At 42.8% G+C, this 57,671-nt stretch carries 45 protein-coding genes, 2 tRNA genes and 2 pseudogenes (2 of these 49 cut by a window edge); 19 read left to right on the top strand and 30 right to left on the bottom strand.

Going from position 1 to position 57,671, the window contains the following annotated elements; translation table 11 throughout:
- Positions 1–1,093 carry the 3' portion of a lytic murein transglycosylase gene (locus G561_RS0104135; RefSeq protein ID WP_051584356.1) on the top strand. The gene continues 239 nt to the left of window position 1, outside the view, so the window shows 1,093 of its 1,332 coding nt (coding positions 240–1,332); its start codon lies off the left edge, out of view; it ends in the stop codon at positions 1,091–1,093.
- Positions 1,094–1,223: 130 nt separating this feature from the next.
- Here G561_RS0104135 and G561_RS0104130 read toward each other — a convergent pair whose 3' ends face one another.
- Positions 1,224–2,117 (bottom strand): acyl-CoA thioesterase, encoded by an 894-nt coding sequence (locus G561_RS0104130; protein WP_028858418.1) that lies wholly within the window; start codon positions 2,115–2,117, stop codon positions 1,224–1,226.
- 394 nt (positions 2,118–2,511) lie between these two features.
- Here G561_RS0104130 and plsB point away from each other — a divergent pair, with 394 nt between their 5' ends.
- Positions 2,512–5,367, top strand: a complete 2,856-nt coding sequence (plsB, locus tag G561_RS0104120) for a glycerol-3-phosphate 1-O-acyltransferase PlsB (protein ID WP_227674002.1) — start codon at positions 2,512–2,514, stop codon at positions 5,365–5,367.
- 95 nt (positions 5,368–5,462) lie between these two features.
- Here plsB and G561_RS0104115 read toward each other — a convergent pair whose 3' ends face one another.
- Both G561_RS0104115 and G561_RS0104110 read right to left on the bottom strand, forming a co-directional pair.
- Positions 5,463–7,310 carry a ShlB/FhaC/HecB family hemolysin secretion/activation protein gene (locus G561_RS0104115; RefSeq protein WP_162165204.1) on the bottom strand — a complete coding sequence of 616 codons (1,848 nt, stop codon included), beginning with the start codon at positions 7,308–7,310 and terminating at the stop codon, positions 5,463–5,465.
- Between the two features lie 242 nt (positions 7,311–7,552).
- Positions 7,553–12,103 carry a two-partner secretion domain-containing protein gene (locus G561_RS0104110; RefSeq protein WP_028858415.1) on the bottom strand — a complete coding sequence of 1,517 codons (4,551 nt, stop codon included), beginning with the start codon at positions 12,101–12,103 and terminating at the stop codon, positions 7,553–7,555.
- 644 nt (positions 12,104–12,747) lie between these two features.
- Between G561_RS0104110 and G561_RS0104105 the strand changes: the two genes are divergently transcribed.
- Complete coding sequence (locus tag G561_RS0104105) at positions 12,748–13,092, top strand: hypothetical protein (RefSeq protein WP_028858414.1); 345 nt, start codon at positions 12,748–12,750, stop codon at positions 13,090–13,092.
- A 146-nt stretch (positions 13,093–13,238) separates the two neighbouring features.
- Here the strand turns inward: G561_RS0104105 and pnp are convergent, their stop codons facing one another.
- The 14 genes from pnp to tpiA all read right to left on the bottom strand — a co-directional run bounded on the left by pnp (position 13,239) and on the right by tpiA (position 26,606).
- Complete coding sequence (pnp, locus tag G561_RS0104100; protein WP_037031609.1) at positions 13,239–15,347, bottom strand: polyribonucleotide nucleotidyltransferase; 2,109 nt, start codon at positions 15,345–15,347, stop codon at positions 13,239–13,241.
- A gap of 420 nt (positions 15,348–15,767) precedes the next feature.
- Positions 15,768–16,034 (bottom strand): 30S ribosomal protein S15, encoded by a 267-nt coding sequence (gene rpsO, locus G561_RS0104095; RefSeq protein ID WP_028858412.1) that lies wholly within the window; start codon positions 16,032–16,034, stop codon positions 15,768–15,770.
- Positions 16,035–16,222: 188 nt separating this feature from the next.
- Positions 16,223–16,399, bottom strand: coding sequence for a hypothetical protein (locus tag G561_RS15520; RefSeq protein ID WP_167667695.1), 177 nt, complete (start codon positions 16,397–16,399; stop codon positions 16,223–16,225).
- Between the two features lie 21 nt (positions 16,400–16,420).
- Positions 16,421–16,585: a hypothetical protein gene (locus G561_RS15515; RefSeq protein ID WP_167667694.1), complete on the bottom strand. Its 165-nt coding sequence runs from the start codon at positions 16,583–16,585 to the stop codon at positions 16,421–16,423.
- A gap of 138 nt (positions 16,586–16,723) precedes the next feature.
- Positions 16,724–17,254, bottom strand: a complete 531-nt coding sequence (locus G561_RS0104080) for a type 1 glutamine amidotransferase domain-containing protein (protein ID WP_063226661.1) — start codon at positions 17,252–17,254, stop codon at positions 16,724–16,726.
- A gap of 639 nt (positions 17,255–17,893) precedes the next feature.
- Positions 17,894–18,934, bottom strand: a complete 1,041-nt coding sequence (truB, locus tag G561_RS0104075; protein WP_028858410.1) for a tRNA pseudouridine(55) synthase TruB — start codon at positions 18,932–18,934, stop codon at positions 17,894–17,896.
- 66 nt (positions 18,935–19,000) lie between these two features.
- Positions 19,001–19,426: a ribosome-binding factor A gene (locus G561_RS0104070; RefSeq protein ID WP_028858409.1), complete on the bottom strand. Its 426-nt coding sequence runs from the start codon at positions 19,424–19,426 to the stop codon at positions 19,001–19,003.
- A gap of 172 nt (positions 19,427–19,598) precedes the next feature.
- Entirely contained in the window at positions 19,599–22,316 is a 2,718-nt protein-coding gene (infB, locus tag G561_RS0104065; protein ID WP_028858408.1) for a translation initiation factor IF-2, read from the bottom strand.
- 17 nt (positions 22,317–22,333) lie between these two features.
- Positions 22,334–23,821 carry a transcription termination factor NusA gene (gene nusA / locus G561_RS0104060; protein ID WP_028858407.1) on the bottom strand — a complete coding sequence of 496 codons (1,488 nt, stop codon included), beginning with the start codon at positions 23,819–23,821 and terminating at the stop codon, positions 22,334–22,336.
- Between the two features lie 230 nt (positions 23,822–24,051).
- Positions 24,052–24,552 carry a ribosome maturation factor RimP gene (rimP, locus tag G561_RS0104055; protein WP_028858406.1) on the bottom strand — a complete coding sequence of 167 codons (501 nt, stop codon included), beginning with the start codon at positions 24,550–24,552 and terminating at the stop codon, positions 24,052–24,054.
- A gap of 140 nt (positions 24,553–24,692) precedes the next feature.
- A tRNA-Met gene (locus G561_RS0104050) sits at positions 24,693–24,769 on the bottom strand.
- Positions 24,770–24,981: 212 nt separating this feature from the next.
- Positions 24,982–25,066, bottom strand: a tRNA-Leu gene (locus tag G561_RS0104045).
- 211 nt (positions 25,067–25,277) lie between these two features.
- Positions 25,278–25,595: a preprotein translocase subunit SecG gene (secG, locus tag G561_RS0104040; RefSeq protein ID WP_028858405.1), complete on the bottom strand. Its 318-nt coding sequence runs from the start codon at positions 25,593–25,595 to the stop codon at positions 25,278–25,280.
- A gap of 213 nt (positions 25,596–25,808) precedes the next feature.
- Positions 25,809–26,606 carry a triose-phosphate isomerase gene (tpiA, locus tag G561_RS0104035; RefSeq protein WP_028858404.1) on the bottom strand — a complete coding sequence of 266 codons (798 nt, stop codon included), beginning with the start codon at positions 26,604–26,606 and terminating at the stop codon, positions 25,809–25,811.
- Positions 26,607–27,047: 441 nt separating this feature from the next.
- Between tpiA and G561_RS13910 the strand changes: the two are divergent.
- From G561_RS13910 to coaE, 4 genes and pseudogenes are all read left to right on the top strand, one after another.
- A pseudogene (locus G561_RS13910) lies at positions 27,048–28,271 on the top strand (ATPase, T2SS/T4P/T4SS family); the annotation flags it as partial.
- A gap of 104 nt (positions 28,272–28,375) precedes the next feature.
- Complete coding sequence (locus tag G561_RS0104025) at positions 28,376–29,599, top strand: type II secretion system F family protein (protein WP_028858403.1); 1,224 nt, start codon at positions 28,376–28,378, stop codon at positions 29,597–29,599.
- A 68-nt stretch (positions 29,600–29,667) separates the two neighbouring features.
- Positions 29,668–30,567 (top strand): prepilin peptidase, encoded by a 900-nt coding sequence (locus tag G561_RS0104020; protein ID WP_028858402.1) that lies wholly within the window; start codon positions 29,668–29,670, stop codon positions 30,565–30,567.
- Between the two features lie 272 nt (positions 30,568–30,839).
- The gene (coaE, locus tag G561_RS0104015; RefSeq protein ID WP_081794363.1) at positions 30,840–31,556 is read left to right on the top strand and encodes a dephospho-CoA kinase; all 717 of its coding nucleotides are present in this window, start codon (positions 30,840–30,842) and stop codon (positions 31,554–31,556) included.
- Positions 31,557–31,710: 154 nt separating this feature from the next.
- Here the strand turns inward: coaE and rlmB are convergent, their stop codons facing one another.
- Complete coding sequence (gene rlmB / locus G561_RS0104010) at positions 31,711–32,505, bottom strand: 23S rRNA (guanosine(2251)-2'-O)-methyltransferase RlmB (RefSeq protein ID WP_028858400.1); 795 nt, start codon at positions 32,503–32,505, stop codon at positions 31,711–31,713.
- Between the two features lie 352 nt (positions 32,506–32,857).
- The gene (locus G561_RS0104005; protein ID WP_028858399.1) at positions 32,858–33,190 is read right to left on the bottom strand and encodes a pyrimidine/purine nucleoside phosphorylase; all 333 of its coding nucleotides are present in this window, start codon (positions 33,188–33,190) and stop codon (positions 32,858–32,860) included.
- Between the two features lie 529 nt (positions 33,191–33,719).
- Here G561_RS0104005 and recN point away from each other — a divergent pair.
- The 6 genes from recN (at position 33,720) to xerD (ending at position 38,979) form a co-directional block, all read left to right on the top strand.
- On the top strand, positions 33,720–35,474 hold the full coding sequence (recN, locus tag G561_RS0104000; protein ID WP_028858398.1) for a DNA repair protein RecN: 1,755 nt from the start codon (positions 33,720–33,722) through the stop codon (positions 35,472–35,474).
- 198 nt (positions 35,475–35,672) lie between these two features.
- Entirely contained in the window at positions 35,673–36,236 is a 564-nt protein-coding gene (locus G561_RS0103995) for a YqgE/AlgH family protein (protein ID WP_028858397.1), read from the top strand.
- A gap of 146 nt (positions 36,237–36,382) precedes the next feature.
- A complete protein-coding gene (gene ruvX / locus G561_RS0103990) occupies positions 36,383–36,904 on the top strand; it encodes a Holliday junction resolvase RuvX (RefSeq protein ID WP_051584355.1) in 522 nt (173 codons plus the stop codon).
- Positions 36,905–36,979: 75 nt separating this feature from the next.
- A complete protein-coding gene (locus G561_RS0103985; RefSeq protein WP_037031617.1) occupies positions 36,980–37,468 on the top strand; it encodes a hypothetical protein in 489 nt (162 codons plus the stop codon).
- Between the two features lie 89 nt (positions 37,469–37,557).
- Positions 37,558–37,851 carry a sulfurtransferase TusA gene (gene tusA, locus G561_RS0103980; protein WP_028858394.1) on the top strand — a complete coding sequence of 98 codons (294 nt, stop codon included), beginning with the start codon at positions 37,558–37,560 and terminating at the stop codon, positions 37,849–37,851.
- 189 nt (positions 37,852–38,040) lie between these two features.
- The gene (gene xerD, locus G561_RS0103975) at positions 38,041–38,979 is read left to right on the top strand and encodes a site-specific tyrosine recombinase XerD (protein ID WP_028858393.1); all 939 of its coding nucleotides are present in this window, start codon (positions 38,041–38,043) and stop codon (positions 38,977–38,979) included.
- Positions 38,980–39,639: 660 nt separating this feature from the next.
- Here xerD and G561_RS0103965 read toward each other — a convergent pair.
- Positions 39,640–39,999 carry a hypothetical protein gene (locus tag G561_RS0103965; protein ID WP_028858392.1) on the bottom strand — a complete coding sequence of 120 codons (360 nt, stop codon included), beginning with the start codon at positions 39,997–39,999 and terminating at the stop codon, positions 39,640–39,642.
- A complete protein-coding gene (locus G561_RS0103960; protein WP_028858391.1) occupies positions 39,999–40,424 on the bottom strand; it encodes a hypothetical protein in 426 nt (141 codons plus the stop codon). The genes G561_RS0103965 and G561_RS0103960 overlap by 1 nt, the downstream gene beginning before the upstream one ends.
- A gap of 320 nt (positions 40,425–40,744) precedes the next feature.
- Here G561_RS0103960 and G561_RS0103955 point away from each other — a divergent pair.
- Together G561_RS0103955 and G561_RS0103950 are read left to right on the top strand one after the other, a co-directional pair.
- A pseudogene (locus G561_RS0103955) lies at positions 40,745–40,933 on the top strand (tyrosine-type recombinase/integrase); the annotation flags it as partial.
- Between the two features lie 104 nt (positions 40,934–41,037).
- Positions 41,038–41,700: a hypothetical protein gene (locus G561_RS0103950; RefSeq protein ID WP_028858389.1), complete on the top strand. Its 663-nt coding sequence runs from the start codon at positions 41,038–41,040 to the stop codon at positions 41,698–41,700.
- A 12-nt stretch (positions 41,701–41,712) separates the two neighbouring features.
- Here G561_RS0103950 and G561_RS0103945 read toward each other — a convergent pair whose 3' ends face one another.
- From G561_RS0103945 to rsmH, 7 genes are all read right to left on the bottom strand, one after another.
- Positions 41,713–42,690: a putative RNA methyltransferase gene (locus tag G561_RS0103945; protein WP_028858388.1), complete on the bottom strand. Its 978-nt coding sequence runs from the start codon at positions 42,688–42,690 to the stop codon at positions 41,713–41,715.
- 137 nt (positions 42,691–42,827) lie between these two features.
- The gene (gene mraY, locus G561_RS0103940; protein ID WP_028858387.1) at positions 42,828–43,949 is read right to left on the bottom strand and encodes a phospho-N-acetylmuramoyl-pentapeptide-transferase; all 1,122 of its coding nucleotides are present in this window, start codon (positions 43,947–43,949) and stop codon (positions 42,828–42,830) included.
- A 323-nt stretch (positions 43,950–44,272) separates the two neighbouring features.
- Positions 44,273–45,784: a UDP-N-acetylmuramoyl-tripeptide--D-alanyl-D-alanine ligase gene (locus G561_RS0103935; protein WP_028858386.1), complete on the bottom strand. Its 1,512-nt coding sequence runs from the start codon at positions 45,782–45,784 to the stop codon at positions 44,273–44,275.
- 74 nt (positions 45,785–45,858) lie between these two features.
- Positions 45,859–47,577, bottom strand: a complete 1,719-nt coding sequence (locus tag G561_RS0103930; RefSeq protein WP_028858385.1) for a UDP-N-acetylmuramoyl-L-alanyl-D-glutamate--2,6-diaminopimelate ligase — start codon at positions 47,575–47,577, stop codon at positions 45,859–45,861.
- 58 nt (positions 47,578–47,635) lie between these two features.
- A complete protein-coding gene (locus G561_RS0103925) occupies positions 47,636–49,750 on the bottom strand; it encodes a peptidoglycan D,D-transpeptidase FtsI family protein (RefSeq protein WP_028858384.1) in 2,115 nt (704 codons plus the stop codon).
- On the bottom strand, positions 49,743–50,195 hold the full coding sequence (ftsL, locus tag G561_RS13905; protein WP_037031608.1) for a cell division protein FtsL: 453 nt from the start codon (positions 50,193–50,195) through the stop codon (positions 49,743–49,745). Before ftsL ends, G561_RS0103925 begins: the two co-directional genes overlap by 8 nt.
- 106 nt (positions 50,196–50,301) lie before the next feature.
- Positions 50,302–51,348, bottom strand: coding sequence for a 16S rRNA (cytosine(1402)-N(4))-methyltransferase RsmH (rsmH, locus tag G561_RS0103915; protein WP_028858383.1), 1,047 nt, complete (start codon positions 51,346–51,348; stop codon positions 50,302–50,304).
- A 403-nt stretch (positions 51,349–51,751) separates the two neighbouring features.
- Here rsmH and gltX point away from each other — a divergent pair, with 403 nt between their 5' ends.
- The 3 genes from gltX to G561_RS0103900 all read left to right on the top strand — a co-directional run bounded on the left by gltX (position 51,752) and on the right by G561_RS0103900 (position 56,121).
- Positions 51,752–53,272, top strand: coding sequence for a glutamate--tRNA ligase (gene gltX / locus G561_RS0103910; protein ID WP_028858382.1), 1,521 nt, complete (start codon positions 51,752–51,754; stop codon positions 53,270–53,272).
- Positions 53,273–53,591: 319 nt separating this feature from the next.
- The gene (locus G561_RS0103905) at positions 53,592–55,421 is read left to right on the top strand and encodes a PhoX family protein (protein ID WP_051584354.1); all 1,830 of its coding nucleotides are present in this window, start codon (positions 53,592–53,594) and stop codon (positions 55,419–55,421) included.
- A gap of 325 nt (positions 55,422–55,746) precedes the next feature.
- Entirely contained in the window at positions 55,747–56,121 is a 375-nt protein-coding gene (locus G561_RS0103900) for a DsrE family protein (RefSeq protein ID WP_028858380.1), read from the top strand.
- 78 nt (positions 56,122–56,199) lie between these two features.
- On the opposite strand, the gene G561_RS0103895 is transcribed toward G561_RS0103900, so the two are convergent.
- A complete protein-coding gene (locus tag G561_RS0103895) occupies positions 56,200–56,694 on the bottom strand; it encodes a YgjP-like metallopeptidase domain-containing protein (protein ID WP_028858379.1) in 495 nt (164 codons plus the stop codon).
- Positions 56,695–56,836: 142 nt separating this feature from the next.
- Positions 56,837–57,115, bottom strand: a complete 279-nt coding sequence (locus tag G561_RS0103890; RefSeq protein WP_028858378.1) for an amphi-Trp domain-containing protein — start codon at positions 57,113–57,115, stop codon at positions 56,837–56,839.
- A gap of 415 nt (positions 57,116–57,530) precedes the next feature.
- Between G561_RS0103890 and G561_RS0103885 the strand changes: the two genes are divergently transcribed.
- On the top strand, positions 57,531–57,671 hold the start of the coding sequence (locus G561_RS0103885) for a pirin family protein (RefSeq protein ID WP_028858377.1). It continues 744 nt past the right edge of the window; the window shows 141 of its 885 coding nt (coding positions 1–141); it begins with the start codon at positions 57,531–57,533; its stop codon lies beyond the right edge, outside the window.

Below are 57,671 nucleotides of genomic sequence, written 5' to 3'. Positions count from 1 at the left end.
GTGGAAATCAGACTTCACAGCGCGTGCTGTGAGCCAAGGTTACAACGCTTATGATGTAAACCGTATTTTAGACTCAGCACAGCTAAATAGTCAGGTAATCTCACTAGACTCTAACCAAGCAGAGTTCGTAAAAATGCCTTGGGACTATGCCGATTCTGCTGTAGCTGGTGGACGTATCAGCACCGGTAAAAGCAAATTTAATGAGCAACGCTCACTGCTAAACCGCCTTGAATCTCAATATGGGGTAAATGCTGAAATTATCACCGCTATTTGGGGCATGGAATCCTCTTACGGCGCAGTTACGGGTAACAGCTATATTCCAAGCTCACTAGCTACTCTAGCCTATGATGGCCGCCGCCGTGCTTGGGCTGAAGATCAGTTGCTAGCCTTAATTAAGCTTATCCAAAATGGTGATATTTATCCCTCACAACTCAGCGGCTCATGGGCCGGTGGTATGGGTCACACTCAATTTATCCCAGGCACTTGGTTAGAGTACGGTGTTGATGGAGATGGAGATGGACGCCGTAGTCCTTGGGTAACCGCCGACGCTTTGTCTTCTACCGCTAACTATCTAGGTAAGTCAGGCTGGGTACGTGGTCTATCTCCATTCTACGAAGTGACTTTACCTGCAAACTTTGACTTTAGCTTATTGGGTCAAAAGTTGCCTGGTTCAAGCTGGCGTAATATGGGTATTAGCCCAATAGACGGAGCTTACTTGGATGCTAACACCTCATTTGAGATGTGGCTGCCTGCTGGTAAAGACGGCCCTGCTTTATTATTAAGCCCGAACTTCGATGTCATTAAGGTGTACAACAACTCTTCAAACTACGCTTTAGGAGTCAGTTTACTGGGCCGAGGAATCAACGGTCAGTCTGGTATCCAAAAGTCATGGCCTCGTTACGAAAGACCCCTGACTACGACTCAAGTTCGTAACCTACAACAGCGTCTAACCAACGCCGGTTATGACACCAAAGGGGTGGATGGCATTATGGGTACCAATACCCGTAGCGCTTTTGCTCGTTGGCAAGCCGCCAATGGTCAGACGCCTGATGGCTTTGTTACCCTAAATAGTGCTTCCTCTTTAATTTGGTAGAGATTCATTTTTTGAGAGAAGCTGGTTCAAAACCAAAAATAGCCGTTCATTGAGTGAACGGCTATTTTTTATTGTCAATCAGATGGTAGTGGTTAGCTTAGGGTAGGACTGCCGGCTATATTCTGTATTGCTATCCTCGTAGACGCATCAAGCCTTCTTGCTGTACCGTAGCTATTAAATTTCCATTTTGCCAAAACTGACCATGATTGAGTCCTTTTGAATGCGAGGTGGTATCGCTCCACATGTCATACAGGAGCCACTCATTAATATCAAAAGGACGATGAAAATGCATTGAGTGGTCAATACTCGCCGCTTGTAGCCCTTTGGTCATAAAGCTAATGCCATGTGACATAAGCCCTGTACCTACTAAATAATAATCTGACGAAAAAGCCAATAAAGCCTGTTGTATCGCTATTGGCTGTTCTCCCAGTTCGCGGATACGTAACCAGTTGGCTTGTTTGGGTTCCATAGGCTCTGGATGCACAGGATCACGTGGTTTCACCGGTTTAATTTCAACATGACGGGGCCGCATAAAACGCTCACGCAGTGGTTCTGGAACACTGCCGACGTGATGCTCTTTTAGAGACTGCTCCGATTCCAAATCCTCTGGTGGCGGGTAGGCAGGCATTTCTTCTTGATAGTCTAGTCCTCCCTCCATTGGAGAGAAAGAGGCTATCATAGTGAAAACCACTTGCTCCAATTGATTGCCCTGTTGATCCTCTTTGTACTGAATCGCCGTTACTTCTCTTGCCGACAGGCTACGACCATCTCGTAAGTGACGAACTTTATAAATGACTGGCTGATTAATATTACCACCGCGCAAAAAATAACCATGCAAAGAATGACAAGGCTTATCCTCATTTAAAGTATGGGCAGCTGCCATAATGGCTTGAGCCAGCACTTGCCCGCCAAAAATGCGCTTTCCTACATAGTCAAAGCTGTCTCCTTGAAACACATCAGGAGCCACCTCGATTAATTTCACGGTGTTTAATAATTGATCAACAAGCTGTTTATAATCAGACATCTGTCTCTCCAACAACCCTAAATAATATTACCCCTAAACCCCAAGAGATACTGTTTACCCCTTGTTATGCGTGTAACATTATACAGATTATGTTAGTGTAAATAATAATACTTATGGTAAAGGTCGTGTTTGATGCAAAACTCAACTCAGCCTTACTAACTCTAAAGCTTCATAGTCATTTACAGCCTCAAAATTGAAGCATAATAAAGGGGTAGCTACTCGATAGCTAAAAGTTACTTTTTGGCACAAAATTGGATTTTGAATAAAGAGCATCAAAGCTTCCAATACCCTATAATAAAGCCATACTCCTATATTTTCAGCGAACAACTGTATTACTTTATTGTATTTTATGGCAATATAGCCTTATCATTATTAATAGGTTTGACTAATACTTATGTTACCATCTCGCTTAATGCACTCTTTAAAAAAGCGCCTGAAGCAACAGCGCCAAGCCCAAAAAACCACTAAGAACATTGCATCGAATGCTCACCGTTCTGCTTTGAGCTTACAAGAGCAAGCCGCTCAAGCCAGTGCGGCTATTTCTCGTTCTGGTCGTTCTGTGAACCAGTTATATCGAAAGCTTTCTGGTAAAACACTAGATTTGGCGGTGAAGCCGAAAGTCATTGGCGATTTACCCACCATCAGCACTGAAGATGGGGCGCTCACCTTTTATGTGTTACGTGAGTACTCGCGCTCTAATAGTATTTTAGTCGACTTACAGACCAAAGAGCATGACTTTCCCCCTGCTTTAGTAGGTGTCGAAAGCCCTGCCTTTAATATTAATGAAAATGCGGCAATTATTTTTCTCAACCATCCTAATGCAGATGGTCGTAAAGTATCTCCAAGATTAGCACGCCTAGTCACGGCTTGTCGTGAAAACCCAGCCATAAAAATTAATCTAGTACCCGTCTCAATCTTATGGGGTCGCGCACCAGATAATGAAGATTCCTTGTTTAAACTTTTAATGGCTGATAACTGGGAAGAACCTTCTATTACAAAACAGCTGTTTAATATCGGCATGATGGGAAGGGATACCTTCGTTCAGTTTCACCCCCCTCAGTCTTTGCATGATTTAATAGACTCATTGTCTGCCCCAAATACCAGCACTACTACTGATCAATCACAACAACTGACACAACAATTATTTGATGCTGTGGACCTAAAAGATAGTGATCTGTCAAACAGTGACAAAGAACTGCTACTTCAGGCCAAAAGAAATGTTGAAGCTAATGGTCTATCGACCTCTACCGCCCTAGTCACTGCCTCAGAAGCGAATTTTAGCTTAGCTTTATTGGTACAACACAAGCTAAATGCTTATTTGGACAGCCAGCGTCAAAGCATGATTGGCCCAGACTTGTCGGATAGACGTAACTTAGTAGACAAACTGATTAACTCACCTGCTATTAACTATGCTTGCCAAAAAGAGGCAGAAGCTGAAAGCATTAGCTTCGATGAAGCCAAAAAACGGGCTCGAGGTTACATCAACGAAATAGCTAATGATTATAATTACTCAGTTATCCGCTTCTTTTATAGATTCTTAACTTGGTTATGGACTCAGCTTTATGACGGGATCGAGGTGCATCACTTCGAGCAAGTTCGTGAATTGGCCACGACTCATGAGCTTATTTATGTGCCTTGCCACCGCAGCCATGTCGACTATCTACTACTGGGTTACGTTATTTTTGAGAAAGGCTTAAGCCTACCCTATGTGGCTGCTGGAAATAACTTAGACGTGCCAGTGCTTGGCCCTATATTACGCAATGCCATTGCCTTCTATATTCGCCGTAGCTTCAAGGATAATGAGCTATATAAAGCGGTCTTGCGTGAATATCTACACACTTTAATCCAGCGCAATACGCCTATCGAGTACTTCATCGAAGGCGGACGCTCTCGTTCAGGTCGCCTATTACCGCCTAAGTTAGGCATGCTTTCGATGACAGTACACAGCCATTTACGAGGCTCAAACAAGCCCATGGCCTTTATTCCAACCTATATTGGTTATGAGCGTATCATGGAAGGCGGTACCTATATCGGGGAGCTTAAAGGCAAACCAAAAGAGTCAGAGTCAATACTAGGCTTATTAAAAGTCAGCCGTAAAATTGAGCGTATCTTCGGTCACGTACACCTAAGCTTCGGTACTCCATTGCTGATGGAGGACTTCATGGAGAAGTTTGATGTGAAGCCTAACAGCTTACCGGCAGATCGTACTGACACACCACTTAGCAAAAACGCCATGGCTATGGTAGACAACCTTGGCGTTAAAATTATGCAGAATATCAATAAAGCGGCGGTGGTTAACCCCATTGCGCTGCTATCATTGGTATTACTGTCTACCCCAAAAGCCGCTCTCGATGAAGATAGCTGTCGTGAGCAGTTGGCTCTTTATCAAAGAATAGCCCATGGTTCACCGTATTCTGAGAGCACTATCATTACCGACATGTCGCCACAATCTATCATTGACTACGGGATTAAGCTAAAACTGGTTGAGCGCACTCCGCATATCTTAGGCGATATGATCAAAGTGTTACCGAAGCAGATGGCTATCTTAAGTTATTTTAGAAATAACATTCTCCATGTGTTTATCATGTCATCTTTCCTATCTGCTTTAGTATATAGAAATGGTCGTATCCAGCGCGAACACTTAGAAAGCATCGTCACTCAGCTTTATCCTTTCTTACAAAGTGAGCTATTCTTATATCGTGCTGCTCGTAACTTGCCAGCCATGATTGATGAGAAGTTGAATAACCTGATTGACCAAGGAATGGTGGTTGAGTTAGGCAACGGTGTACTTGGCACTCCAGAGAAAAACAGTGAGCAATATCAACAATTAGATATGCTAGCCACCCCCGTATCTCAAAGCCTTGAGCGTTACTTTATGTCTTTGGCATTATTAGCCCAACAAGGCTCAGGTAATTTGACGGCTGAGCAGGTGGTCGACCTATGTCACCTATTGGGTCAACGTCTGTCTGTATTATACGCAGATGATATCCCTGACTTCTTTGACCGTGCCCTATTTACAAGCTTCTTAAATACGTTAATTCGCTTAGATTATGTACAAAATGATCCAGAAACGGGAGTACTGACCTTTGATGAACGTATTAATAATATCGCTCGTCATGCTCATTACATTCTAAATCCTGACATCATGCAGATCTTACAGCATGTGGCTACGTTAGATGAAGATGAGATTAACCATGCGATCAGTGAAATCAATAATAAAAAATTGAGCAAGTTTAGTCGTAAACGCTAGTTGAGCCACAACAGACTCAATCAAAAAGAGACAGCCCATTGGCTGTCTCTTTTTTTGACCCTGTTTTATTGGGAATTCCCTAGCCAAAGTTAGCGTTAAAAAAACCACTGCCAAGCAGCTGATACTTCTGTATCTTGGGTACCATCATAACGTTTATCAGCATAATCCACATTAGCACGGCTGGCACTGATATCGAATAGCCAGCGTCTATCTAGTGAGTTATTTTTTATATCATATCCGGTTAGCTTAAGCCCTAAAGTGCCACTAACCGCTTCACTGGTATCATCACTTAGTTCGGTCTCAGAATCCTTGACCATACCGTAATCAACACCAATATAGGGAGCCCAACGAATCTTTTCTGTTCCCACTGTCCACCAACTGCTTTGCATCGGCTCAAAACTTAAAGTGTTACGTAGGCTGATACCGCTTTCAGCAGCATTATAAGCATTATCAAGGCCACGAACGCCAGAATAGATTGAGCCTAGCGACTGCTTAGTAACCCCATATAACTTGTCATCAGTGTACTGACCTTGCAATTCATGAGTCATTTGCCAATAACCAATATTTTTATCTGATGCAATGATGGAATGTTGGTGGGTTAAATATCCAGACAATAACCAGCGTAAGTAATCGTCACTTAAGCCCTGTGTAGTGGCTGGATTATCATGGTTGCCGATCCCCTGTTCAGCGCTTAAATCCACTACTAGTGCCCCGGTAGTAATTTTCCTGGGGTCACTTTTGGAACGGTTATTAAATAGCTTAGTATGGCTGGCGCCAATACGGGCGCTACTTAAAGTTGGGCTTTGAACGTCTAACTGGCTTCCCATTAGCTCGCTATTAACATCTTGATGAGCTATCTGACCATAAATAGTAGAGATACTGTCTTGATCGCGATCAAAGGTATAATCACCCCGAATATTGGCCTGCCAACTGTCCCCTGATTGCTCTATCAATGCGTTTGTTGACTTTGACTTGATAGTACGGGTATATTCATCGGCAGCCAATAACCCAGACCACTGCCAACGACCATTAGGTATGCTGGTATAAATACTGGCGCTACGACGTTGGTTATCCTCATCATAACCATATTTATCTGTCAGGCTCTGTTGCACAGAAATGGAAGTTAAATCAGCTTGTCCAAACACATTATACAAAGTGCCATGCAGTTTTATTTGGTTATGTCCATAGCTGTCATCTGGGTCATAACGGTATTCTATATCGCCGTTAAAGGGATCAATTTCACCTTGACCAGTCACTTTGAGGCGCACGTCATTACCTACCGGATAAATATCGAGCATCAACTGCCCATCAATCACCCGCTCTCCGTTACTAATAGCCTGATCGAGTGTCGCCATATTTGCAGGCTTACCTATGATATTACCGAACAAACGCGAAGTGGGTAGATCGGTTTGATTGTTTATATCGGTGATTTTTGCGACATAGACCTGCCAGGTTGAGACCCCTGGTTCAGTAGAAGCAGTCTCAATAGATATCTTAAAATATCCTGCCTCAAGGTATGCCGACGTGATGGCCCTAACCAACTGATTGGCACCGGCCATGGACACACAACCGGTATTGGTTGGATTAGTCTGCTTTGGCTCAGCAAACCCTGGCGCTAATGAAAGCTGGGCAGCTTGCTGCGATAGCTCATTCTGTACTTTCTTACTCAATTCAGGCATTGCCCCCAGCTCAATACGCTGTACTGGCAAACAGTCTGTACTGGTAGAATCTGTCTCATCACTCATATCCTCCGGCGTCTCATCTACTGATTGTGATTGACGCAAAGATTCAATTCGTTGTTTTTGTAATGCATCTTGCCAAATTTGCTGTTGTTCAACGGTGTTTTTCCAACTTGGTGTGGCCTCATCAGGAATCTGCGGCGGACTGTTATTGGCTGGAGCTGCACCCGCTGCTATCGGCGCTACCAAAACAAAGGAACTCAAGCCTATCACTGTGGTGGCTAGGACCACTTTGTCTCTTTTAGTTTTAAACTTGACTGCTTTTGATTCGGTTGTTCTGGGATTTAAAGTCATAAGATTTAAAGGCATAATTTTTCAACATAGTTGCAAAAGAATAAAGAGCCCACACCTGAGGTAGGCGTGGGCTCCTGTTGACCTACAATTACATAATAAACCATTAGTTACTTCAACAATTTAATTTGTTTTCACTAATAGCTTAATACCAATTACAAACTAATGTCTGACTTAGTATTACTACCGTCAGTATCATCCCATTCATGGGTTACTTCTGCATGAGCTGGCATATTAACTTCTACCGGTTCCCCTGCAATAGCATTTTTGATCAAGCCTGGGATGGTTTTGACGAATGCTGGGACATTAAAAGTCTTAGCATCTGCTTTTGCCCCTACTTTATGCACAAAGTCGTCATTATTAATACTGCTAACAGTCGCTCCACCAAGCTCTGAATTAGACGCTGTCACTTTAGCAGAGTTAACCTCAATGTTACCGCTACCTACTGTAGCATTCAGGTTGTCTGCAGTAACTGTGGCTTGCTGGGTGTGTTTTTGATGATCAACATCAAAACCTGCTTCGCCAGCAGCACTAACTCCCAAAATTGTACCGTTATTGAAGTCATTAGTCAGCGCCTCAATTACATTGCCAGCGGTGATACCTTCAATGAACTTAATTGGGGAACCCTTAACTCTAAGACCTGTATCTACATTTACTTTAGCGATCTCATCTTGGGCTGAACGTATGTGAAGACCATTGCCAGCTGTTGTGCTTAAAGTACCCGCGGTAAGGTTACTTTGTAAACTGATCTCGTTACCACCATTAATAGTGATGGTGCCAGCCTCTATGTTGCCCAACTTATAGTAGTTACTATTATCGGTTTCAACATTTAGGTGAGCGCCTAGAGCATCACTTTTGAAGCTTTTTTCATCAGCGCTACCACCAAGGTTAGCACCAATACCAAAGTTACCAACGTAGTCTTTAGACTCTGCAGCTTTTAGCGCCACATTACCTTCTGCATTAGCATTGCTCAAGTCGATGTTGCCAGCGGTAATATTAGCTCCTTCAGTCATTAAAGCATCACCTGCCTCATTGGCAATAACTGTTAAATTATTGGCTTTAATGGTGGCTCCTGTGGCTTTATTGCTGGTCTCATTAACCACACCAAGATCAGCACCGAAGCCTAGTTTTGAAAGGTCTGGCGCAAAGCCACCATTGCCATCCATCGCCACACCAACCGCACGATGCGTATCTTGTGCAGCAGCGATATTAGCTCGGTTACCTTTGATAACCACATTATCAGAGTTAATATTAGCCCCATCCACTTGTGCCAACTGCGCTCCCTGAACACTTAAGACAGTTGCATCAATGGTAGCCGCTTTAGCTTGGGTATCTTCCACACCTAGGTAGTTAAAACCCGCTTGATTAGATACCGAAGGTAATACGCTCACACCTGTAGAGACTGCAGCTGGGATAACGGTTACGCCTGTAGAACCGCCAAGCTTAGCACCGCCTGCTGTTGTCCACTGCTTATCACTATCTTGAGCAATACGAGCTTCTTCACCAGCCTTCAGATTATATTGTTTGGCAGTAACGTTTTGAGCCGCTGCCGCCTTCGTACCGGCGTTGATAGCAACTGTTTCCCCTTTTAGGCTGCCTTTAACAGCATTAGACTTGCCAGTTTGTAGATACTGATAAGTGCCCTTACCACCGGCATCAACGCTTACTTGGGTTAAATCACTAGTGCCCGCACTGATATTAACATCACCACTTCCACTATGGGTGGTGGTCACATCAGAGTTATAAGCAGCTTTACCTGTATAGTTATCAGCATCAATGTTGATTGAGTTGGCAGTAATTTGGGTACCTGCGTCTACCGCACTATTAGCCGCTTTGATAGTCGCAGTATCAGCCGCATTAATAGTAGCTGTATTGGCTGTTGTAACTTCTCTAGTAATGCCTTCGCCTTTACCAGATAAATTAACGCCACCACCTACTAGAGGTTTTAAGCCAGCATAAGCTTCTAAAGCGGCATTGCCACCTGCTACGACAACGCGATCAACAACACGATCAGCAGAAGCTTCATTAATCACATCCTGAGCTGCTAAATTAACTTTAGGCGCTGAAAATTGTGTCCCTTGGTTGATTAAAGTTTCTTTCGCGCTTAGGGTAGCCTCTTTACCAGCAGTAACGCTTGAGTTAGCAGCTTGGTATTCATTGTGTTCATTAATGATTTGGTTGTGGTCAAGGCTTACCCCTACTTCGATACCACTCCATCCGCCTCTGATATAAGCTTCTGGGCCAGTACTTTTATTGACTGAGCTATCTACCGCAGTTAAAGCTTCTGTTGCCCCCGTGTTGACTTTATTAGCCTCGACAGTGAGCTTATTATTGGCTTTGATATCAGTGCCATTTAGGCTAACCGTATCTTGAGCATTGATTGCAGCATTATTAGCGGTTAATGAGCTGTTGCGAGATTCGCCAGTACCTTTGGTAGTAAGATTAGTTACCCCTTTCAATGAGCCTGAAGCCTCAAATTCAAGATTCTTAAGCTTATCAATGCCTTTTGCTATTAAGCCACCTTTTAACAAGCCATCAACACCGTTTTCTAACACTTTATTTAGGCTGTTTTCTAAATCAAGGTTGCTAGAAGCACTACCTTCAGAAGTGATATCGTAGGTTTCAGTTCTAGTAATGTCGGTTGGGTTGGCAGCGTTGGTAGTTATTGAGGTATTGGCATTGGCAGTTAACTGATCTGTTGCCGCCACATCACTACCGGTTAAACTGATGTTATCACCGTTTAAAATCACCTGACCTGCTGCTAATTTACTAGCAACGGTACTTTGAGCCAAGTGCTCACTGGCATCTTTTTTATCAGTAATATTAAAGGTTGTGCCATGACGATTTTCTTTATTATCTTGTGCAGTGGCGAAGTCATGACTAATATTCAAATCTTTTGCAGCATTTACTGCCAATTTGTTGTCAGCTTTTAGGCTACTTGCGGTAATATTAATATTATCATCAGCTTTTAAGGTAACGTCACTCGCCTTAATTTGACTGCCGGTTAAAGCCGTTTGTTTGCTGTTATTAACGTGGGTTTCACCGCCACCAATACCACCCCAGTACTTGAAGTCCTCTTCATCGGTCTGGCGGTTACTCACACTGCTATTAGCCACCGTTAAATCTTTAGCACTATTTAGCTTAGCGCTATCGGCAGTTAATTGAACCCCTTCTAAACGCTGGCTGTTATCACTATTTAGACTGACATCACCACCGGTAATGCTGGTTTGATGACCAGTTTGTTTAGCTTGGGTAATAGTGCGTGAACCTGATTTTAGAGCCGCAGTTTCATTTTCATAACGGTTAATATCACTGTGCGAATTTTCTGTAATTTCGCCAGTAGCCACTAGCTCTTTACCCGAGGTTAGCTTAACTTCGGCGGCATTAATGTCTGCGCCAGCAATACGGGTATTACCATTGGAGGTGACTTTAATGTCATCCGATGCTTTAAGACTAGACTGATAATATGTCTGAGACTTATCTAATGATTCATTCTCATTAAACCACAAGCCCTTGCTATTACGTGCTGTTGAGCTATCTGTATTGGTAGTGATTACCCCATTAATATTAACGTTGTCGCCGGCAGCATCGATGCTACTAGCTTGGATATTACTGCCCTCAATATTTACATCGCCACCTTTAAGGTCAACATTGTTACCCGATACAGATGATCCTTTAAAGCTTTCAACTTGTTGATAGCCAGAGTTAGTTAAAGTTACGCCCTCTTCAAGACTTTGTTTGGTCTCTGGTAGCTCATTACGTTTTGTCTGTATCTCGCCGCCGATATATAACTGGTCTGTACCAGAGAGACTTACGTTGTTAGCGGCAACCTCACTGTCTACTACTCTTAAGTTATTAGCTGCTGCCTCGATATCGTTGCTAGCTTTGAACTGCCCTTGTAAGGTTTGCGTAGCTTTGCTATCGGTATTATGCAGACGAATACGACCAGAATTCATACTGCCCAAAATTTGGCCATCTAAGGTTACATTTGGCTGTCGTCTTTCATGGTCAGTGACTTGAAGGGTGTCATAGTCAATATTATTACGTCCAGATATGATATTAATCGCGTCAGAAGACTTGATATTGCCATTAATATCAATCTTTGGAGCTAATAAGTCTAGACGTTTATCCCCGTCAATATCACCGCTTAAAGCCAAGGTTTTATTATTACGATCGCCTACACTAAAGCCAGCCAGACGTTCTTCTTCAATGGTGGGTTTACCAACCACTAAAGAAGCACGATTGGTGTTAATAAAACCAATATTTTCACCGCTAATGCCATTGGGGTTAGCCAAAATATAGTCAGCTGCCATACCAAACACTTCTTGTTGCCCTAACAAGAGTGATGGATTTTTTGAAACGACCTCATTCAAAATAACTGAAGCTGATTCAGATAAGTTTTTGTTAGCGTCAAGTTGACCTGCGAGCTGTGACTGACCTGATTGTAGAGAGTTGTTTAATACTGCCCCAGATTTACTAACATTAAAGTCTTTATATTTGTTATGTGAAAGACCCTGAGAGTTTGGATTTGCAATATTAACAACATCCACATTGCCTACTTGGCTAACTGAGGTGTCGCCCACAGGTTTAATATTATCAGCAAGTGCTGCCACACTCAGCATAGGTAATACTAAAGCCATACTAACTGCGCTTGCTATCCGGCCCTGGGAAGAAAGTTTAAATCCTTTTTTTGTTTCAGTAGTCATAACTGTGCCCTTTTATGATATGGATTAATAAATGAAACTACCTATTTGATTTAACAAAAAAATAGAATGCTTCAGGCTTAGTACGCCCTTACAGCCAGATTTATTGTCTATTGTAGATTTCCATAAAATATACAATAAAATCAAAGCTATATTTATATAATCAGATTTTTGTGACAATACCGTGACAAAGTAGAATATTATTGATTATTATTCTCATTATTATTTGACAAAAAGTATCTATTTGCTATATTTTTTTATGGTCAATCATGATAACTAAATAAAAATAGACTCAGTCTAGTCTTTTGTATAACGTATATATTGCTTTGGATTAATAATAATGAAAATCAAAACTTGAGGAAAAAAATAATTTAGAAACTAAATTTCATTACCTGTAGATACATAATAGAACTGCGATGAGATGAACTAAATTAGACCAACATATCAGGGTTATATTCGTCTCCGATAATGCCTATAATAGATTAGAAAAACTTAACTAAAAAAACAAAATATCTAAGAGATTAAGTTGCTTAACTCTTGCTATTATGTAACTATAACGTCAGTTAAATAATCACTATTATCAAAACAAAGAGATAAAAGAAATAAATAATTAAATAAATATTAAATACAGGTTATTGGACATAGCAATGGAAAAAGTTTCTAATAAAGATGAGAAGTTAATTAATAATGCTGTCGCAATAATAGAAAAACACTCAATGCGCTGTAACTGCAGTGGTTTGGCCGTACCTAAGTCGGTCCAAGGTCATTGTTATGAGTGTCTATCCTGTCATAAGAATTATGAAGGGGTCAGTTACGATTTTACCCGATTACTTCCTAACTCTAACTACACTCAACTCGAACACTTATCTACTACCACAGATAATCAATTAGACTACTTTAACCAAGCTATAGATATTCTGCGTACTAATAGTAGAACCATCATACTGCCAGATAACGCCTTAACAAAGCTATGGCGAAAAATAAAGTATTAAGCACAGTAGTTTGCTACTAATCTAACAAGCTGTAGTCTCATCACTTAATCATCAAATCCACTAAATTAACCCACAAAAAAAGAAGCCATCTCATTGAGATGGCTTCTTTAATGATTACTTCCAATGACTATTTTTAAGTCATAAAATTAAGCTTGCTCTTGCTCAACGCCTTTCATAGTTAGCTTAATACGGCCACGGTTATCAACGTCTTGAACCAATACATTGATTTCTTGACCTTCACTTAGATAGTCAGAAACGTTTTCTACACGCTCATCTGAAATTTGTGAGATATGGACTAAACCATCAGTACCTGGTAATACGGTTACGAATGCACCAAAGTCCACAACGCGAGCTACAGTACCTTTATAGACTTTGCCTACTTCAACTTCCGCAGTTAACGCTTCAATCTGACGAATCGCCTCTTTGGTAGCGGCTTTGTTCTCACCAAAGATACGGATGGTACCATTGTCATCGATATCGATAACCGCACCAGTGTCTTCAGTTAGCTGACGGATGGTCGCACCGCCTTTACCGATAACATCACGAATCTTATCTGAGTTAATTTCCATAACCGCATAGTTAGGCGCATGGGCATTAATTTCAGTACGGCTTGCTGGCAATACTTCGTTCATTGCATTTAGGATATGGATACGGCCGGCGTGGGCTTGCTCAAGCGCTTTTTCCATAATATCAGGAGTGATACCTTCAATCTTAATATCCATCTGCAGCGCAGTGATACCGTCTTTTGTACCGGCCACTTTAAAGTCCATATCACCTAAGTGATCTTCGTCACCTAAGATGTCTGATAACACCGCAAAGCGATCGCCTTCTTTAACCAGACCCATAGCAATACCGGCCACAGGAGCTTTCATTGGTACACCAGCGTCCATTAAGGCAAGGCTAGCGCCACAAACTGAAGCCATAGAAGAAGAACCGTTAGATTCAGTAATCTCAGACACCACACGGATGACGTATGGGAAGCGGTCACTGTCTGGAAGCATCGCTTGAACACCACGACGAGCTAAACGACCATGACCGATTTCACGGCGCTTTGGCACCCCTTCACGACCTGTCTCACCTACTGAGAAGTGTGGGAAGTTGTAATGCAGCATGAAGTGATCTTGGATAGTGCCGGCTAATGAATCAATTAAGTTTACGTCACGTGAGTTACCTAAAGTGGTAGTAACTAAAGCCTGAGTCTCACCGCGAGTAAATAAAGCAGAACCATGGGTGTACGGTAGTACCCCTACTTGGATATCTAAAGCACGAACTGTATCTAAGTCACGACCATCGATACGTGGCTTACCAGAAAGAATGGCGTCACGAACGGTGCGGTACTTAAGATCTTCATAGATTTCTTTGATTTGAGCTTCTTTCTCGCCAAACTCTTCGCTTTCAGGATCACCTGCAAGAGCTTCGATAGCAGCAGCTTTGATTTCATCAAGCTTGGTGTAACGCTCTTGTTTGTCACTAATTGAATAAGCATCAGCTACTTGGCTACCAAACTGAGTGATAACTTTTTCTTTTAACTCAGCGTTTAATTCAGGCGCAACAAACTGTTGTTTTTCTGTACCAACTGCTTTAGCCAATTCAACAATATTATCGATAACGATTTGCTGTTGTTCATGGCCATATAATACCGCACCTAACATTTGATCTTCAGACAGCTCAGCAGCTTCTGATTCAACCATTAATACCGCAGATTTAGTACCAGCAACAACTAGATCAAGATCACTGGTTTCTAACTCTTCAATAGATGGGTTAAGAACATATTCACCATTGATAAAACCAACGCGAGCACCACCAACAGGACCGTTGAAAGGTGCATCTGAGATAGCCAGTGCCGCAGAAGCACCAATCATCGCCGCGATATCAGCATAGTGTTTTTTATCACTTGATACCACAGTGGCGGTGATTTGAATTTCGTTTACATAGCCTTCTGGGAACAAAGGACGAATTGGACGGTCAATTAAACGAGAGGTTAGCGTTTCAAACTCAGTTGGACGACCTTCACGCTTGCCGTAAGCACCAGGGATTTTACCTGCTGCGTACATTTTTTCTTGATAGTTAACCGTTAGTGGAAAGAAGTTTTGACCTTCTTTGGCTTCACTTTTAACCACAGCTGCTACCAATACTGAAACACCACCCATATGCACAAGCACTGAGTTGGCTTGTCTGGCGATACGACCAGTTTCAATAATTACTTGCTGGTTGCCATATTGGAACTCTCGAGAAATGGTATTGAACATTGACATTAATTTTTCCTATTTTTATAAATTAGCAAATATAAAGGGGTAACACATCTATTGAGACTTATTTTAGCCTCTAACGTTTGCCTGCTTTTTAAAGGGTTATACCCCTGCACATAACTGAGCTGCAGGCAGTTTGCAGCAAACATGACAAACGTTAGAAGCCCATTGTCATCGAATAGATGGCCTCTTATTTTACAGGGATTTGCCATAGTTGACCAATAAAAGTCATTTGACACCCTGACTGGATTATCTGGTAGACCGCTTCCAGACTTGAAGAATGAGAGGATAAAGAATGAGATACAAAAAACGGCGTGAAATATTCACACCGTCTTTTTTTATTTAAGGCATGAGCGCTTTAATTTAACTTTTGACATAAACTTATAATCCCAATTAGGGAAAATAAGTTTACAACCACAATTAAAATTAACGACGCAGGCCTAGTTCGCTGATTAATGCTGCATAGCGAGCTAAATCTTTGCCTTTCAAGTAATCTAGTAGCTTACGACGTTGGTTAACCATACGGATTAAACCACGACGGCTATGGTGATCACCTTTATGCTCTTTGAAATGATCTTGTAAATCGTTGATACGTGCACTTAGTAGTGCGATTTGTACTTCAGGTGAACCAGTGTCGCCAGGGGCACGCTGGTATTGAGCGATAATTTGTTCGCGATCGGTTTTAGTTAGCATAACTTTCTCCTGCAATGCATTGATAATATAAAGTCAGTTTTATTGAGGACATCCCTGCATTACTAGAGATGACCTAAAAAAATGACTAAGTAAGCCTGTCATTATAACAAAAAACTACTCATAAGTGAGTAGTTTTTTAGAAGATTGATTACCATCTTAAATTACTATGTTTTAAACCAGAAAAACCACTATTTATTTTTTGGTCTATCTGTTTTATTTGGTCTATCTGCTTCAGTAGCATGACCACCTAGTGCTTCATCATCTAAAGCAGCAGTTGTAGCTTCTGCTACGCTATCAGGTTCTTGCTTATCATCTAAAGTTTTCTCAAGATTCTCTGCGTCTTGATTTAGTTTGTTATTACTCATGATAATCTCCAGTCTAGACCACTATTTAGATTGAGTTTGTTCTAGATTCTCAGCAATGCCTTCTGCTGCTTCGTCTTGTTCCTTGTCTTTGTTGTGACCCAGATTACCTTCAACTTGGTTCTTTAGGCCCGCAAGTTCCGCTTCTGATTGTTGTTGGGCAAACTTTTTATCATTAGACTGTGTCATAATATTTTCCTTAATTATTATAAACTTATGGGATCATAGAAATATAAAGTATAAAAAATAGAGGCTATTAAAAGTATCAACTGAGTTTATCTACTATATTTCTATTTTTAGCTATATTTCAGCTTTAAGATATTGCTATTACTGTTTCACCGCTTTATCGATAGCGGTGGCAAAGGCTTCAATATCATCAGGATTACGTGAGGTAATCAAGTTGCCCTCTTGCTGTACTTGCTTATCAACAAAGGTACCACCAGCATTTTCAATATCTGTCTGCAAAGTGTGATAAGCAGTTAAAGTCTTACCTTTCACTAAGCCTGAGTTAATAAGTAACCAAGGTGCATGGCAAATAGCGGCTACTGTTTTATTATTATCATAAAAACTTCTGACAAAATCTTGAGCCGCTTTATCTACACGGAGAGTATCGGCGTTGACCGTACCACCTGGTAGCACAAGAGCTGCATAATCTTCAGCTTTAGCTTCACTGAGAAATAAATCGGCAGTAAAGGTGTCTGCTTTATCAACATCGCCTTTCATACCTTGCACTTGTTTTTTGTCATTAGTAGTAATTAATACCGTTTCATGGCCTTTGTCTTGTAACAAACGGTCCACTTCTTCATATTCTGACTGTTCAAAATATGAACTTAATAAAAATGCGATTTTAGTACTCATTATTAAACACTCCGTTATTATTGAGACATTCAATATTTCTATGTATTTGCTATTGTCCTGAACATGCTAATAATTATTATTGTTATTGGCTTGGTAGAACTATTAGCCTACTGTATATTATTGTTAGTTATTATTATCTTTAGCTGAGTTTTTATTATTGTTATCTGTTATTTCTAATTATTGTCTTTATTTTTTATAGTTTTAATTATCGACTTACTTATTTATTTTTATTTTTTATTCTAATTTTTAATATTTATCTTCTTCTTATTTTTAACTTCTTATTTTTAACTTCTTATTTTTAACTTCTTATTTTTAATTTATTTTTTTATTATTATTTTCTTTTAATACTTTTAAACTTTAATTCTTTTAATACACTCCCTTCCTTAGGCTCACTATCTAGACTACAAGCTTAGTGGCGACTGTAAAAGATACCAGTTGCAAGAAAATGTATGTATTTGTGAAATATGTGGCTACTAAGTAACTTAAGCAACAAAGCCCAATATTAGTAGCTGTTTTAACATTAGTAACGGTTATATACCCATAAAAAAAGCCCATATCATTATGATATAGGCTTAATAGAATATGAGCTTCTTCAAATTGATTTGATTATCTCAAAGTGTAAATAGACAATGGCGAGACTCATCTCTGAACCATTTTCTTCGGCTGTAAACGACCATTCAGCTGTAACTGACCTAGCCCTAAGAAGACGCCTTCAGCATTAAATAATTTAATATCACAACTTTTTTCCGCCTCTGTGACCTCATCGTCTGAGCCACGCTCTTCAGCCATCTGCTGAATCAAGTACGCTGTTAACGCTGCATCAAGCTGCGGCTTAACATTTAGACGCTGACCCATTAGCAAGCGCTGACACTGCTCATCGGTTACCACAAGGGAGCTTAGCCCACTGATACAAGCATCAATGCTTTGCAACTGAGCCAACCGCTGTTCATGCGTTTGTTCTTCTAGCTCATCAAGGCTGATGGCTTGTTCAATATCGAAATGACCCACTTGGGTGCGGCGTAAAGCAGTAAGATGCCCCAAAGTGCCCAATGCTTGAGCGATATCTTCTCCCAACACTCGTACATAGGTGCCTTTAGAGCAAGTAACTGTTAATAATAATTCGTCTTTTGCTTCACCCTGCTCCAAAACCAATTGTTTTATGCTAATAGGACGAGCTTCCCGTTCAATCTCGATACCTGCACGGGCATACTCATACAACTTCTTGCCTTCTCTTTTTAAGGCAGAATACATGGGCGGCACTTGCTTGATATCACCTGAAAACTGAACGGTTACCCGAGCTAAGTCTGCTGCAGAAATCTCAGGAATGTCTTTTTCGGCAACGGACTGTCCTTCGGCATCACCAGTGTCAGTTTGCACCCCTAATTTGATAACAGCCTGATAAGATTTATCCGCATCAAGCTGATAATGGCTAAACTTAGTCGCTTCACCCAGACATATGGGCAACAACCCAGTAGCCATTGGGTCAAGGGTGCCAGTATGACCTGCCTTTTTACTGTCGTGGACAGGTGATTTAAGCAAATACTTCACTTTAGAGACTACCTGCTGTGAGGTCAGTCCCTTCGGCTTATCAATCAAAATAACGCCTGATACTTTACTCTTTTGGACTTTATTTGAGTCTGAAGCAGATTGAGTTGATTTGGCTGTATTATGTTTAGTCATTGCTATCTACTTAGTTAAGTTACACTCAAAATCAAATTAAGCTCAAAGTTCAGCATAGGCCAAATGTTATAACGCTGAGTCGTTATCGTCTTCGCCATCTTCATTGCTATTGGCTTCGGTTTGCTCAGTCTTGGTCACCGCTTTGTTAATCAGATCCATCATGTAGTTACCGCGGGCAGTTACTTCATCATAATGGAATCTTAGGCGGGGCGTAGTACGAGTTTTCAGGCTATGACTTAATTCTGTACGTAAGAAACCTGCCGCTTTATTCAGCACTTCTATACTGGCCTCGTGACTGTGTTTGCTCATCGCATCATTTAGCTCGGGTTCCATCACTGTCACATAAACGTCCGCATAACCCAAATCTGAGCTTACTTTGACACTTGAGATGGTAACAAAACCTGTTAAACGGGGATCATTAATCTCATCACGGATAAGGACAGCGAGTTCACGCTGAATTTGATCACCCACACGTTGTAAACGTTGGCTCATGGTTCTTCCTTTTAATACAGTTATTAGTAACAGCATAACACTCGTTGTCAGCACTACGTGGTGCGACCTTGAGTAGCTATGACTGCTAATAACTCATAATATAATGGCTATAAAAAACAAAAAAAGACCTAACAGGATGACCTGATAGGTCTTTGATGACTACTTTTGATACTTAGATAGTACGCTGAATCTCTTGGATTTCAAACACTTCAATCTTATCGCCCACTTCAACGTCATAGCCGCGAACCGCAAGACCACACTCCATACCAGAGCGTACTTCGTTCACGTCATCCTTGTAGCGACGTAGCGACTGAAGTTGGCCGGTGAAGACCACTTTGTCATCACGTAATACACGGATAGACTTGTTGCGATAGATAGTGCCTTCAACCACCATACAACCGGCGGCTGCACCAAACTTACTTGAACGGAATACATCACGTACTTCAGCAATACCCAAGATTTTCTCGCGATGCTCAGGAGATAACATGCCACTCATGGCAGCCTTCACATCATCAATTAAACCATAGATTACGCTGTAGTAACGGATATCGATACCTGCTTCATCCGCTTTACGCTTGGCAGCGTTATCAGCACGAACGTTAAAGCCTAGTAATACCGCTTCACTTGATTCAGCAAGTGTTACATCAGACTCTGCGATTGGGCCAACCCCTGAGCTGATTACTTTCACTTTAACTTCGTCAGTAGACAGCTCATTTAACGCTGCTAATAGTGCTTCTAATGTACCGCGTACATCTGTCTTCAAGATAATGTTTAACACAGACACGTCATCTTGGCCCATCTGTTCAAACATGCTCTCAAGACGCATCTTGTTCTGACGCTCAAGTTGCTGCTCGCGCTCACGATTGGCACGGAATTCAGCCACTTCACGGGCTTTTTTCTCATCAGATACGACTAAGAATTCACTGCCCGCTGCTGGTGTATCAGGTAAGCCTAGAATCTCTACTGGGATTGAAGGACCTGCAGTCTTAACACGCTGACCGGTCTCATCAGTCATAGCACGTACTTTACCATAGAACTCACCCGCTAAGACTAGATCACCTTGGTTTAAGGTACCTTTCTTAACCAGTAGGCTGGCGACTGCACCACGGCCTTTTTCAAGACGTGATTCAATGACCACACCTTGCGCCGCACCTTCAGTCGGAGCTTCAAGCTCCATTAACTCAGCTTGTAGGTTAACCAGTTCTAATAGCTCATCAATACCTTCGCCTGTTTTGGCAGAAATCTTCGCTACTGGAACGTCACCGCCCCACTCTTCGGTTACGATCTCTTTGGTCGTAAGCTCATTCAAGACACGGTCAGGATCGGCTGTACTCTTATCCATCTTGTTGATAGCAACAATGATTGGCGTACCAGAAGCGCGAGCGTGGTCAATGGCTTCTTCAGTTTGCGGCATCATACCATCATCAGCAGCCACAACTAGGATTACGATATCCGTCGCTTGGGCACCACGTGAACGCATAGCGGTAAACGCTGCGTGACCTGGGGTATCTAAGAAAGTAATTACGCCACGTTCAGTCTTAACATGATAAGCACCGATATGCTGAGTAATACCACCAGCTTCACCTGGTGCTACTTTCGTTTCCCGAATCTTATCAAGTAAAGAGGTCTTACCATGGTCAACGTGACCCATAATAGTCACTACTGGTGGGCGGGTTTGAACGTTACTGCTGCGCTCTTCTACCGCTTCTTGTAGATCGTCTTCAACTTTAGTATCACTAACTGGAACTGGGTTATGACCCATTTCTTCAACGATTAAACTGGCTGTAGCCTGATCAATCTCTTCGTCAGCGCCAACAATCTCACCCATTTTCATAAGTAACTTAGTTACTTCACGGGCTTTAACTGCCATACGCTGAGCCAGATCTGAAACCACAATGTGTTCTGGAATTTCAACATTATGAACAATCTTCTCAACCGGCTTTTCAAACTTATGCTGAGAAGCTTGTGAAGACTTTAAGCCGTGTTTACGGTTGCGAATTTCACGCTCTTCTTGTCCTTTACGGCGACGGCCACGAGTGGCTGTACCAGAAGAACCGCGTTTAATTTCACGACGTTCTTTTTCAAAGGACTCTTCTAAAGCTTCGCCTACTAAACCTTCAGCTAGTGGCTCATCTTTGCGAACTTCAGCCACAGGCTCTTTATCACTGTATTTACCCGCCATTTTGCGCATTTGCTCAAGGGTTTTCTTCTGAGCTTCTTCTGCTTGCTTACGACGAGTTTCCGCTTCGATTCTGCGTAGACGTTCTTCTTCAGCTTCACGGGCTTCACGCGCTTTGCGCTCTGCTGCTGTTTCCACTTTTGGCTTAGTCGGTGCTGCTTTCTTTTTCGGGGCTTGTTTTGCTTCTGCCGCAGCCTTACTGCCTTTTTTCACGACAACAGTAGAGACTTCGTCTTTTTTGTCATCAGAGGATGAGCCACCACCTAAGTTAGCACGCATCGCCGCCAGTGTGGCTGCTTGACGCTCTTCTGCTTCTTTTTTGGCTTGCTCACGTTTTTTCGCTTCTTCTTCAGCACGTTTCTTTGCTTCTAAAGCGGCTTTTTCGCGGGCAGCAATTTCTTCAGCCAATTTGTTTGGATCGGGCTTTTCAAATACTTTTTTCTTACGAACTTCAACATTAACGCTTTTTGACTTGCCCGAAGAACCAGTCACGCGAGCGGTACTAGTCGTTTTAGATTTCAAACTAATACGACGCTTCTCTTTTTGTCCGTGTGTTTGCTTCAGGAAAGCTACTAGCTGTTCTTGCTCAAGCTCGGTGACCAGGTCATCCTCGCCACGAGCAGGCAGCCCAGCGTCAGTCAGTTGCTTCTGTACTGCACTGACTGATTTGCTTACCATGTCTGCTAATTCTTTGACGGTCTTATCTGCCATTTATAGTCACCTATTTATTATTCTTCATTAAACCAAGATTCACGTGCCTTCATGATCAGCTCACCTGCAGTTTTCTCATCAAGACCTTCAATGTCTTCAAGATCAAATACTGCTTGCTCTGCTAAATCATCTAACGTGATGATGTCACGTTGAGCCAGCTTATACGCCCAGTCGGTCGTCATGCCGTCCATTGTGAGCAACTCTTCGCTTGGCTCTTTCATATTTTGCTGTTTAACCAGTTCATCAGCAATGACTACTTCTTTTGCACGCTCTTGAATCATTTCAATCGCGTCGTCGTCAAGACCTTCGATGTCATAGAAAGTCTCAGCAGGCACATAAGCCACTTCTTCAATACTGGTAAAGCCCACGTCTACTAACGCTTGAGCTAGGTCTTCATCGACTTCTAGACGATTATAGAACAGCTCAATATAAGCTTTTGTTTCATTCTGTTGACGCTCTAGGTACTCTGCCTCAAGCATCATATTTAATTTATAGCCAGTTAACTCTGAGGCCAAACGCACGTTTTGACCTTGGGCACCAATAGCGCGGGCTAACTGATCATTGGCAGTAAAGATGATGTCTGCTGTTTTGGCATCTTCATCTAACACAATACTGCTTACGTCTGCTGGCTCTAAAGCACTAATAATGTACTGCGCAGGATCATCAGACCATACAATGACATCAATACGTTCGCCATCAAGCTCAGACTGTACGGCTTGAATACGCGTTCCACGCATACCAATACAAGCACCTACAGGATCAATACGATGATCATTGGTCTTCACTGATATTTTAGCACGAACGCCTGGCTGACGGGCCACATCACGAATTTCGATGATTTGTTCGTTAATTTCAGGAACTTCTTTATTCATCAACGCAATCAGCATATCTGGGCTGGTACGTGATAATAATAATTGAGCGCCGCGGTTATCGCGATTTACATGATATAGGATAGCATTAATACGCGACTTTACGCGTAATTGTTCACGCGGTAACATTTGATCGCGTGATAAATACCCTTCGGCATTGTCGCCTAGATCAATAATATAGCCATCACGAGTTTGCTTCTTGACTTCGCCATACATCATCTCGCCAATTCTAGGCTCGAAGGCATCGGCAGTTAAAGCACGCTCAGCTTCACGAATCTTTTGGATAATAACTTGCTTGGCTTGCGTAGCGGCAATACGACCAAATTCGATAGACTCGATTTGCTCTTCTTTAATATCACCAATAGACCATTCGTTTTCATCAAGATCACTGATGGCTAACTGACAAGCAGGCATCTCGTGGTCTTCATCAGCCACAACAGTCCAATAGCGGTACGTATCATAGTCACCGGTGTCACGGTCAATTTCAACACGTACTGCTACTTCAGGCTGATCGGTATAGACTCTTTTTTTAGTAGAAACCACCAAAGCCTCTTCGATTGCTTCAAAGATGTCTTCTGGATTTAGGCCTTTCTCGTTACTGACGGTCTCTACTACCGTTAAAATTTCTCGACTCATTACACACCTATCCTCGCCTACTTATCATTTAAAGTAGCAAAAAATTATTAAATTTATTTTTATCTTAGGCCTAAAAGCTGTGATGTTTAAGTTCATTCAAAACGCTGCTTACTATTATCTCTTATCCAAACCCAAATTAATATATAAGGCTGGTTAAAAGTTAACAGTAATTTACCGGATCAAATCAAGTTAAATAAATAGTAAGCTTTAGAACAACTTATATGCCAAGATTACAAATCTTGATAGATTAAATTTGCTTTATCAATGTTATCAAGGGCAATATCGAACTGCTCGCCTTCTGGTGTGACTACAGATAATTGTTTATCGCCTAATTGCTCAAGCTTACCAGTCACTTTACGGCGTTTTGAGCTTCCCACGCCAACTGCTTGAATCAAACGCAAATTAAGCATTTGACCCAAATAATCCGACATCTGCTCAGGGGCAAAGAAAGGTCTATCAAGACCTGGAGAGGAAACTTCAAGGACATATTCGCCTGCAATAGGGTCATGCACTTCAAGCACACCACTAACTTGGTGAGTAACCGCTGCACAGTCTTCAATAGTAACCTGTTTATCAGCGGCTTTATCTTCTGGCAAGGATTCAATGTATATGCGTAATAGTGAACGCCCACCTTGCGGTAAGAATTCCACCCCCCACAGCGCTACATCACAAGCAGCAACAGCTGGGGCAATAATATCGGTTAACTGAGTGACTTTATTAGATAACTTCATGACTCGTTTTTTAGTCCATAAATAGAAGTATCTATTATAAATGCATATTATGACTATTAGGCAATATTAAAAATAACAGATACAAAAAAACCCACAAACAATATGGTGGGTTAAATAAAAAGTAAGATTGAAATAAAAAATGGTAGCGGGGGCTGGATTTGAACCAACGACCTTCGGGTTATGAGCCCGACGAGCTACCAGACTGCTCCACCCCGCATCAATCTAGGCTGACTATTATATGTAAAGTTTAAAGGGTTGTCAAGCATTAAATCATTTTAAATTTAAAAACTTAGCAAAACCTTATAAATCACTAAACTTATAGCCTTACCTTTACTACTTTGCCCCTTGGCTAGCTAATAACTGCTGCCTGAGTGCCAAATGAGCTGACCATACTATACGTAACTGCAAGGATAGTCAATACTTTGATATTGGTGCGATTGGAGGGACTTGAACCCTCACAGCTTGCGCTACCACCCCCTCAAGATGGCGTGTCTACCAATTCCACCACAATCGCTTTTGCTAATTTGTCATATATCCCAAGGCTAGATAATTAATTTATGTTAATCAAATCCTTGTTGAGGAAAGAGGAAATTAACTTAAATCGTTGCCTTAAGTGGTCACTAATTATTCTAAATTAGGTGGCACATTCTACTCGTCTTTAACTTAGGGTGCAACCCATTTAAAAAGTAGAGACCACAGTATCAATAAAGATACTAAGCTTTACCTTACTCTGCCGGTGCAGGTGCTGGTTGCGTGTTTGTCACCGGTACTTGAGAGGCAGCCGGCACATCTAACTGATATTGACCTTCCGCTTGCTTACGGGCATGAACCGCCAGCGTTAAACTGGTACTAAAGAAGATAACCGCCAATACTGCGGTCGCACGGGTCAAAAAGTTGGCACTACCTGCAGCGCCAAAAACCGTACCTGATGCGCCTGCTCCAAAAGAAGCTCCGGCATCAGCCCCTTTACCGTGTTGAATTAAAATCAACCCAATCATGGCAATAGCAACAATAATATGAATGGCTAGAATAATGTTAAACATGCTTTGCCTTACTTAATCTTAAGAGTTAAAAGACGAGAAAATTTCTATAGGATTGTGTTTTTACTGTATTTTTAATAACAAAATATTTTTGATAACCAAGCTTTAATCGCTAAAGTTTAACGACTAAGCCAGTATTAATAGCGACCGCGGCTTTGCATTTCAATGTTTCAGTTTCAATAAAAGACAAAAAGTCGCTATTGATCGGCAGTGTCATTATTTAGAAAATGCTTTGGCAATGTCAAGGAAGCTGTCTGCTTGTAATGCAGCGCCTCCGACTAACACCCCATTAATCTGCTCTGAAGCTGCAAAATCTTGAGCATTTTCAGGCTTAACACTGCCCCCATACAATACAGGGGTCTTTGCTAAGGCCGCTTCAAAAGACTGTAAACGCTCACGGATAAATTTGTGAACCTCTGTGACCTCTGCAACACTTGGCACTTTACCAGTACCAATAGCCCAAACTGGTTCATAAGCAATAATAAGCTTATTGGCAATATAATCAGCATCGGCAGCTTCTGACTGCTGCAAAAAATCAGCAATAACGGTCAGTTGCTCTGCCAATACTTGGGTAGTGTTGCCCGCTTCAAAGTCAGCTTCTGACTCACCAATACACAAGATAACGCCTAAACCTTGGGCAGCACAGTGCTTCATCTTATTTAATAAAGTCTCATTATCTTCATTAAAGTATTGACGACGCTCAGAGTGACCAATGATAGCCCACTGCACTCCTAAATCTTGTAGCTGCTGCGCTGAGACATCACCAGTATAGGCGCCTGTTTCAGCGGATAAAGCTGACACATCTTGACAGGCCAGCTTGATAACAGCAGATTTGGTACGCAGAATATCTTCAACCTGAGACAAATGCAATAAGCTTGGCGCCACCATGATATGGCTGTTTTGTAGGGTGTTGCTTTGAGCGTCTACACCATCTACTAAATCATCCACTAAGGCTTGCACTGCATTAACTGATGCAGGATTTAGCTTCCAATTACCGACAACCCAAGACTTCATAAAACACTCTCAATAAAAGAAATTCAACTTATTAACCAATGGTTTACCTATCAAGCAGCGAACAAACTCCAGCCTAATAGTAACGGATAGTGGTCAGCGTAAAAATATGATAGCCCTATATTATATCATAGTCTCATACAACTGATTTAGCCTTTATTGTTTTAAGGCTACAATTTGTAAAATTTCACACACAGTTAAGCCAAGCTAATCTTATTTAACGCTTGTGAAAGGAATAAAAATAAGGTTTACTAAAAAATCTATTTTTTGTCTGAAGTTTTATCCTCTCTCTTTGTCAGGCAGGCCACCTACTTATAAGATGCCCCCATGCCCGACGCTAGCGTTTCTATTCACCCCTCAGCTTATCCCTCAGCCACTGCCAACTCCCCCAAACCTCTTGCCACTTCAAAGTCGCTACCCACAGCAGTGAAGCTGACTGCTTTTGATAATGATCCCGTGGTTAAACTGGTAAATTCATTGCTGATACAGGCTGTGCAGCTGGGAGCTTCAGACTTACACTTTGAGCCTTATGAGCAACTGTATCGAGTTCGCTTCCGCATCGATGGCATACTAAAGCAAATGACGACGCTATTACCGTCTTTAATTGCCAAAGTTTCTGCTCGGCTCAAAATCATGGCACAAATGGACATCTCAGAACGCAGACTGCCACAAGATGGGCGCATCAAACTGCTTACCGCCGACAACCACACTCTCGATTATAGAGTTAGCGCCATACCCACCTTATTTGGCGAAAAAATAGTACTTCGGGTGATTGATTGCGCCGATTCCATAGTAGACATTGACCAATTGGGGCTTGAGCCGGATCAACAGCAAGCTTTTTTACAAGCTTTGTATCAGCCGCAAGGCATTGTGCTTCTTACTGGTCCCACTGGCTCTGGAAAAACCTTATCGTTATACGCTGGGCTTAAGCTGTTAAACACCGAAACCACCAATATCTCCACCGTTGAAGATCCGGTAGAAATCAATCTCTGCGGAGTGAACCAAGTTAGCATTAACCCCAAGATAGGCTTAAGCTTTGATGCGGCGCTTAAGTCTTTTTTGCGTCAAGACCCAGACGTGGTTGTGATCGGTGAGATTCGAGATTTAGAAACTGCCGATACCGCCATCCAAGCTGCCCAAACCGGGCATTTGGTGCTGTCAACTTTACACACCAACTCCGCCACAGAGACCCTAGCCCGCTTACACCACATGGGAATTACTCACTTTAATATCGCCACTGCTATCAGCTTGGTAGTGGCTCAACGCCTAGCTAGGCGCTTATGTGTCCATTGTAAAAAGCATGTTAATGTGCCCAGTCATAGTCTGTTGCAGATGGGGTTTTTGGAAAGGGACCTAGAGCGATTACAGCCCTCCTCTTTAGCGTGCCGCCTAATGCCAGACTGTGATTCAACCAAGTCTGCTATTTATAAAGCGGTCGGCTGCAAGCACTGTACAGATGGCTATAAAGGTCGAGTGGGCATATTTGAAGTATTACTTTTAACAGACGATCTGGCTGAGCTGATTATGCAAGGAGGCAATGCGTTACAGATTAAGGCACTAGCTGAGCAGCAAGGTTTTTATGATCTAAAACGCTCGGCTCTATTAAAAGTACTACAAGGCATTATCAGCATTGAGGAGATGCAGCGGATCATTGCAAGCCAGCATTAGCAAAACAGCCCAAAGCTAACCGATAGAACACAAGCAAAGCTCAATCATCCTAAGTTCAGTAGCATCTAAACCTTAAGTAACACCTAAACCTTAAAGGACAAGCGGTGAAACGTGAAAAAAATGACACCTTATTTGATTTTGTGTATCACGGCACTGATCGTCATGGACAAAGTATCACTGGGGAGCTGAGCAGTAGCAGTTTACCGATTGCCAAGGCACAGTTACGCAAACAAGGTATTGTGGCAACTAGAATTCGGCGCAAATCCAAGCCACTGATTAGCTGGCATAGAAAGATAAAACCGTTAGATATCGCTATATTTGCCCGCCAGCTGGCCACTATGACTAAGGCAGGCGTGCCTTTATTACAAGCACTAACCATTGTCATCGAGTCCTTAACCAAACCAAGTATGATTAAGCTGGTTACTAGCCTTAAACTCAGTGTCGAATCAGGTACCCCACTTGCTAGTGCTTTAAGCCAACACCCCAAGCAATTTGACAGTTTATTTTGTGCTTTAATTGAAGCCGGTGAATACTCAGGCTCACTAGATATCATGTTACAGCGTATCGCCACTTATAAAGAAAAAAGCGAACAACTAAAAAGCAAAATAAAAAAGGCCATCAAATACCCTATTGCGGTGATTCTTGTGGCAATGACAGTCAGTTTAATTTTGTTATTAAAAGTGGTACCGGTATTTAGCGATCTATTTGCGTCTTTTGGCTCTGAGCTGCCTCCTTTTACCCAGTTTGTGGTTTCTATTTCTAGTGCTTTACAGCGTTGGTGGGCACTGTTATTAGCACTTAACGTATTAGCAGTTATTGGTTTTTTCCATGCCAAAAATAACAGTCCCAAGTTTGTCGGCTTTATAGACCGCACCCTATTAAAACTACCGGTAGTGGGCGCTATTACCTACCAAGCTATTATTGCTAGGTTTTGTCGTACCTTGGCCACCACCTATGCAGCTGGCGTACCCTTACTGCAAGCTTTGGATTCCACTGCAGCGGCGACTGACAATCAAGTATTCTTCCAAGCCACTCAGCAAATCAGACAAGACGTTGCCACCGGCCAACCGTTAAACTCTGCCATGCTCAGTAGCCAGTTATTCCCCACATTGGCCATTCAAATGGTTAGTATTGGCGAGCACTCGGGCTGCTTGGATGAAATGTTAGACAAAGTCGCCGTATACTATGAAAATGAAGTAGACAATGCAGTTGAGGGGCTAACCAGCTTGATGGAACCAGTCATCATGGTGGTTTTAGGATTACTCATAGGCGGTCTGGTCATTGCTATGTACCTGCCTATCTTTCAGCTTGGGTCTGTTATTGGCTAGCAAGTTGCAGCAGATTTGTTTTATGGTTATTTACAGTCTTTTTTGGATTACTTTTTATAGGCTATCTCATGCAGGTTTGGCAGTTTATTGAAACCCTTCAACACAGCTTAGCAGCAGCACTGCTCATCTTTGCGCTGCTAGGACTATGTGTCGGTAGTTTTCTAAATGTGCTCATTTATCGCACCCCAAAGATTATGATGCAGCAGTGGCGAGTGGGCTCAGTTCAGCTCCTCCAATCTCAGTCAGACATTGCACCCCATTTATTACAGCCTGTGGCACAAATTGTGGCACAAGACACCCCGCTGTCGCTAGCAGCTCCCGCCTCCCATTGTCCTTACTGTCAGCAGCCACTGCGTTGGTATCACAATATCCCTTTATTCAGCTGGATAGCTTTGGGCGGTAAATGCTATGCCTGTGGTCAGAAAATTCACTGGCGTTATCCTTTGATTGAAATAAGCACAGCACTGCTGTCCATGTTGGTCATCTATCGATTCGGGGTAACGGCACAGGGTCTATTTGCTTTGATTTTTGTCTGGATTCTAATTGCCCTGACTGGTATTGACCTTATCAGTCAGTATTTGCCCGATAAGCTAACCTTTCCTTTGATGGCTTTGGGTTTGGCAGTCAATAGCAATTCGCTATTCGTGACCGCCTCTGAGTCTATATGGGGCTTGCTGCTAGGCTATTTCAGCTTATGGGCTGTGGTCAAAATCTTTTATATTTTTACCAAAAAACAAGGTATGGGTGAAGGAGATTTTAAGTTATTGGCAGCACTAGGGGCTTGGTTGGGCCCTATGCTACTACCGTTTATCATCTTGCTATCTTCGCTTCTCGGTTCTATTATTGGTATCATCTTAATGCGTAAGCGAGCCGAAAGTCGTCCTTTTGCCTTTGGTCCCTACCTAGCCATTGCGGGTATGGTGGCGCTACTATACGGACACTCGCTTATACAGTGGTATCTTCATTAGCCAAGCCCAGTAACTGATCGTTCTGCCATTTAATTGGATTGCCTCTGCTTTGGTTACTAGCGCACTGAGATTAAGCACAGTAATTAATACAAAACAATTTTCAGAACATGCTAACTTTAGCGGTTATATGTTTTTTTATGGCCTAACTTTCAGCGCACTTCATTTATAGCCTAATTTTGAGCGCAAGCTCAAATATGCGGCGTAGGAGTTCCGGCTAGCCACTCTCACCTTCCCCGTTTAATTCTCAAAAGCACGTGTTTTAAGGTATTGATATGACATACGACAATCACACCCACTCACTGTCACACCCCGATAGTCAACAAGATGAGCACGAGATTGACCCGCCGCAAAAGTTCCAAACTTTTTATGTAAATACCCCTATTATTGGCTTAACTGGAGGTATAGGTAGTGGCAAGACCGCTGTATCAGACTGGTTCGCGGCAAAAGGGATAGACGTGGTGGATGCAGATGTGGTGGGACACCAGATCATGAAAAAAGGCAGTCCTGCTCTACAAAAGCTGGTCGAAGCCTTTGGAGACTGGGTGCTAGATAAAAACGGGGAGATGGATCGCCGCGCGGTCCGTGATCATGTTTTTGAAAATGACAAAGCTTTGTTGACCTTAGAGTCCATTACCCACCCCGCCATTCGTCAAGAAATTAAAAATCAGCTCAATCAAGTAAAGTCTGCTTATGCCATTTTATCAGCGCCTTTATTGTTTGAAAGCTATGAGGCAGGGCTGGTGTCTTTGTGTGATAGAGTATTGGTAGTAGATGCCAGTGAGGAAACCCAGCTAAAACGTGCCAGCCGCCGCGACACTCAGAGCGTTGAAAAAATTAAAGCAATCATGGCCAATCAGCTATCCCGAAAAGCCAGAGTTGAACAGGCCGACGATGTGGTCTGTAATAATGGTGATTTAGCCCAGCTACATGCGCAGCTTGAGCCTTTGCACGAAAGCTATTTGGCGTTTAGAAAAATGCCACGCTACTGATAAAATCAGTGCCAATATAAATTAAGTAACAGCCAAAAAAAGAGCCCATGAAAAAGAGCGATGATCAATCGCTCTTTTTTTGGCCCTAAAAACGGGTTGCCAGCAGCAGCTTTATCTAAAACTGCTTATTTTATTTTATCTTATTTTCTTTACCCTAGGCTTGGTGGCGCTGACGGCTCACCTCATACAGCACCATACCTGTGGCCACGCTCACATTTAGGCTTTGTAATGAGCCATGCTTATTGCCACTCATAGGAATATAAACCAGCTCATCGCAGCGCTCTGTGGTCAAGCGGCGCATACCCTCACCCTCTGATCCCATAATAATCGCTACTTTGCCTTTTAAATCCACATCAGGTAAGGCTTTGGCGGTCTCATCTAGTGCCGTACCGTAAACAAACACCCCGGCTTGCTTTAAGTTTTCAATACAGCGGGCCAAGTTAGTGACCGCAATCACTGGCATAATCTCCATCGCTCCCACTGAGACCTTGGCCACTGTGGGCGTAAGGCTAGCTGAATGATGCTTAGGACAGATAACCGCATCTACGCCCATAGCCGCCGCTGTACGCAAACAAGCGCCTAAGTTATGCGCATCGGTAATTTGATCCAGTACCAAAAATAAAGCATCCTCTGATTTTGCAATAGTTGCAATCTCGCCTTCATCGGCCATCGCTAGCGGACGGGCATTAAGCACCACGCCCTGATGTTGAGGGCTGCCACATAGAGCGGTTAGCTTGTCTCGGCTGGCTTGTTGAATGCTTACACCCATTTGTTCCGCAAGCTGCAAAATCTCTTCAAAAGTAGAATCAGCTTCTTCTTCTGAGTTGTGTTGACCCCCCTCTTTAGCACTGCGACCTTGTTGCACAAATAATGCCATGGCATCGGTAGGACGATGAGTCAACAAAGCATGGATAGCATGAATTCCATAAAAATGAACTGGCTTTGCCATAAAATAACCTTTTAGCTGTTTTTATATCGGTGAAGTTTTTATATAACTGAGATATGGGTATAAGTAAAATTATAGAAAAATAACATAACTAGAGCTGTATTTAGTTTACTACGCCTAAGTTTACTTTGCAGTGAATATGAGGAAGACACCCTTGAAGCGGGTCAGTGGCCGCAGAGATAGCCATAAGACACGGAAGCACCCAAAGTATACACTGTGGGTGCTCTAAATATCATAAGAAAATTTAACCAAAATCTGAACTGATTAACCCAGTTAAGCTTTTTGTTGCTGGCAATTATCGAATAGATTTAACCGCCCTGATCTATCTTTTGGTTAGCCTTCAAGATGACAGTATTTAACCTTCAAGATGACAGATATACTGTACAATTTGGTCGGTACGCAAAGTGAAGCTACTGTCTCCTGCCACCACAAAAGCTTGACCGGCACGATAATAGGTAAAATCCTCTTCACCGGTAATCTTCACTTCACACTCACCACTGGTGATCTCCATTCTCTCCGAAGTATGAGTAGCAAACTCATATTCACGGACATGCTCGTCACAAGGTAAGATGACACCAAGCATTTTTTTGCTGCCATCTTCAAATAATACTGTATGGCTACTACACCTGCCATCATAAGAGATAGTGGCGTTTTTTACGACAGAAACCTGGTCATAAGTCGTCGTCATGATGACTTCCTCAATCTTAGTCTACTTAATAATAGTCATGGGCTAGAAATCAGTTAGCGTTCAACTTACAGCCCTACTTTTGGATGCTACTTTTTTGTTATTCAATGCTACCACAATATTACTAAAATGATTGTGACATGGCAGATGTTTTTTAAATATCAGCTATTCCAAATCTTCATTAGGCTTTGGTATAGGCGTTTTAGCATTATATCAGTGACTTACTTTTTTATTCACATACTTTTTGCACACTCAGAGATTTGACTTTTGTGACAAAAATAAATCACTTTATAATCAATACCTGTCACTTTAGTTATCTACAATAAAGCTTGTATTAATATTAAAATGGCTTTATATATCCAGCTACACTTAACGGCTATGCAATTTTATAGTCGTAATAAAGTGAAAAACTAATCGCAACAACCCTATTGCCTTATTTGCTTTTAAGCGGTCATAGCGATACGATACTGATACTATTTTTGTCCGTTTTTTAGTGTTTTTTTTCTAATAAACACCCCTATCGAGATTGCTGATGCTAACTTCTCTGACACTGCAAAACTTCGCCTTAATTAACCATCACGAGCTGTCATTCTACGACGGTTTCAATGTCATTACCGGAGAGACCGGTGCTGGTAAATCATTACTGCTAGATGCCTTATCCTTATGTATAGGCGGGCGTGCCGATACCAGTATGGTTCGTCATGGTAAGGACCATGCAGACATCTACGCTCAATTTGAATTTGCTGTAGATGCTAGTAGCGCGTCGACTCACAATACCAACACCGCCGCTGCAGTACGCCAATGGTTCGAAAGTCATGACCGCGAGTTCGAGAGTGAGGTTTTGATTCGTCGCCAATTAAGTAGTAATGGCCGCTCCAAAGCTTGGCTAAACGGCGCTCCTGTTAGTCTGACTGAATTAAAAGAATTAGGCTCGATGCTGGTCAATATTCACAGCCAGCACGCTCAGCAAGCCTTATTAAAGCCCTCCTTCGTGGTGGAGTGGCTGGACAGTATTGCCGGCTTGCAACCCTTGGCAAATCAGACCGAGCAGGCTTATAAAGCCTATCAAAGACTTAAGCGTCAAGCCGAAGAGATCGCCGCCAAAGAAGCCCATCGTAATGATCGCATTGAGCTGCTAAATAGCCAATTGGCAGATATCTCCCCTTTATTGGCCGTCGATTATGAGCAAATCGAGGCAGAACATGACGAGCTGTCTAACTTAGAAGCTTTGATGCTTGAGGCCAGTCATGCGGTTCAGCTGTTGGACAATGACTCAGATGATCCAGATGCGATGGATTTACTCGGTAAGGCCATTCGTCTTTGTGAAAATCAATCTGAGGTGAGTGCCACCTTCAGCCAAGCCAGTGAGTCTTTGTATTTAGCCCAGCAACATGTCAGTGAGGCTGTGGGCTTGCTGGCAGATTACGCCGAACAGCAACTGCCTGACCCTGAACGTCTTGAAGAGCTTAATACTTTAATCAGCTTAGGGCATCGCCTGTCACGCAAACATGGCTTGCCTGCGATTAACTTAGTCGAAGAGGCCCAAGTCTGGCAAGAGGAGCTGGATAATCTAGTAAATCAGCCCACCTCTGAAGTGTTAGAGGCCCAAATTAACGATGCTTGGCAGGACTTTACTGCTTTAGCCACTGAGCTTGGGACAGTACGTCAACAAGTAGCGCCCAGTATCAGTGCAGAGTTAGTAGCTCAGCTGCAACCTTTAGCTCTACCGAACGCTCGCTGTGAATTTGTATTTACCGAAAGAGCGGCTGAAAATTATAACGCCCAAGGCAAGCATGACATTGAGCTGATGTTCAGTGCCAACGTTGGTATGCCAATGCAACCTTTGTACAAAATTGCCTCCGGAGGTGAGTTATCGCGTATGGCATTGGTCATGCAGGTGCTATTGGCGACGCACAATCAGCAGCCTAACCAAGCAGACACTACTGAAACGGACGCAAACATCTCTGAGCCTATGCTGGTATTTGATGAGGTGGATGTTGGGATTAGTGGGGGTACAGCACAAGTGGTGGGTGAATTGCTACGCCAACTAGGGACACACCGCCAGTTATTGGCCATTACCCACCAAGCTCAAGTAGCGGCTCAAGCGCATCAACACATTTTAGTGCAAAAACATCATGACACTGATGAAGGCCAAACCACTAGCCAAATCAATGTCATTGAGAATGAAGCTCAAGTTGATGAGTTGGCCCGTATGTCTGGCGGAGTAAATATCACTGAGGTGACCCGTGAGCATGCCCGCAGTCTACTTGCTGATGTCAATAAATAGCTGATGTCAATAAATAGCTAACCTTTGGTAGCACTTGCTGCTCAAAAGCATATTGACTGCTAACTCGGTGGTAACTATGGTAGAGGGGCCACCTATAGTCTCGTTGCTTTAATATAGTAAGCGTTGCTTTAATTGTGCTTGCCCCCATATTAATAGTTCCCTGATTCCCATTTATTTACTAGTAAGTTTGCCAAATCTATGACCCTTGATAATTTGACCCATCATTTCCTAATAGCTTCTCCCAATATGCCAGATGAGCGCTTTGCGCAGACGCTGGTCTATATCTGTCGTCATGACAAACATGGCGTTCTGGGATTGGTTGTCAATCGCCCTATCTTAGAGGCGCGCGTGGGTCAACTGCTCGAAAACTTAGACATTGACGTTAGTGATCAGTCGGTAATGCAGGACTTGGCCTTAGACGGTGGCCCAGTTTTTCCCGAGGTGGGATTTGTGCTGCACACCGGTCAACCCACTTGGGCCTCCTCTTTCGCTATCTCTGAGAATGTGTGCATTACCACCAGTAAGGATATCTTAGTAAGAATTGCCGCCGGAGAAGGCGTCGGTCATTACCACCTGTGCCTAGGTCATGCCAGCTGGTTTAAAGGGCAGTTAGAAAAAGAGATTAACCAAGGCGATTGGTTGGTCAGCCCGGGCGACTTGTCTTTGTTATTTGAGATACCTTTTGAAGAGCGTTGGCGCCATGCTGCTCAGAAAATTGGAGTGGATTTGGACTTTTTAAGTGATGACATAGGTCATGCCTAGTATTGTATTGTCTTTGATTGGGTTACCGCCGAGTCTCCAGTTCTCGTCTATTGGCCCTCTCTGTAACTAAGTCTACCCGCTAATTAAGTTAGGGTTATCTAGCCCTGACTAATAATAAATTTGCCGATTAAGCGATAATTGTATCTATGCCAAATAATGAGAATTTAAACTCTAAAGAAGTTAACATTGAAGCTGCCCGCCCTGAGCAAACCGTACTTTTAGGCCTAGATTATGGCGTTAAAAAGATGGGCATGGCTTTGGGCAATACCGTTACCCAAGACGCACGCCCCTTTGATATCCTAGCAATGAATAACGGCCAGCCCGCTGATTGGGACAATCTACTGGGCATAATCGATACCTGGAAAATTGGCCGGGTGGTGGTAGGTCTGCCGCTAAATATGGACGGTAGCAGCTCAATGATTGCCAAGCGGGCACACAAGTTTGCTCGCCGCTTGGCACATCGCCTGATGGAGCAGCGTATTCATGTGCCGGTGCAATTATTTGATGAGCGCCTCACCTCAATAGAGGCGCGTGAGATGGCTTGGGAGCTTGGCCTAATAAAGAATGAGCGGGATCCTATTGATGATATTTCTGCTTGCCTATTATTACAAAGCTACTTGGCCAATCCTGATCATGCCGAAGACATTGCCACTTATAAAGCAGACTAAGTGCGTTATAGCCAACACCCAAAGATTAAACCGCTAGCCCTTTTTTATTGCTCAATAACCTATAAGCCTAAAGCCATGAGTACAGAGACTGAAAACCGCCCTAACCCGTCAACCACCGCCTCATCTAAGGGAAGTATTGCTGGGTTTCCTGCTGCGGCCATTAAGCTATTACGCGATGCACAAAAGATAAACAAGCTGTCTATCTTGGTTATCGTGTTGGCCATCTTTGCCTTTGTGGTATTTGGTACTTTAGCGAGCCTAAAGATGTTCCATGGCAGTGGCCAAATGTATTGGTTATTTCACTATTTACCTTATATTTTGGTAGGTTTGACCATACCTTTTACCCTATACCAAGCCTTCTTGGTCTACCGCTATCGTTTAAGTCAGCCCTCGATGCTGATGATGAGTGTCGGTGGTGCCAGCTTACTGCTCATTGTTTGTCTGTTGTTTTCACTATCAGACTGGCTGTGGCTGGCAATGGCCGCTTGGATTGGCGTAGCGTACTGGTTTCAGGCCACCTTTAAGCGCTTTTTTAACTTTATTGATGACAGACAAGGACTGTAGATTACACCTCGTTGTCCCTTGTTAGTCCGCTATTATCCGTTTTTTGATCACCTATTTATAGACAATACACCTGTAAAGAGTTATCCATTATGAGCACTGCTGATACCACCCCAGAACACCCTATCGAGCATCACCTAGACACCCAAGGCCTGATTTGTCCAGAGCCAGTGATGTTATTGCACCGCACCGTTCGCAAAGCAGAAGGCGGTGACTATATTGAGATTTTGGCCACTGACCCTGCGACCACTCGCGATATTCCCAACTTCTGTCGTCACTTAGGTCACACCCTAGTCTCACAATCAGAAGCAGACAACCCTGCCGGTGACCCAGAGCTACATACCGATAAGCTTTATCGTTATGTGGTACAAAAAAAGCAGGGCTAATTCATTTAGACCATAAAACCCTAATCTGCCAAAAAAAGAGGTCATCTTATGGGTTTGACCTCTTTTTTATAACCCAGATTCTATGGCCATAGCGTGTGCCATAACTGTGGCTTGCTTTTGTGCTATATTCTATGGCCAAGCTGTTGTTACTATTATATTTTTATCCGTTAAGTGTTTTGAGAGTGCCCCATGAGTCGTGATCGCGCCGTACAACCCAGACAACCCAAAGCCCTCGCTGTGGATGACGAGCCAGCCTATATCACCGAGTTTCGTCAAGCGATGTTGGCGCGCGGTCTATCTACTCGGACCCGTAATGCTTATGTGCGTGACTTAAAGCACTGCGAAACTACCAATACCAAGGCGCTGACCCTGTGGGAGGATACCGATGTCATGCAGTGCCTGACAGCGCTTAACAAGCAAGGCAAAACCCCACGCACCCAAGCACGTATGCTCTCTAGCCTGCGTCAGTTCTACTTGTGGATGGTGGGTAATGAGCGCCGTGAAGACAACCCGTGTGAACGGATTAAAACCCCAAAGATTGGTCGCTCCCTGCCAAAAGACTTGTCCGAAACCGATGTGGAAAACCTACTGTCAGCCCCCGACACCAGTACTGCACTGGGGTTACGTGATAAAGCGATGTTAGAGGTGCTTTACGCTTGCGGCTTACGGGTCAGTGAGCTGATGAATTTATCTCTTGAGCAGGTCAACTTAAATGCCGGCTGGCTACAAATCACCGGTAAGGGCAACAAAACACGTCTAGTGCCTTTGGGCGAATACGCCAGTGAAGCCTTGGATGATTACTTGAGCCATGCTCGAGGCGAGTTGGTGGCGCATCTAAAGTCTGGCAACTGCCAAGCGGTGTTTTTGACCACCCAAGGCGGTTATATGACCCGCCAAAACTTTTGGTATATGCTAAAAAAATACGCCAAACAAGCCGGCATAGAAAGCGACTTATCACCACACACTCTGCGCCACGCTTTTGCCACCCATCTGCTCAATCACGGCGCTGATTTGCGCAGTGTGCAATTGTTATTGGGCCACAGTGACTTATCGACCACGCAGATTTATACCCATGTCGCCACCGCAAGGTTGCAACAACTGCATGAGGCTCATCATCCTAGAGGTTGAGAAGCGTTAAAAAATTGCCCTGCAATTTTAGCTTAGCAAGAGAAAATCCCTTAAAGGGGATTTTCTGATATGCAAGTCATAGGCAGTCTATTTTGCAGCACTATGTCCGTGTCTCGTCCCGAGACAAAAGCAAAAGCTTACTTAAGTGGCACAGTCATTCCAAATATCAGTGAAGCCAGAGTCTACCCATTAGAATTTGTATAAAAAATTCTACAATTTAAAAGCACGCCACTTCTCTAAGCCCTCTATGTAATGGTCAAGCGTAAGGTGCGACTTACGCACCAACCGTTACAAACAAAAGTGTACGCACTTGTAGCCACTGTTGTTCAGTGAGATTAGGTCATTGCCTTTTGGAGTTTTCATCCACTTCTTTGTACCTTCATGCTTTTTGCGTACAGCATCGATCTCTGATTGCCTACTAGATTCTTTTAAGATTTATCTATTACTATTTTTAGATTTAATACGCCCAAAGATACTATCCATATCGTACTGTTTGCTTCTGTATAACTCTGCAATATCTGTTTGTTGGTTATCCATCTTTTGTACCTTTTATTTTTAAGCATAAAAAAAACCACCAATTAAGGTGGTTGTGTCTTATATATTTAAAGGCGTTATCACCCAGTTTCAGTGTGTTATTTATTCCAACATAATTAGAATATATTACTTAAAAATCTTATAAGCACATAATGAATGTATGCCTACAGCTATTTCTTCTAGACGTTCTTTTCTTGTTATCTTAACTTGATCGTAACCAATATCTCTAATATTAAACACCTTATCCTTTGCTACTGGTTGGTATACGAAATTATCAATTAACCTATAATAGTTATTTTCATCACCTGTTTTCATGATATCTAACAAAGCCTCTTTTCTGTCATTAAAATACTTCGGCTCTCTATCTTTTAATAAAACCCTCACACACTGGTTGTAAGGCGTATTATATTGATAATAAAAAAACATTATCAAAGCGGAACAACAAACTATACTTACGACCAATATATTATGGTTAACTTTAATCATCAACCCTTACCTTTTACCGCGTACTTCATCATGAATGGTGAAAGTAGAATCATAAAATACATAAAGGTTGCATCATCAATCCTAAATGTTTCTTCTTCTATCTCGTTATAAAACGTCAATCCAAATACTACGATAAAAAAGACTGTCGCTTTGTATGAGAACCACCATTTATTTTTCAACACTTCATACATTGTGCTTTTATAATAAGGTATGGAAGTTGCTTGGTATAAGAACAATAAAACCTTACAAAATAAGTAAGCACTCACAACTGATTGAATGAAAATAACTACCACGAAATCTGATAATGATAAGCTATCCACATAAATAAGTGGAAGCTGAACCGCTAAAGCTGCAACAAAAAATGTTAACAGCCAAGAGATAGCAAAGATATATTTAGGGCGATTTTTTAATTCACTATTACTCAAAATTATAGACTCATTTTATATATTTAACTAAACTTAACATACCATTTAAAATACTTCACTATTTAATTTTAACTATCACATAATCCCCTTGATTAACCCACCGATTACACGGCTAATGTTTTTCTTGGGATTATGTTTGCGTGATTGTGTGCTAAACGTTTCGTCTGCTATCTTACTCCAATCCTTTTTTTTGATATTTACGCTACTATCCATTAAGCTAGGCTTGGCTATGCCAGCAGCATTATCGTTATTGCTAGTTTGTAGAGGATTGATAGCAGTTGTAGTTTGAGTTATTACTTTCTAAGCCATCTATGCGATGGTTAAAAAGCAACTTATCCCCGCATACCTTACGCCATGCTTTTGCTACCCATTTAATAAATCATGGTGCCGACCTGCGTAGTGTACAGTTATTATTGGGTCACAGTGACTTATCAACTACCCAAATTTATACCCATGTCGCCACGGCAAGGCTGCAACAGCTTCATGAGGCTCATCATCCTCGTGGATGAAATGAATATCTATGGCGGATTATGATTTAAGATCTTTTTTGCGAAATGTTTTGCCTTTTCAACGCTACGAACCCTACGTTGATTAGAAACATAGGAAAACACTTATGCCAGCAACAATACTATATAGTACGCAGAGTGATATAAATATTTTAACAGAATGGATCAATGATCAGCCTAACCTAATGTGGATAGTCTGTACTGATATTTCAAAAGACTCTATTAAGTTCAAATTTGAAGATCGTGTATCTAGCATTTCTCAAGGCACTCATTCGATCTGGATAAAAGGTCAACCTCTTACCGTAATCGTTCGAATTGAAGATAATCAGAGCGTTGAAAAACAGGTTACAGAAAATGATCATTGGGAAGTTAATGGATTAGATTTAAGTCAAATCTATGAATTCCAAATTAGACCATGGACAGATGTCACTTGTACAGAAGTGATTACTCTAGATTTCTATGATTTAGGCTGTGAAAAAGAAGGCTCTTTAGCCAGAAGTTGTTTGAGTTGGCTAGGTAATCATTATAAATCAATTGGATATCCAGCTTCTGATGAGGCTAATAGAACATGGGGTCGGTTGAAGCGTTTTATCAAGAAAAATACTGTAATGGAAAAATGGAGTGGCCCTATTAATTGTTTTTATTTTCCAGATGCTTTTCTACAAAAAGAGTCTGGACGTCCTATAGATAAAAATTCATTTAATTTGAGTATCTCACCTAATCACGACATAGACCAATATTCAAACTGGTTTCAAAAATACTCGGACTGAATTGAAACAAATCTAGACCCTTACCAACTCATAAACCACAAAGCGGGCGGTAGTCTGAAAGGGCTGACTCTCAGCTGATGCCAAAAGAGCCTCACGCTTTTCAGCTTTAGCTCGGTACGAATACGGGGTCATGGTTAGTAAATCTGCCAGTGACTGTTTGTTTAAAGTTAAGTGAGCAGTAACCTGATGGCTATCAACCAACTTAAAATCTGGGGCAAGCTCCTCTAAAAACTTATCCGAATCATGCGGACGCACCTCATCAAACAATGCCTCGCGCATACTTTGCAAATGTCCAGAATCTGGCTTAGCAATAAGCAGTCGTCCCCCTGGCCTTAACACTCGAGCAAACTCTTCAACCAATATCGGACTAAAAATAGTACTAATGCCATCTAGGCTGTTAGCAACAAGCGGTAAATGCGAAGCGCTGGCCACCATAGGATATATGGCGGTGGTTTTGGTGTTCGGTTCATTTGCTGTAACTTGATACCAAAGCTGATGATTTTGTTTGGCCACTCTTGCTGTAGTAGCAACCGCCGGCTTGCTGATATCCAGTGCGATTAAACAGGGATTATTAGCCTCTGTTGCCGCTAGAGCCTCAGCAATAGCACCAGTGTAATAGCCTTCCCCGCAGCCCACATCCAGCCAAGTTTGGGCATTTAATTGCGAGTGAGCAGACCCTGCTGATTGCTCTGAGTTAACTTGAACCAAACTTGTAATCAGTTGCTGCAGGGGCTGATAAAAGCCTTGGCTTAAAAAACGATGGCGGGCATCGATAGACTGTTGGCTGTCACCGGGATCTTTAGATTTTTTGTTTTGTACTGGCAATAAGTTGACATAACCTTGGCGCGCCACATCAAAGGGATGGCGTGTACCCTTGGCATTTAGATTGCCATCACAGAGCCAAGTCTTGGCATCTGGCAACAAGGGCGATTGGCAATAGGGACATAATAACTGTGGTGCTTGCGTATTGACTTGCTCAGAGCTTGGCATGGCTAAATCCTGTGACTGCTATGATAAATTGCTAACTAATGACTAACTAAAACCTAAATCTGATCAACGTAAAAAGGGTGCCTAAAGACACCCTTTTATCATAATTTGCGCTAAGTTGCTGTGATGCCGATTCGCTATTAACGTAATTTTAAAGTCATCAAGCCCAGTACCACAAGCAAAATAGCCACAATCCAAAAGCGCACCACAACTTGGGTCTCTTTCCAGCCCAGCTCTTCAAAATGGTGATGCAGTGGGGCCATCAATAACACCCGCTTGCCTCGTAGCTTAAACGAACCTACCTGTAACATAACAGATATCGCTTCCGCGACAAACAGACCGCCCATAATAGCAAAGGCAATCTCTTGACGGGTCATGACCGCAATGGTACCCAGCATCGCACCTAGCGCCAGAGCACCCACATCACCCATAAATACTTGTGCTGGATGCGCGTTATACCATAAGAAGCCCAGACCTGCGCCTATCATAGCCGCACAAACAATAGTCACTTCTGAGTTATAAGCAATATAAGGTACGTGCAAATAGTTTGAGAAAATCACATCACCAGAAACATAGGAGAAGACACCAAGACCGGCTGCCACAAACACCACAGGCAAGATGGCTAGACCATCAAGACCATCTGTGAGGTTGACTGCGTTGGATGAGCCGTTAATCACAAAATAGGTGAAAATAATAAATGCCAAACCAAAAGGTACTGCCGAAAACGGGATAGAGAGATTTTTAAATACCGGTATCAATAAGTCCACCATGGCTTTGGTCTGCATGGGATCAGGCTGCTGGCTAGCAATATAATATAATGAGCTACCTACAAACAAAGCACCCACAGACAACCAAAAGTACTTCTTACGGGCAATCAGTCCTTTTGGGTTTTTGTACTTAATTTTTAGCCAGTCATCTGCCCAGCCCACGGCACCAAAAATAACCATAACCACCATTAAGATCCATACATAAGGGTTGGTCAAATCAGCCCAACACAAGGTCGAAAAACCAATGGAGGTCAAAATTAGCACCCCACCCATGGTCGGAGTACCTGTTTTTGCTAAGTGAGTTTTTGGGCCATCATCACGCACCGCTTGGTCATATTTGACACTGCGCAGGTAAGCGATGGTACGAGGGCCGAGCAGGATACTAAAGGCAAGGGAGGTTATGACAGTGAGTAGCGCCCGTAAGGTGAGTGATGATACCGCCGAAAACGGTGAGTAGAATTGACTCAACCAACTGTCAAATAACCAATATAACACCGCCTACTCCTCATGAACTTTCTGAAAATTTATTAAAAATATTAAATAGCAATAGTTAGATAGCAATAATTAACTAGCAATAAAAACAAAATAGCCTAGCCACAGTTAACACTGTGACGGCTACTATCCATTCTTTTTTAAGCCCTAAATAAGCTTAGCGGGTCGAATTATCGCAAAAATGACAGCTAAAAACAGGATTAATGTAAATTTTCACCAAAAACGCACATTGTAAACATCATTTACGCCCTTTAGCTGAAAATAATAAGCCCTCTTACCTGCCTCAAATGCTGCCCTACAAATTTCTTGCCCCAAAAACGCCTAGCTTAACCTTCAGCGCTTAGCAAGTCTTCAATTAAAGTTTCCATGGTGGTACTACGCGATCCTTTAAATAACAAAGTACAGGGCTGCTGCTGTTCATCTTGCTCGGCCAAAACAGCTTGCAGTTTGGGTAACAACTCTGCTTTAGTTTCAAATTGATACGCCTGCTGCATACCCTGACTCTTCGCTCCCGCTACCGTATCCTTGGCAAATTCGCCAGCGCACAGCAGTAAATCCACTGACTTGTTGGCAATATCTTGACCCAGTTTATTATGCTCGTCACGCGAAGCTTCACCCAACTCACCAATGTCACCCAGCACTAAGATTTTATAGCCGGACTGAGCCGCCAATACATCGGCAGCAGCACGCATAGAGTTGGGGTTGGCGTTGTACGTGTCATCAATAATTTGATGCATACCTAAGGTTTGTCTTCCTAAGCGGCCTTTACTTGAAGTGGCTTGATTCAATCCTGAGGCAATAACCTCAGGTGGTATGCCGGCTGCATATGCACAAGCGGCGGCAGCCAGTGCATTGCTGACATTATGCTGCCCTGACATAGGTAGGGTAACTTCCGCCACAGTGTTGCTTGAATCTAGCTCAAAATGCAGAGTAAAATGACTTTGTAGTGCTGTGGTTTCAACTTCAGTGGCATAGACTTGAGGCTGTCTAGGAACAGTATCACTCAACTGCTGCCAACCAAAGTGAATCACATTAGGCGTGTACTTTTTGGCAGTATCTGTTAACTGCTGGGTATAGTCATCATCGAAAGGTACAACTGTGGTGCTTGCTGCGGTTAGCGGCTGATAAATTTCAGCTTTGGTCTTAGCAATATTGTCACGGCCACCGAACTCGCCCAAATGCGCAGTGCCAATATTCAGGATACAAGCCACATCCGGCTTGACCATTGCAGCAGTATAAGCAATCTCGCCCACATGGTTGGCGCCCAGCTCAAGCACCGCATAACGGTGCTGCTGTTCAAGCTCAAGCAGCATCATTGGCACCCCAAAGTCATTATTTAGGTTGCCACGGGTAACTAGAGTTGTGCTTGGTTCAGCTGAGTGAAGCCCTTCTACTTGGGTAAAGATATGACGCAGCATTTCTTTCACTGTGGTCTTGCCACTTGATCCGGTCAGGGCAATAACTTTTAGATTGGGATGCTGTTGACGGCGATAGGCGGCGATTTGACCAAAAGCCAAGCGTGTGTCTTCTACTTGTAACTGAGGTACCCCTAAATCTGTGATAGGCTGGCTGACAATAGCAGCAACAGCGCCCTTCTCTACGGCAGTCTCAACGAAACTGTGCCCATCAAATTTCTCACCGACAATGGCTAAATAGATGTCGCCGGCTTCAATTTTGCGGGTATCAGTAGTAATGCGGGTGGCGGTAAGACGCTCACTATCTGTAGTCTCTAAGCCAATCCACTGACCTTTAAGCTGTGCGGTTGCCGCTTTGAGATGCTCAGTTGTCCAAATAAATAATCCGCGGCTTTGGGCTGTCTCTATTGTTGATTGGCTCATCGATTAGGTCTCATCTGAATGTAGGGGTATAAAAATAACAAAAAAACAAGGAGGATTTATTAGCTAAGGCTTGGTTATGCCTTCTTACTAGCCTCTATCAAGGCTTGTTGTAAAACCAAGCGATCATCGAAGTCATGGCGCACGCCTTTAATCTCTTGGTACGTCTCATGACCTTTACCAGCAATAACCACGATATCCTCTGCGGTAGCCTGCTCAACAGCATATTGAATGGCTTGTTTGCGATCGGCGATAACAGTGGTCTTAGCATGTTGCTGCTCAGTCATACCTTGCTGCATATCCTGCAAAATCATCTCTGGGTCTTCACTGCGTGGATTATCAGAAGTGAGCACCACTTTATCCGCCATAGCTAAGCCGGCCTGTGCCATAAGCGGACGCTTGCCCTTGTCTCGATCGCCACCACAGCCGAAAATGGCCCATAGATTACCGCTACAATGCGATTTTAAACTGGTTAAAACTTGAGTCAGCGCATCAGGGGTATGCGCATAATCGACAACAAAAACCCCTTGCTCAGGCTGTGAGCCTTGCTCATCTAAAGCCACACGCTGCATACGACCACTGGCGCCGTGTAATTGACCAACCAATGCTGGTACCGCTTCAAGCTCAATGCCCAGTGCCATAGCTCCAGCCACAGCCGCCAACAAGTTAGCCACATTAAAGCGGCCCAATAATGGGCTATGCAAGGTTAGTGGACCAAAGCTGGTTTCAACCTCTATCTCTACCCCACCTAAGCTAGGTTCAATACTTTTAGCGACAAAATAAGCATCACAGTCTATATTGCTATTTTCTAAGAAATCAGCTTGTAAGCTATATAGCCACACCTTAACGCCAGAGTTATTTGCAGTTTGAATCATCAATGGTGCAAATTCATCATCGGCATTAATGATTGCGTGAGTTAATTGCGGGAAATAGGCTTTATCAAATAGACGCGCTTTGGCTCTAGCATAGTCTTCCATATCTGGGTGGTAATCCAGATGATCACGACTTAGGTTGCTATAAACCGCAACAGTGACTGGCACCCCTTGCAAACGCTGCTGATCTAGGCCGTGTGAGCTGGCTTCTAGGGCCAAGACATCCACTTTTTCATCATGCATTTGACGCAAGAAGCTTTGCACTGCTAACGCATCGCCTGTGGTGTGACTGGCTTGTACCAAGCTGTCTAGGCGACCATTACCGGCTGTACCCATCACCGCGCTATTTTGTAACTGAGTCACGTTAGAGAATTGACACAGCTGTGCAATCAACTGGCTAATAGTAGTCTTACCATTGGTGCCGGTCACCGCAATTACTTGGGGTAATAAAGACAGCATATCAGCAGCAGAATTTATAGTAGATAAGGAGCTGGCAGGCAGTAGGCTAATCTGAATCACGCTACCCAAAATGTCACGCAAATTGGCAACATAAAGCACAGGACAAGCATAATCTGTATTTTGTGCGTTATATTCCAATGCTTCAGGCGCAATCTCAGTCAAAATAAAAGCCGCCTGCTTAGAAGCTGCTTTGGCATACTGCTGGCTCTTTTCGATAGGCTGGGTATGGCTTTTTAATAACACAAAAGCGGCAGGTGCGCTCGACCCTGCATCATTTGCACTTGCCAGTTGACGGCTATCCAACACAAACCTTGAGAACTCTAGATCAAGCCCTTGTGGCTGAGACAATAACTGCTGTAAGGTCTGCGCTTGCTGCGGTAAAGCTTTTAATGCTGTTGTAGCAACTTGGCGCAAGGTTAATACGGTAGCCTTACTGTCTATGGCTGTTGGTTGGTTCGCTGTCATCGTGTTGACCTTCTTCGATTATATTCAACTTTGTATTCAGCTGGGTGTGGTTGAGCTATTATTCAGCTGTTAACGGTTTATCAAGCGGCACGTTGTATAGACGTAAAGCTTCTTGCATCACGCTCTTGAATACTGGTGCAGCCACAATACCTGCATAATAAGTCTTACGCGGGTCTTCAACTAAGATAACCGTTGCCAAACGCGGGTTTGAGGCCGGAGCGATACCCGCAAATACCGTACGATACTGATCAGTATAATAACCACCTTTGGGGTTCACACGGCGCGATGTTCCGGTTTTACCAGCGATACGATAACCATCAATGGCAGCAGCCGTTGCGGTACCACCAGGCTGAGTAACCGTCTCCATCATCTTCACCACAGACATGGCGTGCTTCTCATCCAGCACTCGCTTGCCAACAGGCTTCTGCTCTTGCTTTTCCAAAGTAAGCGGATGTAGCACACCCCCGGACCCTAAGGCTGCGTATGCTTGAGCAATCTGCGCCAAAGTCACCTGCAAGCCATAACCATAACTTATCGTGGCTCGGCGAGAGGTTTCAATCTCTTTGGGCGTCGGAATAATACCGGCCTGCTCCCCGGGGAAGTTCAGCGCGGTCTTTTTGCCAAAACCAAACTCTTTTTGTACTTTGGTAATACCATCTGGCGGTAAAGATAAGGCAATCTTGGTCGAGGCCACGTTACTTGATTTTTGAATCAAGGTGGACATGTTGATCGAGCCTAAGTTATTGTGATCGCGAATGGTATAACCTCGAACTCTAATCGATCCTGGACTGGTATTGATTAATGAGTTTTCAGTATATTTCCCAGACTGCAATGCGGCAGCCACCGTAAACGGCTTCATCACTGACCCAGGCTCAAAGACGTCTAATACTGCGCGGTTGCGCTGGTTGTTACCGGTCATTTCATTTAAGTTATTGTTATTAAATGAAGGCCAGGTAGATAGTGCTAATACCTCACCTGTGTGTACATCGACCACAATTCCCGTTGACCAGCGGGCTTCTTGCACTCGGCCCACATGTTCAAGCTCTTTGTATAATAAATACTGCAATCTTGAGTCAATAGATAAGGTAACGTCCTCTCCAGGCACCACCGGCTTGATTTGTTCCAGCTCTTCAATACTGTTTTGATAGCGGTCTTTTAACACCCGAACCTTGCCATCTTCTCCCGCCAGCTTCGCTTCAAACTTACGCTCAATGCCGGCACGACCTTCATAACCGCTGTTCGGATCATTGGCATTATGGCCCATAAACCCTAGCAGCTGTGCATTGGGTTGCGGCTGTGGATAATAGCGGCGAAACTCTTGTTTTTCATACACGCCTGGGAAGTTGAGCACCATAACCGCATCGGCAATCTCTGGTGTCACCTTGTTTAGTAACGGTAAATAATGCGAACCTGAGCCTTTAGGCAGTACCGCTTTTACCGCTTCATCGTCACTAACATCTACCGTATTATCAAGTGCCACAGCTTGCTGCAAACGCTCAACAGATACCCCAGACACGCTAGCAAGTTGAGCCAAATCCATCTCTTTTAACTTCTGTAGCAGTCTTTGCTGTGCTTCTGGGTTATCGGCATTTCTTTTAATGCGTTTTTGGATATCGTAATACCACTGCGCATAGTCGTAAGGACTAAACGACACAGTGGACAAAGGAGCGCTCACCGCCAAGGGTTGATGATTACGATCGGTAATCATACCGCGATAAGAGTGCTGAGTACGCTCACTGGTAATGATTTGATTACCTATATTGATGAACTTCTCGGCGTTAAATACTTGAAGGTAGAAGGCACGAAGTACTAGGAGCAATAAGATACCAAAAGCCGCCCCCCAAACCAGTTGGAAGCGTATCAAGTCGCTTTCAGCACCGCCTCGATTTGAAGCCCCTACGGTTGCTGGTTTAAATATCTTGCCACCACGGTGTTTGACACTAGTATAAGCGCCACTGGTTTCTTTTGGTTTTTTCCAGAATTTTAATTTAGCCTTGCCCTCCGGAGCACTCCCAGCTTCTGCTTTACCTGACTTTGCAGCAGAGGCTTTTTTGGGTTTCACCAAAGGCTCGGTCACTTTACCGTGCATTGGCTTATTGCTAGCGCTATTTTTGCCAGCATTAGTCTTTTGGGTGTTGCTTTTTTTTCTGGGGGTAGAAGGCTTCTTACTCATCTTCGCCTCCTTGCTGCTGGATGGTCAATTCTGCTTCATCAGATTCAGTTGGTTGTTCAATATTTAGCCTATCACCAGGCTTGGCGGCCATTGGCTGCAATATCAGCTTGTCTTTGGTTGAGGGAGAGTACATGCCCAGCTGGGTAACCGCACGGCTGGCAATTTGTGGCGTGGCACTAAAGGTCTGTTGTTCGATAACCAAACGCTGATTCTCAATTTGTAAATTACGATGTTCAACTTTCATTTTTTGCAATGCCATATAGTCTTCATGGTACTGCTGCACCTGTTCTGCGGTCAATACAGCCGTCCAGATAATGCCAATTGCCAGCAAAATCATGACAGCACCGTAGACGCTAACACCACGATAGCGCTTGGTTAAAAACTCACTAATCTCAAGCGAGTTTCTATCTATTTGGTTCGAGCTTTGGGATTTGTTATTTGCCATATGGTGACTGATGTTATGACCGGAGGGTCTTTAAGGGTAAAAAATGACTCAATAATAGAGTGGCTTTGTTTATCAGGACTAATTTTTGTTACTCATTTTTTTTAAGCTAGCTATGAGGTTCGCTAGGGTCGGTATTATATGGGGTATCGGTACGTGTTGCCACTCTTAACCAAGCACTTCTAGAGCGGTTGTTAACACTGACTTCTGCCTTGCTTGGAGCAATACGAATTGGCTTACCAAAATAACGAGGACGCACTGGGGGCATAGGCAGATTTTCATCTTCTGGATACTGGCCACGGCTATGGCGCTGCAAAAACTGCTTAATACGGCGGTCTTCTAAAGAATGGAAGCTAATCACTGCCAAGTGTCCACCGGGTGCCAGTAACGCCAAGCTTTGCTGTAAGAAGCTATCGATATCACCGAGCTCATTATTAATAAAAATACGCATGGCTTGGAAGCTTTGCGTCGCTGGATGCTTGCCCTTTTGCCATTTGGGGTGTGCTTGCTTAATTACCTCCGCCAACTCTAGGGTTGAGGTATAGCGGTCCATTTGTTTAATCGCCCGAGCGATACGACGACTATGGCGCTCCTCGCCGAACTCAAATAGCACATTGGCCAACTCTTCTTCATCAACGGTTTGTAGCCACTCACCCACCGACTGACCACGGCTGGTATCCATGCGCATATCAATAGCTCCATCGCGCATAAAACTAAAGCCACGACTGCCATCATCTAGTTGAGGAGAAGAGACCCCTAAATCTGCCATAATGCCATTAACTTGCGAAACCCCATGCTGCTGTAAACAGTGGGTTATATTGGCAAAGCTATCATGCACAACTGTCACACGATTGTCACTTTTTGCTATTTCTTCTGCAACAGCAATGGCCTCAGGGTCTTTATCGAACACAAACAGTTGCCCGTCATCACTTAATGACTCAAGAAGCAGCTTACTGTGTCCGCCTCGACCAAAGGTAGCATCAACAAATATACCGGAAACCTTACCTTGTGGTTCAGTGACTTTTTTACTCTGTTTTTTGGTAGGAGTTTTACCTAAGACAGCATCGACAGTCTCGTACAATAGCACGGTTTCGTGGCTAAAATCGGATTTTGCTAAAGGGGTGGTCTGTGTAGCTGAGGATTGAGCATCGGTCACAATAAATAGGCTCCCTTAATGGAGTAAATACACAATAGGCAGTGATAAAAATAATGGCTAGCAGTAAAAGCCGTCAACACAAGAGCTGTTGATACATAAGTTTAGATAGCCTCGACCTCATTATCGCAAGTCACACCTGCTTGTCAAGGTAGCCACACCAACAAAGCGCTATTATATGCTTTTTTTGTTATTTCGCCTTGTTTTGACAAAAATTTTGACAGTTTTTTTGTAGATTAAAAAACTTTGTTAACCGTCTCCTTGTGTTTTATGAGCCTTAGGCCAAACCTGCTATAATGTCTCTTAAATAATCATTGCGTTCTTAATTATCATTATTACCCCCTTGGTTGGGGTTGCTATCAATCTTTTCGTACTTTTTTTATAAACAGATTATAAGAGAAACTTTATGACACAGACTACTGCAAATCGTCCTGTTCGTACCCGTATTGCCCCTTCTCCAACCGGCTTTCCACACGTTGGTACTGCCTATATCGCCCTATTCAACTTAGCTTTTGCTAAAGCCAACGGCGGTGAGTTCATCCTGCGTATCGAAGACACTGACCAAACCCGCTCTACCGAGCAATCAGAAAAGATGATCTTGGATGCCCTACGCTGGGTCGGTCTTGACTGGGCAGAAGGTCCTGATGTGGGAGGTCCACACGCCCCTTACCGTCAAAGTGAGCGTAGCGACATTTATAAAAAGCACGCCCAAGAGTTATTAGACAAAGGCCATGCGTTCCGCTGTTTCGCTACTAGCGAGGAGCTAGATGAGATGCGTAAAGAGCAAATCGCACGCGGCGAAAACCCACATTATGACGGCCGCTATGCCAATCTATCTCGCGAAGAATCTGATAAATTGGCCGCTGAGGGCAAGCCTTTCGTTGTCCGTATGAAAGTGCCTACCGAGGGTACTTGTAAGATTCAAGATATGCTGCGTGGCGAGATTGAAATCCCTTGGGAACAGGTCGATATGCAAGTGCTGCTAAAAACCGACGGCCTACCTACCTATCACTTAGCCAACGTGGTGGATGACCACTTAATGCAAATCACCCACGTGATCCGTGGTGAAGAGTGGATTAGCTCAGCGCCTAAGCACAAACTATTATACGATTATTTTGGTTGGGAAATGCCGGTACTGTGCCACATGCCACTACTACGTAACCCAGACAAATCAAAGCTATCAAAACGTAAAAACCCAACCTCTATCACCTATTATCGTGATGCCGGCGTATTGCCAGAAGCATTATTGAACTATTTGGGTCGTATGGGCTACTCAATGCCAAATGAAGAAGAACAGTTCACGCTTGATGAGATGATTAAGAGCTTTGATATCACTCGTGTATCACTAGGTGGCCCGATTTTCGATATCGAAAAACTACATTGGTTAAACGCTGAGTATTTACGTCAATTATCACCAGAACAACTAAAAGATAGAATCTTAGCTTGGGCCAACGACTCAGATAAGCTAACCGCTATTGCAGCGGCCATTCAGCCTCGTATCCATCTATTGTCAGACGCGGTTAATTGGGGCGGCTTCTACTTCCAAAACTTGCCAGACATTAAGGCTGAAGACTTCGAGCATAAGTCACTAAGCGCGGAACAAATCATGGAAATCTTGCAAATAGCCACTTGGAAACTAGAAACCCTTCCAGAATGGACCGAAGACAACATCTTTAAGACCTTAAAAGGCTTAAGCGCAGCCATGGACATCAAACTGCGTGACATGATGGCACCTTTCTTCGTTGCTATTGCCGGTAGTACCTCTTCTACGCCTGTGATGAACTCTATGTACATCATCGGTGCTGACATGACCATGGCTCGCCTGCGCCATGCGGTAGAAGTGTTGGGCGGACTGGGTAAGAAAAAGCTGAAGAAAATTGAGAAAACCGCTGCCGATATGCCAGACTTTTTGGTAGAAGCTGAATAGTTTTGTGGAGTAGCTTTTTCTTAGAATAGCTTTTCCGCTTTAAATCAATTTAGTAATTAAGTTAGAAATATAAAACGCAAGTTTTGCAAAAGCGGAGCTTGCGTTTTTTTGTTTTCAATTTTCAGCTTTCAGCATTTACCGCTACTGCCTATTATCACAATACTGGCTATCCCTTTACAGTAAAAGGCTGCCTACCAAGCTCGCCCAACTAACAATGACATATTATTGCAATATTCAATGGCTATAGTACCTGTCCTATAACCCACTCTATGTATTACTTACACCAACCCTAAACATCTATTTATTTATAGGTTCAAAAATGACTATTAGCTTATCTCGCCGTGGTTTTTTGAAGACAGGTAGTATCCTTTCAGGTGCTGCATTTTTAGGTGGTTACAGTCCATCAGTGTTTGCTAAAGCAGCTGGCAAATCAAAGCTGCTAAATTTTAAGGCTTTGCCAGCAGCCACTACCGATTCAGTACGCATCGCTGAGGGTTATAATGCTGAGGTGTTGATTTCGTTTGGTGACAAGCTCTTCCCAGACGCCCCAAGTTTTAAAGACGACCGTAGTAATAAAGGCGCAGATTATGCCAAGATGTTTGGTGAAAACAACGATGGTATGGAGTTTTTTGAAATTAACCGTGCCGGTGGTGTATTAGCCGTTAATAACGAATATCCAAACCACAATACCCTTTTTCCACATAAAGAGGACATGCCAAGAACGGCTGACGAAGTACTAAAAAGCCAAAATGTGGTGGGACTTAGTCTACTAGGCTTAAAGGCTGATGGTACTAACAAAATGCGCTTTGATGTTAATTCGCCATTTAACCGCCGTGTTACCGCCCATACGCCAATGTTGGTGTCTGGTCCTGCCAAAGGACATGATTTACTAAAAACAAAGGCTGATCCGCATGGCAAGCATGTTCTGGGTACATTTGGTAACTGCTCTAGTGGTAAGACCCCTTGGAATACTTATGTCACCTGCGAAGAGAACTTTGATGATATGTTCGGGGCCTCAAATGCAGCAGCGATTAATAAAGATATGAAACGCTATGGGGTAGAAGCGGAGTCTAGCTATGGTTGGGAGAAGTTTGATGATCGCTTTGACTTAAGCAAAAACCCAAATGAAATTAACCGCTTTGGTTGGGTTGTCGAAATCGATCCTTTAAATCCAAAGAGTACACCAGTTAAACGTACTGCCCTAGGTCGCTTCAAACACGAGAACGTGGCACTACAAGTGGCTAAAAACGGCAAAGTAGTTGCTTATATGGGCGACGATGAGCGCGGCGAACGCATCTACAAATTCGTCAGTAAAAATGCCTACAAAAAAGGAGATATCGCTCATAACAAAGACCTGTTAGACGAAGGTACTTTGTATGTCGCTATCTTTGATGGTGGCAAGGAGCCATTAAAAGGGACAGGACGCTGGGTCGCCCTAGAGCATGGCAAAAATGGTTTGACCAAAGCGAATGGCTTTGCGTCACAGGCGGATATTGCTATTCACACCCGTCAAGCAGCTGACCTTGTTGGTGGCACCCAGATGGATAGACCTGAGTGGATTGCGGTTAACCCGTTGAATGGCATGGTATTCTGTACCCTGACTAATAATAGTAAACGAGGTGATACCTTTGCCCCTAACGCTGCAAACCCACGCTCAGACAATATTTATGGACATATTATCCGTTGGCGTGAAACTGGTGATGATCATACGGCTGAAACCTTCGAATGGGATATGTACGTAATGGCAGGCAATCCTAACGTTTATCCTAAGGGTGACCCTCGTGCTGGTAGTGATAATGTCACTGCTGAGAACTCTTTTAATAGCCCAGATGGTATCGGCTTTGATTCAAGTGGTCGTATTTGGATTCAAACCGATGGTAAATACAGTAACGACGGTGACTTTGCAGGGCAAGGCCACAACTCAATGCTGTGTGGTGACCCTATTACTGGTGAAATCCGCCGCTTCTTAACCGGTCCAAACTCGTGCGAAATTACGGGTATAGCTTGGGCCCATAATGAGCGCACTATGTTTGTTAACGTGCAGCATCCAGGGGAGAAAAACGATTCAACTTTCCCACATAAAGGACAGACCCCTCGCTCCTCTGTCATTATGATTAGCAAAAAAGATGGTCGTAAAATCGGTGCTTAAGCAGCATGGCTATTGCTTTTAATCAAGCTGAGAAGATTTAGCCATAACTAATAATTTCTCCAACCCCAAAAGCTGAGTTCTTACTCAGCTTTTTTATGCCTATTCAAAAATAAAGCTTATACCCTACCCTCTTTTAAATCTCTAGAAATCTTAGCTTACTTACCTATAACAGGCTTACGACAAAACATTATATAAAAATATATAACAATTGTTATTCTAATAACCAGAGATTAGGTAATTAGGTAACTAGATACCCACTCCCCTTATCTTATAACAAGAAATCCAATCCACTTATTACAACACCTCCAAAAACAAGGAACATATCATGCCCAACACAACTGATTTTGTAACTGCTTTATTTGATGATACCAGCAACCCAAGTAAAATTACCGTCGGCTTAACTATGGCCGTTAAAGCATTAGAGAAAGGCCATTCAGCAAGCGTTATCTTATTTATAGATGCCGTTAAACTTGCCAAGCCTAATGCACTAGACAAGATAGATATTGGTGCCCCTTTTAAACCTGCAAAAGATTTACTAGAAAAATTTATTGAACAAGGTGGAAATGTCTTGGTATGTGGCGCTTGTATGGAGCATAACGGCATTAAAGAATCAGAGATTGATCCACGTTTTGAAGTTATAGATGGCGGTGATGTCGTTGATTTAATGATGGGTGCCACAGGCTCGCTACAACTGAGCTAATAACATACGTAAGTTTCTAAATTAGAAAATTAAAAAAGGGCTGTCAGTTATTGTCAGCCCTTTTTTACTATTAATTTTTTATTTCTCAGTCTTTTGTAAGTCACGCCACAGCAACCACAGTCTAGTATCCAGCTCAACCTGATGATAATCAGGCTGCATGTGACAACACAACTGATAAAAGGCTTTGTTGTGTTCACTGACTTTAAAATGAGCCAGCTCATGCACCACTATCATTCGCAAAAATTCAAGCGGTGCTTCTTTGAACACACTGGCAACCGTAATACTGTTATGTGATTTAAGCTTACTACCCTGCACCCGAGACTGGTGGGTGTGTATGCCTAGAGCCTGCTTTAATACTTTAAGTTTACTGTTATAACTGACCTGCGATAAGGTACCCACATTTTTCATGTATTGGTTTTTTACCTCGGTCACATATTGATACAAGGCTTTATCGCTTTGGACGTGATGCCCATCAGGGTATTTTTGTTGTAAATACAAGCCCAATTTATCCTGCTCGATGAGGGATTTAACTTGATCTTGGATATGAGCAGGATAATGGGCTATATATTTCAAAACGGTATTCCAAAACGGTACTTTAAAACTGTCTTTCAAAACAAGCGCTGTCGGTTTCAGCAGTAAGCTTGCAACAATCAATAGCGGAATAACGACTAGCGCACGACGGCTCTAGTCGTCAAATTCTCAACTGAACTACTGGCTACTTTAACACCAAGCCTGATGCCTTGTGATTGTCATCATCAAACCACTTTAGCTCCACTTCAAGACTGTGCTGAGTGCCTCTTTTACGCTTCATCTCATCTTCTGCTTTGACTTCTAGCGTTATATTCTCTGGCAATTGCAGCGCCAACTCCTCACTGCCTTTGCTCAGAACCACGCTACCTTCATCAATCTTATCAGCGAGTTGACGTAAAAAAGCTACTATCTCGTGCTTACTCTTACGCTCTTTACTCTTAAATAATGTTTTCTCTCTACTCATGATAGCTCTCCTTATTTAGTTATCCCTCACAGTTACTTAAGGCGTGCCTAAGTATTATTAATACTATACTACACTGCACTGCTTGAATATTGATTCACTATCGATAGGCATCTTGCCATATCAGTAAGCTTAGCATATTTAATGACTAAACTTTAATAGTGAATTAAGGCGTATTAATTACTAAAAAATACAGCTATTTAAGCAAGCCGTTGTAATTTAAGAAAGGAAACCTATTGATTAACTATACTTAATTTAAAAACATATAAGGTTATGATAAATTAATAATAATCAGTAGGCAGTTAAGAACCATAGCATACTGCCAAGCCTTGATTTTTATAGCACGAGACAACATAGTCTAAGTCATCATAGTATAAGACCTAAAATGCAAGGCATATCAGATATGAGGAGAAAAACAATGGCTAACTCTATAAAAAATGATGTAATTCTTACTCAACCTCGCCAAGTAGAACAGCTTTATGCTGGTATAGACACCCAAGATGGGGCGGGCGTTAAATTAACTCGAGTGCTTACTCATCAATTACAGCAGCGTCTTGAC

It is taken from the genome of Psychrobacter phenylpyruvicus DSM 7000 = NBRC 102152, from assembly GCF_000685805.1.
Classification (GTDB): Bacteria; Pseudomonadota; Gammaproteobacteria; order Pseudomonadales; family Moraxellaceae; genus Psychrobacter; species Psychrobacter phenylpyruvicus.
The sequence above is the reverse complement of the archived record's forward strand: the minus strand, read 5'-3'. Positions and strand labels throughout refer to the sequence as shown.

What these genes read in the sequence shown, in the direction of transcription:
- G561_RS0104130 (WP_028858418.1), bottom strand. Translation starts at nt 2,117, where the DNA reads ATGTCTGATTATAAACAGCTTGTTGATCAATTATTAAACACCGTGAAA.
- plsB (WP_227674002.1), top strand. Translation starts at nt 2,512, where the DNA reads ATGTTACCATCTCGCTTAATGCACTCTTTAAAAAAGCGCCTGAAGCAA.
- G561_RS0104110 (WP_028858415.1), bottom strand. Translation starts at nt 12,103, where the DNA reads ATGACTACTGAAACAAAAAAAGGATTTAAACTTTCTTCCCAGGGCCGG.
- G561_RS0104105 (WP_028858414.1), top strand. Translation starts at nt 12,748, where the DNA reads ATGGAAAAAGTTTCTAATAAAGATGAGAAGTTAATTAATAATGCTGTC.
- pnp (WP_037031609.1), bottom strand. Translation starts at nt 15,347, where the DNA reads ATGTCAATGTTCAATACCATTTCTCGAGAGTTCCAATATGGCAACCAG.
- rpsO (WP_028858412.1), bottom strand. Translation starts at nt 16,034, where the DNA reads ATGCTAACTAAAACCGATCGCGAACAAATTATCGCTCAATACCAGCGT.
- G561_RS15520 (WP_167667695.1), bottom strand. Translation starts at nt 16,399, where the DNA reads ATGAGTAATAACAAACTAAATCAAGACGCAGAGAATCTTGAGAAAACT.
- G561_RS15515 (WP_167667694.1), bottom strand. Translation starts at nt 16,585, where the DNA reads ATGACACAGTCTAATGATAAAAAGTTTGCCCAACAACAATCAGAAGCG.
- G561_RS0104080 (WP_063226661.1), bottom strand. Translation starts at nt 17,254, where the DNA reads ATGAGTACTAAAATCGCATTTTTATTAAGTTCATATTTTGAACAGTCA.
- truB (WP_028858410.1), bottom strand. Translation starts at nt 18,934, where the DNA reads ATGACTAAACATAATACAGCCAAATCAACTCAATCTGCTTCAGACTCA.
- G561_RS0104070 (WP_028858409.1), bottom strand. Translation starts at nt 19,426, where the DNA reads ATGAGCCAACGTTTACAACGTGTGGGTGATCAAATTCAGCGTGAACTC.
- infB (WP_028858408.1), bottom strand. Translation starts at nt 22,316, where the DNA reads ATGGCAGATAAGACCGTCAAAGAATTAGCAGACATGGTAAGCAAATCA.
- nusA (WP_028858407.1), bottom strand. Translation starts at nt 23,821, where the DNA reads ATGAGTCGAGAAATTTTAACGGTAGTAGAGACCGTCAGTAACGAGAAA.
- rimP (WP_028858406.1), bottom strand. Translation starts at nt 24,552, where the DNA reads ATGAAGTTATCTAATAAAGTCACTCAGTTAACCGATATTATTGCCCCA.
- secG (WP_028858405.1), bottom strand. Translation starts at nt 25,595, where the DNA reads ATGTTTAACATTATTCTAGCCATTCATATTATTGTTGCTATTGCCATG.
- tpiA (WP_028858404.1), bottom strand. Translation starts at nt 26,606, where the DNA reads ATGAAGTCTTGGGTTGTCGGTAATTGGAAGCTAAATCCTGCATCAGTT.
- G561_RS0104020 (WP_028858402.1), top strand. Translation starts at nt 29,668, where the DNA reads ATGCAGGTTTGGCAGTTTATTGAAACCCTTCAACACAGCTTAGCAGCA.
- coaE (WP_081794363.1), top strand. Translation starts at nt 30,840, where the DNA reads ATGACATACGACAATCACACCCACTCACTGTCACACCCCGATAGTCAA.
- rlmB (WP_028858400.1), bottom strand. Translation starts at nt 32,505, where the DNA reads ATGGCAAAGCCAGTTCATTTTTATGGAATTCATGCTATCCATGCTTTG.
- G561_RS0104005 (WP_028858399.1), bottom strand. Translation starts at nt 33,190, where the DNA reads ATGACGACGACTTATGACCAGGTTTCTGTCGTAAAAAACGCCACTATC.
- recN (WP_028858398.1), top strand. Translation starts at nt 33,720, where the DNA reads ATGCTAACTTCTCTGACACTGCAAAACTTCGCCTTAATTAACCATCAC.
- G561_RS0103995 (WP_028858397.1), top strand. Translation starts at nt 35,673, where the DNA reads ATGACCCTTGATAATTTGACCCATCATTTCCTAATAGCTTCTCCCAAT.
- ruvX (WP_051584355.1), top strand. Translation starts at nt 36,383, where the DNA reads ATGCCAAATAATGAGAATTTAAACTCTAAAGAAGTTAACATTGAAGCT.
- G561_RS0103985 (WP_037031617.1), top strand. Translation starts at nt 36,980, where the DNA reads ATGAGTACAGAGACTGAAAACCGCCCTAACCCGTCAACCACCGCCTCA.
- tusA (WP_028858394.1), top strand. Translation starts at nt 37,558, where the DNA reads ATGAGCACTGCTGATACCACCCCAGAACACCCTATCGAGCATCACCTA.
- xerD (WP_028858393.1), top strand. Translation starts at nt 38,041, where the DNA reads ATGAGTCGTGATCGCGCCGTACAACCCAGACAACCCAAAGCCCTCGCT.
- G561_RS0103965 (WP_028858392.1), bottom strand. Translation starts at nt 39,999, where the DNA reads ATGATTAAAGTTAACCATAATATATTGGTCGTAAGTATAGTTTGTTGT.
- G561_RS0103950 (WP_028858389.1), top strand. Translation starts at nt 41,038, where the DNA reads ATGCCAGCAACAATACTATATAGTACGCAGAGTGATATAAATATTTTA.
- G561_RS0103945 (WP_028858388.1), bottom strand. Translation starts at nt 42,690, where the DNA reads ATGCCAAGCTCTGAGCAAGTCAATACGCAAGCACCACAGTTATTATGT.
- G561_RS0103935 (WP_028858386.1), bottom strand. Translation starts at nt 45,784, where the DNA reads ATGAGCCAATCAACAATAGAGACAGCCCAAAGCCGCGGATTATTTATT.
- G561_RS0103930 (WP_028858385.1), bottom strand. Translation starts at nt 47,577, where the DNA reads ATGACAGCGAACCAACCAACAGCCATAGACAGTAAGGCTACCGTATTA.
- G561_RS0103925 (WP_028858384.1), bottom strand. Translation starts at nt 49,750, where the DNA reads ATGAGTAAGAAGCCTTCTACCCCCAGAAAAAAAAGCAACACCCAAAAG.
- ftsL (WP_037031608.1), bottom strand. Translation starts at nt 50,195, where the DNA reads ATGGCAAATAACAAATCCCAAAGCTCGAACCAAATAGATAGAAACTCG.
- gltX (WP_028858382.1), top strand. Translation starts at nt 51,752, where the DNA reads ATGACACAGACTACTGCAAATCGTCCTGTTCGTACCCGTATTGCCCCT.
- G561_RS0103905 (WP_051584354.1), top strand. Translation starts at nt 53,592, where the DNA reads ATGACTATTAGCTTATCTCGCCGTGGTTTTTTGAAGACAGGTAGTATC.
- G561_RS0103900 (WP_028858380.1), top strand. Translation starts at nt 55,747, where the DNA reads ATGCCCAACACAACTGATTTTGTAACTGCTTTATTTGATGATACCAGC.
- G561_RS0103890 (WP_028858378.1), bottom strand. Translation starts at nt 57,115, where the DNA reads ATGAGTAGAGAGAAAACATTATTTAAGAGTAAAGAGCGTAAGAGTAAG.